This is a genomic window from Nocardia sp. FDAARGOS_372, assembly GCF_002554515.1.
In the GTDB taxonomy this organism is placed as follows: domain Bacteria; phylum Actinomycetota; class Actinomycetes; order Mycobacteriales; family Mycobacteriaceae; genus Nocardia; species Nocardia farcinica.
Map to the genome: position 1 here is coordinate 2012367 of NZ_PDDW01000001.1, position 57671 is coordinate 2070037.

The following is a 57671-nucleotide window of genomic DNA, read 5'->3' on the forward strand; positions in this document are numbered from 1 at the left end:
CGCGCTGCTCAGTTCGGCCCCGGCATCGCCCAGGTAGCTCTCCCGCGCGGGCGGCACCGCGGGCTGATGGGCCGCGGTGACCCGGCGCAGCAGGACGAGCAAGCGCGCGACGTCCTCGCCGGCGAGGCGGTAGTGGATGCGCACGCCCTCGCGGCGGGTGGCGACGAATCCGGCGTGCTTGAGGGTCTGCAGGTGCGCGGAGGCGGTGGTCAGGTTGAGCCCGGCCGCGGCGGCCAGCGCCTCCACCGAGCGCTCACCCTGGGCGAGCAGATCCAGCAGCTCCAGCCGCTTCGCACTTGCCAGCGCCTTCCCGCCGACCGCGAACGCCTCGTACAGGGCGGCCTTCGCCGCCGCCTTGTCCTCACCCATCGGTTCCTCCGAATACCCCTGCGGGGCGGGCACTCCGGCGCCGCGCCCACCACAGTGCCGGGATCAGGATCAGCGCGAGCACACCCCCGGCCAGGGACAGGACCGCGTAGCTCGTCGCGGTCATGACGACTCCCGACAGCACGCCTCCGCCCGCCCCCGCGAGCGCGATGAGCACATCGATCGTGCCCTGCACACGCGGCCGGTTCGCCGGCACCGTCGCATCGACCACCAGCGCGGTCCCCGCGATCAACCCGAAATTCCAGCCCAGGCCCAGCAGCATCAGCGCGATGATCAACAGACCGAGCGAATCGCCCGGGGCGATCGCGGCGACGACCCCGGCGGCGAGCAGCGTCACGCCGGCGGCGACCGCCATCGGGGTCCGGCCGAGGCGATCCACCAGCACGCCGGTCACCAGCGACGGCAGATACATCGCGCCGACGTGCAGCCCGATCACCAACCCGACCGCACCCAGCTCGTGATGGTGCAGCCGCATGTGGACCGGCGTCATCGTCATGATCGCGACCATCGCGATCTGAGTCACGACCATCACCGTCGCACCGACAGCGGCGCCCACCCCGGCCTTCGGGGCCGCCGACCCGGCCTCGGCCGGGCCGGCAGCGATCCGCTCGGCCGTGGTGATCGCGCGTGCCAGCAGATACGGGTCCGGGCGCAACAACGTCAGCAGCGCCATACCGGCCGCCGCGTACGCCACGGCCGCCAGCAGGAACGGGCCCGCCAACGGCGGGATCCCCCAGTGCTCGGCCGTTCGCCCCAGCGGTTCCACCAGATTGGGGCCCGCCACCGCGCCGAGTGTGGTCGATACCAGCGCGACACTCACCGCTCTGCCGCGTCCGTCCGGGGAGGCGAGATCGGTCCCCGCATACCGCGCCTGCAGATTGGTCGCGGTGCCCGCACCGTAGACGAACAGCGCGACGAACAGCAGTGGGGCACTGTCGATCACCGCTGCGACGACCACACCGACCGCGCCCAGCGCGCCCGCACCGAACCCGAGACCCAAGCCGATCCGTCGCCCCCACCGCTGGGTGAACCGCCCGATCGAGAACGCCGCCAGTGCCGACCCGAGGGTGAACAACGCGGTCGGCACACCGGCGGCACTGCCCGAGCCGAGCATCTGCTGAGCCAGCAGCGCACCGACGGTGATGCCGGCCGCAAGCCCCGCCCCGCCGAGCACTTGGCTGACCACGACGACGGTCAGCGTGCGCCGCTGCACCCTGGCCCGCTCCCGCTCGTCGGGCACCGGGAGCTGGACGCCGGAGGCCAGGTCGTTCGTCACGACCGCTCCCCGGCGTAGAAGCCGACCACGTTATTCCACATATTCATGGAATAGGAGAGTACGGCATGGCCGCGTCGCGGTGTGCTGCGCAAGGGCAGGGCCGGAACGGACGTGGGTATCACCGCACCCGCTGTCCCGGCCCGCCCCAGTTCACCCCAGGCTGAACGGCTGCCCCCAGACGGTGACGATCTCCTTGGCGGTGTCGGTCTCCACCTCGACCTCGGCGAAGGCCCTGGCCTGGGCGTAGCCGGCGCAACCGGCGAGGCCGATCGTGCTGTTACGCCAGGTGACGCTGCCGCTGGTACCGGTGTGCGAGGAGAACGGCCGATGCGATTCGGAGCCGAAGGCGTCGGGTGCCTCCAGATCGAGCAGGTAGAACTTCCTGGCCTGGCCCGGGCCCAGGCTCAGGTTCCCGCCGAGGCTGCCACCCGCCGAGGGGTTCTTCCCCGCCCAGTCCGAGCTGTAGTTCGCGCCGCCGTTGGCACCGCCCCCGGCGATGTTCACCTGGCATCCCACGACGTAGCCGGGCCTGATCTTCGCCCGCGCGGGTGCCGAGGAGTCGAACTGGGCACTCGCGGAGACCCACGCGTTGCGGTGCAGCGGCGTGGCGCCCATGGACGGGCTGATCGTCGCCGATTCGCCGACCAGGCGCACGGTCACGACCGTACCGTCGCCGAGCGTTTCGGTGACCGCGCCTCCCGGTAGCGGAACGACGGTGTCCGCGGCGGCGACGGCGACGGAGATCGACCCCAACGCGGCGGCCGCGACGACGGCGACCCGGGAGACGTTCTTGGCATGGAGCATGACGGAACCTCTTCGTCTGTGGTGGTGGTCGGGCGCGGGATGTACGGGCACGGTTCAGCCGATGCTGAAAGGCGCGCCGTACAGGGTGGTTTTCGAATAGTGGTCGCCGATGATCTCCACCACCGTGTACGCCCGAGCTTGCGCGTAGCCTCCGCAGCCCTGGATCTCGATCTCGAAATCCCGGTACCCCAGGCTGTAGATGCCCGGCCGCAGAATGTCTTTGAACCCGACCTGCACGAATTTCACCTGACCAGGGCCGATCTGGATCCCGGCGGAGCCACCGACGCCGCCGCCGTTGGTGCTCACGTTGCCCGACAGACCCGCCGAGATGGCACTGTCGCCGATACTCACCTGGCAGCCGACGATGTAGCCGGTACTCACCTGCGACGCGCCGTGGGTGGAGGAATTGTTGGTGCCCGGCCAGTTCTCCGGCGTCGAGTAAGGACCCGGCCGCTCTACGGTGGGCGTGTCGGTGACCTCGGCGGTGACCGTACCCGACACCCACACCACCCGTCCGGCGCCGTTGGCCGCCATCGACGGCGACACCACCGCGTGTTCCCCGGTCCGGGTGAGCGTCGCCCCCGGTGCGGTCTCCTGCCCGTCGGGAAGTGGTACGAGCACATCCGCGGCGGCGGGTCCGGCCGCCGCCGCGGAGATCGCCGCCGCGATCGCGGCCCAGACTCCCAGCCGCGCGCCCCGGGCCGGCCGTACGCGTACCTCATCGCTATCCATGTGTGCTCCTCATGTCGATCGAAAACGGATGTGCCGCGAATTTCGTGCCGGATTCGCCGGTCTCAACGGATGTCGAGCGGTGCTTCGGCGGGATACTCGGCGGGCGCCATCGCGTAGGTGTCGGTGAGCAGCGCGATGAATTCTCGATCGGTCATCGGATCGGTGGGGAAGTCGAATTCCTTACCACGGCGGACCAGATCGTCGCCCAAGATGTCGAAGACCTTGGCCGGGGTGAGGTCGTCGGTGTGGTCGAGGTAGCGGTCCGCGTCGCGCCGGTCGTCGAAGACCAGCGCGGTGTAATGGAACAGGGTGCGGACCTCGCCGTCGGTGTACCGGGCGATCTCCTTGTCCCCGTTGCGCACCACCCACTGCCCGTTCTCACCGTGCAGCCGCGTCTGCATGTCGAGTTCGGGTATGTCCCGGCGATCGCGCGGGCCGTTCGCCTCGCGCCGGTGGTACATCTTCGAATTGTCGGACAGGATCGCGGTGTTCCAGAACGGCGCAGCCAGTCGCTGCGGCGCGCGGTCGGGACCGTCGGGCCAGTAGGTGAATCCACCGTCCAGGTCGGAGTCGTAGAAATAGGTGATCACCTGGGCGGTCTTGACTTCCCAGTGGTCGAACAGACCCGATTTCGCCATCACGCTCAGCAGCCAGATCGGGGTCTCCACCGAACTCATCCCGCGCCAGTTGCCGCTGTCGAAATGCCCGGCGTCGAAGCTGTGCGAGGGCACGGCCACGTTGAACAGCATGTGGTGGGCCATGCCGTAGCGCGCGCCGTGCACGCTCTTGGCATGCTCGAGCAAGGTCCGGCTCAGGTAGATGTCGCGGATCTCGTCGTAGAAGGCGACTCCCTCCTTGGCGAGGTACCCGCGGAACACCGGCGCGACGAAATCGGACAGCTTCGCGTCGGCCTTGCGCTGCGCGCCACCCGAGACCGCAAGGTACTCCTCGGTGCTGGCGAAGTGGTGGGCCAGGATCAACGGCCACGGCCCGTGGTCGGCGACCACACCGAACAGCGCCGCCGTCTGCTCGGGCGTGTACAGATCGGGCACGATCCGGGGCGGAGCGACCGGGACGAGTGGGTGCCGGTGGGGCGTTCCGAGTGTTGCGGTCATGATGTTCCCTTCTTCCTTCCCGCCGCGTCGTCGCGGGGGGGCCGGCCGATCGCGGCGGCGAACCGCCTCGCGATCGGGGTGAAACTCCGTCTCAGATGCGCTCGAACAACTCGAGCAGATGGCCTTCGGGGTCGTGGACGAAGGCGACCCTGATGCCGATGTCGGTCATCGTGGTGGGTGGTTCGGACACGGTGGCGCCGGCCTGTTCGGCTCGCCGCACCACCTCGTCCAGGCCGGAAACCTCGAACCCGATCACGGCCGAGCCCGGGGCCGGCGCGGGACGGTTCTTGTAATGCAGCAGCACCAGCGATTGTTCGGTGCCGTCCGGTGAGGTCATGATGATCTCGGCGAGCGGGTCGGCCCGGTCGTCGAACTCGTAGCGCGTCCGCTCCACCCGGCCGAACACCGAGGAGTAGAAGGCGAATTGGGCTGCGAGGTCGTCGACCAGAATCTTGGTGAAGGCATAGCGAGGGCAGCGCACCGGCGTTCCTTTCGTCGACGCGGCCGCGAGTCGGCCGCGCGGGGTGTGTCGTGTCGTCCGGCCGTCAGCCGACCGCGGCCGGGGTGTCCTCGGCGCCGGTGGCGCGGACCGCGTTCGATCGCGGCCGCGGCGGCCGGCCGATGAACAGGCACAGGACGGCCACCACCACGGCGCAGCCGATGAACCAGGCCACCGCGAGGTTGAACGACGCCAGGGTGGGCGCCGTGGTTCCCGGCACGGTCGACAGCGAGAGCATCACCGACACGAGCGCCACACCCACGGCCGAGAAGGCCTGGCGCGCCGTGTCAAGGGATCGTCCCGATCCGCCACCGGCCCGATCAGGAGGTTTCCGTGAGTTCCACCATCAAGCAGGTCCGCGTCCACGGCCCCGGCACCATCGGCCTGGACTTGGTCGAGCTACCGGAGTGCGGACCGCGCGATGCCGTGGTCGAACTGCGCGCCTGCGGGATCTGCGGCAGCGATCTCGGGTATATACGGCTCGGCGGAGTAGCGGGCCCCGGCTCGGAACCGATGCCCCTCGGACACGAGATATCCGGTGTCGTCTCGGCGATCGGAGCGGAGGTCGACGGACTGCGACCCGGCCAACGGGTCGTGGTACACCCCGGCCGCGACGACATCGGCCGCATCGGAAACGGCTCACCCGAGGGCGGTCTGGCAGACGCGGTGCTCGTCCGGGACGCCGCGGCGGGCGACCGCCTGTTCCCCATCCCCGACGACATGCCCTTCGATGTCGCGGCGCTGGCCGAACCCGTGGCGGTCGGCATGCACGCGGTCGACCAAGCCGACCTCTCCCCCACCGACCCGGTGGCGGTGTTCGGCTGCGGCCCCATCGGGTTGGCCGCGATCGCCACCCTGGCCGATCGGGGACACACGGCCGTGATCGGCATCGAGCTTTCGGCCACCCGGCGCCGTCTCGCCGAAACCCTCGGCGCCTCGGCCACCATCGACCCCGCCCACGAGGACCTGTGGGCGCGCCTGCGTCAACTGCACGGATCGCGACCGAGCATGGCCGGAACAGCACCGGCGACGGTCGGCTTCATCGAAGCCTCCGGCGCGAATGCCGTCCTCGGCGACATCATCGACAACGCCGGGCGCGGAGCGCGGATCTCGGTGGTCGCCGTTCACTACACTCCGGTGCCGGTCAATTTCCTCCGCGTCCTCACCGGCGAGCTGACCATCCGCGGCTCCATCGAATACCCGCCCCGCTTCCGCGACGCGATCGACCTGCTCGAGCGGCGCGACCTCACCGCGCTCATCACCCACCGCTTCCCACTGGAGGGCATCGACGAAGCCCTCACCACCCTGCGCAACGACCGCGAATGCGGCAAGATTCTCGTGGAGATGAACCACTGACAGCGGTGTCCCTGTCCGCGACGGGGCGTCGACTATGCGACGTATAGTGCGCGCATGACCACCAACGCCCCCGTCCGGACCGACCGCCGGTCATCGTCGCCGCCGACCGATCGAGTTGTGGCGATCATGCAGCTCCTCGGGCGCAACCCACTGCGGTCCTACTCTCTGGCGGAGATCGAACGCACGCTCGAGATCAGCCGGGCCACCGCCCACGCGATTCTGTCGGCGCTGGTCGGTCACGACTGGGTTGTGCGCGACTACGACAGCGGCCACTACAGCTGTGGTCCGGCGATCGCGGCGCTCGCCCGCCCGGCCGGTGCGACGACTCGCCGGATCCGGGCCCGCCTCGGCGAGCTCGCCGACACCGTCCACGGCCAAGTCCTGCTGTTCGAGGCGCGAGATGAAGCGCTCGTTGCCATCGAGACTGTCGGATCGGCCCCCGATTCGCCGCCTGCGGCTGCCGGTTTCACCGTGCCGTTGGTCGCGCCGTTCGGACGGGAGTTCATCGCCTTCGCTCCGCCCGACGAACAGCAGGCATGGCTCGACCGTGTGGGGCCGACCTCACACGCCTTCAGCGCCCGGATGAAGGAGGTGCTCGCGCAAGTCCGCACCCGGGGATACGCCATCGAGCGACGCACCCGCGAGTTCAACCGGGTCTTCGCGGCGATGCACGCCCTCAGTGGCGAGATCGACGCCATCACTGCGCGGCTCGCTGCCGCCGTCGCCGATCTCACCGTGGTCGACTTCCTCGACGACGAACTGACCGACGGCCGGGATTACACCATCGCCAGTCTGTCGGCGCCGATCTTCACTCACGGCGGCGCCGTCGCCAAGACCCTGTCGGCCGTCCTGGTCCGCCCGGTACCGGCCGATGCCGTCGCCGCACTCGGCGCCGAACTCCGCCGCGCCGCCACCGATATCGAATATATGATCGCCACCTACGGGGAAGCCTGAGGGCGCCACGGGCGGTTCCCCTTCCAGCCCCATTCGAATATGCCGGCCTCGGCGACCAGCACGAGCTGGTGGAGAGGAGGACTCGATGGATGCACGCGGACTCTTCAGGAGGCAGGCCGGAGGGCGACCAGCACGAAGCGGGTGACCGCCACGAATGTTGCGCGCTCACTTGGCCTTCCGCGCATAGCCGGCGGTTTCGCGCGCAACGACACCCCCGGCCGGCCCATTTCGGAAACGACCCACAAGCGGGTACTCGCGGAGGCGAAGCGGCTGGGCTACCGCCCACCCCGGCCGCGCAGGCGTTGCTTCGCGGCAGCTCGCGCCTGGTGATGCTGTTGCTACCCGACGGACCCGTCGAGACCAACACGGGCAGTTCTTCGAGGAGGTCTCCTACCACCTCGATCCCGCCGGCTACACCCTCGCGCCCACTCCGCGCGGCCGTGGCGACCGCGCCCCGCCTGCTCTGGGAGCTGCTGCACCCGAGGTGATCCTCGGCCTCGGCGAGCTGGACGAGGCCGATCTGCGTTCGGTGCGCGAGAGCGGCGGGCTCGCCCGGTGCGTCGCGGAAACCGGCCCGGCACGGCGTCGGTCGACTCACCACCGATCGCAACCGGTGGCCCCGAATTCACTGTGATGATCAGGGAATCCATGTCCGTCGAGAACCAGCAGGGGGTCGCCCCGACCAGAAGAACCCTTCCGGCCTCGACCGGAAGGGTTCTGCTCGCTTCACAACACGCCGGCAGCTCAGCGGCCGAGGCTTTTCAGGACCTCCTCGGCGGCCTTTTCGCCCGAGGCGGCGGCGTCGGCCAGGGAGGGGACATCGAGCGCGTAGTCGCCGGCGAGGTAGATCGTGTCGAGCGGGTCGCGCAGGGTCGGCAAGGTGTTGCGGCGGCCGGGCGCCCAGAACGGGACGACGCGGCGGTGCCTGCGCAGGACCGGCTCCCCCAGCTTGCCTTCCAGCTCGGGCAGCACGCTGAGCAGGTCGGCGGTGAAGCGGGAGACGATTTCCTCGTCGGGCAGGTCGAGCAGCTCGTCGGCCTTGCCACCACCGGCGAAACAGGCCAGTGCGCCGCCCGGCTTGCGTTCTCCGCCCGTGCGCAACGCCGCGGCGTGGTTGAACACCGCCTGGAACGACAGCTGCGGCGCGGAGATGGCGAAGTACTCGTCCCACCGCTGCGGCCCGACCTCATCGGTGAAGAAGCCGACCACCACGTAACGGCCGTAGGTGATGTCGTTGAGCGCGTTGCGGTACGGCTGGGGCAGCTCCGGGAGGATCCGCTCGGCGATGTCGGCGGGTACGGTGACGATCGCGCGTTTCGCCCGCAACTGCTTGGGCTGGTCGCCGTCGCGGTAGTCGACGACCACGCCGTCGCCGTCGCGGCGCACCGACTCCACCGGCGAGTTCAGGCGGATGCGCGCACCGAGATCGTCGGTGAGCACGTCGGTCAGCGTCTGGTTGCCCCCCGGCGGGTAGCGAGAAGTTGGGCACCTTCTCGGGGTCGGTCAGCGCGATCCCCACCGAGTAGACGAACTGCGCGGCGGCCGTCTCGTCCGGTTCGCAGCCCATCCATTGCGCCGACCACGACCGGACGATGGTGGTGGCCAATTCCGAACGGACACCGTTGAGCACATACGACGCGAGTTTGCTCTCGAGCCGCGCGCGCACCCGCTGACCGATCTTCCCCTTCGACTCGAGAAACGGCGCGGCGGCGATGATGCGGGCCCCGACCACGGCGAGGCCGATCCGGTCCATCATCGTCATCGGCGTGCGGAAGACGAGCGCGAACGGGTTCGAGGTGTCCACGGTGGTCCCGTTGAGGTGCAGCGCGATGCTCTTTCCCGCGAGCGAGCCCATCTCGATGTTGTGCCGGTCCAGTGCGTCGATCAACGTGCCGGTGCCCTCGGTGAACTGGGTTGCCGACATTGATCCAGTAGTCGCCTTGCCGCACGGTGTCGACGCGGCCGCCCGTGCGATCGGTGGACTCGAGCACCACCACCTCGGCGGCCGGAGCCACGGTGGTCGCGGCCGTCAAGCCCGCCATTCCCGCGCCGATGACGACAACCTCGGTGGATTCTTGCTGCTTGTTCTGCGTTGCCATTTCGGCTCCTGGCTGTGGCTGATTCGAAGAAGGGAACCGCTGGTTATGCCGTGACCGGGGCGTCGCCCGTCATCGACGGCGCGTCGACGCGCTTGTTGTGGGCGTCGAATGCCCGGTAGGCGCGGTAGTAGGCGAACATCTGCAAGCCCCACGCCGACAGGGCCAGGATGTAGAAGATCGTGTGCTCGGAATCGTCACCGGGAATCGTCACGAAGTCGTAGGTGGCCGCGATCAGGAAGCCGCAGGCCGTCGCGACTGCCGCCGAGACCGCGTGGCCGCGCTCACCGATCTGCCACAGCCGGGCGGAGAAGTAGACGAGGTAGATCGTGGTGAGCACGTTGACCACGACGAAGAAGATCTTGGCAGGCAGGCCGATCGTGTCCTGGTACCCGAGCAGCAGCAGACCCGCGACGGCCGCCAGCGCGAACGCGCCGATGTCCACCGCCACCGACGGCTTGTACCGATGGGTCACCGCCATCAGTCCGAGCACCAGGATCAGCGTGATGCCCACCGACCTGGAGAAGGCGTCCAAAAAGGCGGCTGCCTTGTACATCGGGCTGTCGTGGCCCGCCGCGAGCAGGCCGTAGATCAGGAAGTTCGTGCCCGAGGTCGCGACGATGATCCACTCGAGACCGAGCAGATAGTTCTTGTAGTTCCGGATGAACTTGATGCCGTAGGTGAAACCGACAGCGATCATCCAGATGTCCGCGACCGCGAAAAGCAGTTCCTTGATGGACATGGTCTCTTCTCCTTGGCAGGGGGCGCCCGCCGGCCGGCGGCACGGGGGCGTTGTGTGAGCGCTGCCGAGCGATCGCGGCAGGGAGGGTCGTCTCGCTTCGGCAATCCGTGGGTTCGGCATCCGGCCACCGAGCAGGGTGTGCGCGTAGCCCCGAATTGAGGTCGGGTGTGATGCCTGTCATAACGGTACCGTGAGTCGGTCATATGATCAAGGCATTTGACTAACTAGGCGGGGATTCGTCGATCCGTACCCCCCAGCGGGCACACGCACCTGCCGAAAGCACGGAACCGTCGAACCCACGCGCGGGTTCGACGGTTCCGTTCCGGGCACCGCGGGCGGATCAGCCCGCGAGGTGGCGCGGCAGGGTCTCGGTGACGATCCGGTGCGCGTCGGCGAGAATCCGGTCGACCACTTCCTGGCAGCTGCCGATCTCGTGGATCAACCCCTGCGCCTGGCCGGCCCACCACAGACCGCCGTCGATCTCACCGTCGCCGTACACCCGCTCGCGGGCGCGAGCGCCACTGGCCAGATGAGCGACGTCGTCGAAGGTCGCACCGGCTTTCCGCGAGATGGCCGCGATCTCCTCCGACACCGCTTTGCGGGCGACGCGGGCGGAGTTGTGGAACTCGCGGAACACGATGAGGGTGTCGCGTTCGGAGTTGTCCACGATCTGCTGCTTGACGTTCTGATGAATGGGCGCCTCGGTGGTCGCCATGAAGCGGGTGCCCATGTTCACCGCACATGCGCCGAGCGCCAGCGCGGCGACCAGGCCGGCACCGGTCGCGATGCCGCCGCTGGCGATGATCGGAATGGACAGCGCCCGCGCCGCGGCGGGGATCAACACGAGACCGGGGACGTCGTCCTCACCGGGATGTCCGGCGCATTCGAAACCGTCGATGCTGACCGCGTCGACGCCGAGCTGTTGCGCCTTGAGGGCATGCCGGACGGTGACCGCCTTGTGGATGACCTTCACACCCGCGGCCTTGAAGGTGGGCAGGTGCGGCTGCGGGTTGCCGCCCGCCGTTTCGACGACGGTGATGCCGCTCTCGACGATGGCGTCACGGTATTCGTCGTAGGGCACCGGCTTGATGGTCGGCAGGATCGTCAGGTTCACCCCGAACGGTTTGTCGGTGAGGTCGCGGCAGCGGCTGATCTCCTTGACCAGCGCCTCGGGAGTGGGCTGGGTGAGCGCGGTGAGGAAACCGAGGGCACCGGCATCGGCTACCGCGCCGATCAGATCCGCCGTGCCGACGGCGGTCATGCCGCCACAGACGAGTGGGTGCTCGACGCCGAACATCTCGGTGAAGGTGTTGGAGAACATGGGTATCCTGACTCGATTTGGTCAAATGTCTCAGTCACAACCTGACGGAATCACGTCCGGAATGCCGCCCACCGGTCGGCGGCCCGGTCGGCGAGCCACCCGAGGTACAGCGCGGGATTGCTGACGAAGCTGGGCCAGAACGTGCCGCGGTGCCAGATCGCCTCGAGATCGGCGTGCCGCGGCTCGCCGGTCACGTGGTCGGCCAGCATGTGTCCCACGTACTGGGCCTGGGCGAAGCCGTGGCCGTTGCAGGCGGCCGAATAGAGCACGTTGGCGGAGGCCGCGCCCGCGGCGGGCAGCCAGGTGGAGCTCATGCCGATCCAGCCGCCCCAGGCCGTCACCGGCTCGATGTCGCGCAGGCCGGGGAAGCGGTCGTGGAAGCCGCGGACGAGATCGTCGACGACCTGCGGCGCCGGGGTGCGGGTCGGCAGCGGGTTGCGGCCCGCCTGGATGCGGCGGGTGCCGAACACGATCGTGCCGCGCGGGGTGACGCGGTAGCTCTCCAGGATCATGTGCAGGGTGACCAGGGGCGCGCGGCTGGTCCAGCCGATCTCGTCGAGCCGGTCGGGCGGGATCGGTTCGGTTTCGACCAGCGAGGTCCACACCGGTGTCGCGAGGTGTTTCGGCGCGATGGACAGGCTGTTGCTCGCGGCGTTGGTGGTCAGCAGCGCCTTGCGTGCCCTGACCGTTCCGTTCGGGGTGGTGACCGTGACCCGGTCACCGGTGTCGACGACGTCGACCGCAGGCGTGGACTCGTGGACGCGCACCCCGGCGGCGATCGTCGCGGCGCGCAGGCCGAGCGCGAACTTGCCCGGATCGACGGTGCCGCCGACACCTTCGCGGATACCGCCGAGGAAGCCCTCCGGCAGTCCTGCCTCGGGGCCTTCGACCCACTCGCCCGACGAACCGGCCTCGGCCAAGACCTTCGCGTTGCGGCGCGCGTGCCGCAGCTGGCCCTTGGACACCGCGGCCATCACGATGCCTTCCTGCTTGTAGTCGCAGTCGATCCCGTGCTGCGCGATCGCGTCCTCGGCGAAATGCACGGCGTGTTCGGCGTAACGGTACAGCTCGCGCAACCGCTCCCGTTTCAGCAGGAACCCCAGCAGCTCCGGATCGGCGGCGACGGAGTTCGTGATGTAGCCGGCGTTGCGGGAAGTGGCGCCCCAGCCCAGCGTCTCGGCCTCGAGCAGGACCACGTCCACGCCCTTGTCGGCCAGGCGAAGCGCCGCTGACATGCCACCGCCGCCACCGCCGATCACCACGACGTCGCAGTCGATGTCACCGGTGAGCGACGGTTCGACCGTGGTGGGTTGTCCGGCCCAGCCGGTGTCGTCGATCAATTTCACGGCCGCTACTCCGTTCCATCCGTGGGGATGACCGCGGTGCCGCGCGCGCGTACCGCGACCAAGGGCGGATCCAGGACCTGTGCCCGGCCGGTGTCGTCGGAGCCACGGCAGATCACCCGGAGCTCGAAATCGACGGTGCGGCTGCGATTCCCCTTCTTCACCAGGGTCGCTTCGGCCTCGACGACATCGCCACCCCGCACCGGGGCGAGGAATTCCACCGACGAATAGCCGGCGAACAAGCCCTCGTGGCCGTCCATTTCGATCGCCAGATTGGTGCCGACATCGCCGAAGAGCTTCAAGGCATAGGCACCGTCGACGAGGTTGCCCGCGTAATGCGCATCGGAAAAGGCGACATACCGCCGGTGGACAGCCTTGCTCATGAAATCTCCTCGTGAATCGGGCCGAGTGTGCGCGACTGCGCTCGACCGTCGATCGCGACGCCGGGATAACCCCGCTTGGCGATCTCGGTGCACATCCGGCGGTACTTGCCGACACCGCCCAGGTACCCCATGAAGGTGTTGGGCTTGCCTTCGACGTTGGAGCCCCGATACCAGGAGTCGGTGGTGGCGTACAACGTCTGGGACACGGTCCACTCGGTGATGTCGACCCACTCCTGCTGGGCTTCGGGGGTGGCCTCGATCTGCGTCGCGCCGGTATCGCGGGCGTGTTCGATGAGGTCGGCGATCCAGTCGACGGCCTGTTCGATGGTCACCACCACATTGCTGGCCAGCGCAGGACTCAGCGGTCCGCCGACCATGAAGAAGTTGGGGAAGTCGGCGGCCATGAATCCGAGGTAGGAGCGGATACCGTCACTCCACGCGTCCTGCAGTGTCCGACCGGACGCACCGGTGAGCCCGAGCCCGTAGAGCGGGCCGGTGAAGGCGTCGAAGCCGATCGCGAGCACGATGGCGTCCACCTCGTAGGCGCCGTTCGAGGTGATGATCGCATTCTCGGTCATGGTCTCGATCGCCTCTTCACGCAGCGACACCAGCGACACGTTCGACCGGTTGTAGGTCTCGTAGTAATCGGTGCCGAAGACGCTGCGCTTGGCGCCGAGCGGGTGGTACTTGGGGACCAGCCGTTCGGCGGTGACCGGGTCTTTCACGATCTCGCGGATCTTGTCGTGGATGAACTCCGACGCGGTGCGGTTCGCCTCCATGTCGAACAGCAGGTCGGCGAACTCGCCGCCGACGCCCTGGAATCCGCTGCGCTCGTATGCCGCCTCATAGCGCCGCTTGCGCTCCTCGTCCGACACATCGAACGCCCGGTCGGTGACGGGGCGATCGGGGATGCCGCCGGGTGAGTGCCTGCACTCCTCCCGGATGGCCGGGTAGTTCTCCTTGACCGCGGCGACCTGGTCGGGGGTGAGCACGGCGTTGCGGGCGGGCATCACGTAGTTCGGGGTGCGCTGGAAGACGGTGAGATGTTCGGCGACCTCGGCGATCAGCGGGATGGCCTGCACGCCGGAGGAGCCGGTGCCGATCACCGCGACCCGCTTGCCCCGCAAGTCGTCCAGCGAGATGTTCCACCGGCTCGTCGAGACCTTCAGGCCGGCGAAATTCGACAGGCCGGGCACGTCGAAGTCCTTCGGCGTGGACAGGCCGCCCGCACCCGAGATCAGATAGCGGCTGCGCCGGATTTCGCCGTTGTCGAGCCGCACCTCCCACACCCGGTCGGCCGCGTTCCAGGTCGAGGCCACCACGCGGGTGTTGAAGGTGAAGTGTTTGCGCAGGTCGAACCGGTCTGCGACGTGCTCGATGTAGCTGAGGATCTCGGCCTGCGGGGCGAAGCGCTGGCTCCACGTCCACTCCTGCTGGAGCTCCTCGTCGAACGAGTACGAGTAGTAGATGCTCTCGACATCACATCGGGCGCCCGGATAGGTGTTCCAGAACCAGGTGCCGCCGACGCTCGGTCCTGCCTCGAAACCGGCGAAGGTCCAGCCTGCTGTCGTCAGCCGGTGCGAGAGGTACATGCCGGTGAAGCCGGCGCCCACGCCGATGACGTCGACGATCTCTGGGCTTGGGGTGGAGTTCATGGCGGGAGCCGCTTTCCTGTGTGTTTTTCGGTCGACCGGATCACACGAACCAGTCGAAGTCGGCCGGTGAGCCGGCCACGGTCGAGGGTGGGCGGGAGCAATCGGCGATCGCTACATCGGCAGGTCGGGAGAATCGACGCCGACCACGCGATCGCCGCAGAAGACCCGGACGGACTCACCGGGGGCGTGACCGCCGATTCCCGCAGTGCCCCAGAAGCTTTGCGCCGAGCCGTCGGCGAGGTCGGCGACCTTGGCGCCGTTCACGCGCACCTCGCCCGAGAGGATTCGTGAGCCGACCTCGATGGCGCGGTCCAGGTCGCCGCCGAACACGTAGGCGTCCAGGCCCGAGGGGTTGGCGTTGGCCACCCGCAGCGCGTCCTCGTCGGAGTCCACGGCGTGCAGGGTGATGAGCGGGCCGAACAGTTCGGCGGTCGCCAGCGACGGGTCGACACCTGTCGCGACGGTCGGCGACAGGAAGAAGCCGTCCAGACCGGGAAGCTCGGCGGGCTGGTGAAGGGTCGCGCCGTTGGCCCGCAGCCCGTCGATTCGGCTCTGCAAGGTCGCGAAGTGCGGGGCATTGGAGATGGGTCCGAGTTCGGTGCTCTCGTCGAGCGAGTTGCCGATCTCGAGGTGGGCGATCCGGTCGAGCAGCGCCTCGAGCAGCGGTTCGACCAGGCTCTTGTGCGCGAGCACCTTCCCGGGGCCCTCGCACCACTGACCGTTGAGCTTGGTCATCCCGTCGAGGATGCCGTCGGCCGCGACGTCGATGTCGGCGTCGTCGAGTACGAGGGCCGGGTTGTTGCCGCCGAGCTCGAGCTGGAGCACCTTGAAGTCCTCGGCGGCCGCGCGCGCGATGGCCCGGCCGGCGTTCGGGCCGCCGGTGAAGGAGACGATCTTCACGCGCGGGTCGCCGGTGACGGCCGCGCCCACGTCGCCCGCGCCGTGCAGCAGTTGCAGCGCGCCGGCGGGTAGCCCGGCCGCGACGAAGCACTCGACGATGATCTGGGCACTGCTCGGCGCGTGTTCGGACGGCTTGAGGATGACCGGACAGCCCGCGGCCAGCGCGCTCACCATCTTCGCGGCAGGAATGAAACTCGGTCCGTTCCACGGGGTGAGGATGGCGGCCGGGCCCCACGGGACCTTGTACAGCCGCACGTCCCGCCCGCCGGCCTCGAGCGCGACGCGCCGCGGAACAGTCCGCAGATCCGCGGCCGCGGAACGGATGCGGTGCGGCAGGAACTGCGCCACCATCCGGGCCTTGGCGATCGGAACTCCGCTGGTCAGTGCGTCGGTGCGAGCGATGTCCTCGATCCGGGACGCGACGTTGTCGGCCGCGCGTTCGATGACCTCGGCGCGTTCCTCGCTCGCCGCGTCGTCCCAGCGTTCGAAACCGTAGGACCGCTCGGCGTGGCGCAGTGCGCGTTCCACGTCCTCCGGGGTGGTGGTGACCGCACGGTGCACCGGCTGACCGGTGTTGGGGTCGAGGTTCCAGGCGTCGGGGATCGTCGCACACTCGGACCACTCGTCGGCGATGTAGTTGATCGGTTGGGGCAGTTGCGGATTCGTCATCGGGGCTCCTTCGGTGCGCGAGTGGTCGGGGCTCAGACGGTGAGGTCGGCGACGATGCGGGTGACCGCGCCGGACTTCATCGCCTCGAAGCCCTTGTCGAGGTCGTGGAACGGGATGACGTCGCTGACCATCTCGTCGAGCAGCAGCCGCCCCTGCTGGTACAGGCGGGCGAACTGGGCGATGTCCTGCTGCGCCTGGCCCGAACCCATGTAGGAACCGATGAGGCGCTTCTCGCTGAAGAAGAAGTTCCAGGCGGGCAACGTCAGGTCGGTGCCGTCGGGGGCGATGCCGACCATGCACGCGGTGCCGGTCGGGCGCAGCACCTCGAGGGCGGTCGCCGCGGTCCGCGCGCTGCCGACCGCCTCGAACGAGTAGTCCACGCCGTCGCCGAGCAGGTTCCTGATCTCGGCGGCGACATCGGCGGCGCCGTTCACGACGTGAGTGGCGCCGAAGGTCTTGGCGGCGGCGAGGCGAGCGTCGTCGAGGTCGACAGCGACGATGGCGGAAGCGCCGGCCAGGTGCGCGCCCTGGACGATGGCCGAACCGACACCGCCGCAACCGATCACGGCGACGGTGGCGCCGGGACGCACCTCGGCGGCCCGGAACACCGCGCCGACACCGGTGATGATGCAGCACGAGAGCAGGCAGCCCACGTGCAGACTCACCTCGTCGGCCACGGCGACCAGCGAGTTCTCCCGCATCAGGGTGTGGCGTGCGAACGCGCCGACATCACCGAGGCGGTGCACGACCTGACCGCTCGGCAGCTGGAAGGCGGGCCGCGGCCGTCGCCGGATCTCGGTGACGCGCTGGCACTGGGTCGAACGCCCGACCTGGCAGTTGCGGCACATCCCGCACGAGGGAGTGAGGGCGCCGACGACTCGGTCGCCGGGACGCAGAGTCGTCACCGCGGAGCCGACCGCCTCGACCACGCCGGCCACCTCGTGGCCGACGACCACGGGCAGGTCGGCGGCGACGGTTCCGGTCATGTAGTGCAGGTCGCTGTGACACAGACCGACATTCGAGACCGCGAGGCGGATCTCGTCGGGTTCCGGGTCGTCGACCAGGATCTCGGTGAACTCCAGCGGTTCGCCGACCGCGGTGAGGACAGCTGCTTCGGTGGTGATCATGATCGGCTCCGATCTCGGTTGCTCGGCGCGGACGCCGGGGACGCCGCGTTCTTCGATGTCCAGAAACCCGCGATGCCCTCGCTGAACGCGCCGGACTCCCAGGCTTGGCGGGCGGCGTCGTCCTCGCGGGCGAACGCGGCCTCGATCTCGGCGGGCAGCGGACGCAGCAAGCCGAGGTGCAGTGCGGTGATGCGGGGGTCGGAGTTCCACTGCCGGATCACCTCGACGGCGCGATCGACCAGTGTCTCCGGGGCGACGATCTCGTCGAGCAGCCCGATGCGCAGCGCCTCCTCGGCGCCGACCCGGTGCGAGCCGAGGACGATGCGCATCGCGTGGCTGCCGACGAGCCTGCCCATCAGGAAGCTCGAGGCGTTGGAGATGATGATGCCGCGGTGGTTCTCCGGCTGGAAGTACTCGGCGGCCGGACTCCCGATGCGTCCGTCGCACGACAGCGTGATCTCCGAGGCGCCGCCGACGGCGATCCCGTTCACCGCCGCGATCACCGGGATCCGCGTCTCCAGGATCGCGCGGGTGATGTCGTGGAAGGTCGCGACAGCCTCGCGGACCTCCGCGTAGGTCGACGGAACCGCCTGCAGGTCCTCACCTGCCGAGAAGGCCCGGCCGGTGCCGGTGAGCACGATCCCGCGCACCAGGTCACCGGTGCCGAACTGCCGGATGGTCTGCGCGAGCAGCACCCGCGTGGCCACATCGAGCGCGTTCAGCTTCGCCGGGCGGTTCAGGGTGAGCACCGCGACGTCGTCGTCGATGCGTACATCAAGGTGGGTGTCGGTCACGTCCGGCTCCTCAGTCGCGCGGTGGTTGCAGGTCGTAGGTGATGCCGGGGTGCTCGGCGGCGCGCGCCTTCAGCGCGGGTTTGGACACCCGCTCGGACGGGGTGCGGGGGAAGTCGGCGACGAATTCCACGTAGCGCGGGAGTTTGAAACGCGCCAACTGATTCCGCGCGCCGTCGAGGATCCGCTGGGCGGTCTCGCGGCTCGCCGCCACGCCGGGCGCCAGTTGCACGAAGGCCTTGACCTCCTCGCCGAACAACTCGTCCGGCACGCCGACCACGGCGGTGGCGACCACGCTGTCGTCGCGTTCGAGCACGCGCTCGACCTCGGCGCTGGCGATGTTCTCCCCGCCGCGGCGGACCATGTCCTTGATCCGGCCGATCAGCCGGTAGCTGCCCGCCTCCCGGACGGCGACGTCACCGGTGTGCAGCCAGCCGTCGCGCAGGGTCTGCGCGGTTTCCTCGGGGCGGTTCCAGTAGCCGAGCATCATCGGCTTGCCCGAGGTGATCAGCTCACCGGACTCGCCGTCACCGACGTCGCGGCCCTGCGGGTCGACGACGCGGACCTGCTTGGTCGGCACCGGTTGCCCCAGTCGGCCACTGCCCACGTCCTCGGTGTTCTCGACGTGGCTGAACAGGTCGACGCCGCTCTCGGTCATCCCGAAGATCTCGCGCCACGGTGCGCCCCACCGCTGTTCGAGCTCGGCGTGCAGGGCGACGGGGATCGCCGAACAGAGCACGATGCGCAGGTCGTTGTCGCGGTCCTGCGGGGTGGGCGGTTGCTTGAACAACAGCGTCGGCATGGAACCGAGCACATAGATGAACGTGGCCCGGTGCTTGCGCACATCGGCCATGAAACCGGAGGCGGAGAACCTGGGCAGCACCACCAGCGGCGCACCGATCGTCAGGCACAGCGCGGTGTTCCACTGCGGGTCCATGTAGGAGAACGGCTGGGAGGTGAGCACGACGTCGTCGGCGCCGAGGCTGTTGGCGTTCGCGCAGAACCAGCCGATGCGGACCCAGTAGTCATGGGTGAGCATGCACGCCTTGGGGAATCCGGTCGTGCCCGAGGTGTATTGGAGGTTCGCGAGCGTGTCGGGGGTGATCTCCACCGCGGGCCGCTGCGCGGGGTGGGCGGCGAGTTCGGCCGGCGACACGGCATCGACGATGCGCACATCGGCCAGCTCGCCGTTCGCGGCCCGCACCTGTTCGACCAGCGCGGTGTGCGCCGCGTCGGTGAACACCACCCGGGCGCCGGAATCCTGGAGCACGAACTCGAGATCGGCTCGCTGATACGACGAGTTCACCGGAACCGTCACCGCGCCCGCCTTGAGGACCGCCAGCCAGGCGACCGGCCACTGCACGATGTTGGGGAGCATGATCGCGACTCGATCACCGGGGCGCACGCCGTCCTCGACGATCAGGCGTCGAGCCAGGCGGGAGGTCCAGTCGTCGATCTCGGCGAAGGTCCACGACCCGTCGGCGAAGCGGAGGAATTCGCGGTCGGGCGAGCGGACGGCCTGGTCGGCAAGGAGCTCGACGAGGGTGCCGATCGGCGGGTCAACGGCCAACCGTTCGAGCGCGAGCGCGCGTTCGGGGTGGACCGGTTCGACTTGGGTCATGTCGTCCTCTTCGCGGTTGCCAGGCGGCGGGTCGTCGTCGATCGACCTGCGGTCGACGGGGGCTGCGCGCCGTGACGGGGTGTTCTCGATGGGGAGCCTGGATCGCCGGGTGAGTGCGACCGTTCGGCGGCGGAAATGTGAGGCCTGCCATAACAGTAGCCGTAGTTAGTCATATGATCAAGGCGAATGACTCACTTATCCGGCGATCCGCGGTTCCGACGTCGGAGGAAGCACTGGCCGCCCTGCTAATGTCGGCATGACTTGATCAATCGTTCAGATTGCCTGGACAGGAGTACCGCATGGCTCGCATCCCCGCCGCTGAACGTCGCGCCGACCTGGTGGCCGCGGCCGTCCGCGTGATCGCCGCCCACGGGGTGGACGGAGCGACCACGCGCCGCATCGCCGAGGCCGCCAACGCTCCCCTTGCCACGCTGCACTATTGCTTCGCCACCAAGGAAGCGCTGTTCGCGGCGGTGTTCGAGTACCTCGCCGGCGAGTATCGCGACGTGCTGATCCGCAACGACGTCCACGGCGACGTGCAGACCACCGCACGGGCACTGCTGCGCGGCGTGATGGAGTGGTATCGCGAGAACCCGGCCTTCGGCGCGACGATCATCGAGCTGATCAGCTGGGGGCAACGGGAGGGCACGCAAGCCCAGGTGGTGTACAAAGCCGCCTTCGACACCATGCGCACGATCCTCGGCGCGCCGCGGACGGCGGCGGGCCGCCGGGTCGCGCCGGAAACCATCGACCAGTTGATCTACCTGGTGGCCGCGTTGTCCGACGGCTTCGCACTCAACTGGCTGGTGTTCACCGACGAGGCCGCGGCGCAGGGGCAAATGGAGCTCACCCTCGGCGCGCTCGACGCGTGGATGGCCGCCCATCTCGGCGACGGCCCCGCCGCGACGCCCGCTGCCCAGGCCCCCGCGCGCACTCCCGAACCGAGGATGCGCTCCCTGGTGTCCTGGGTGGGCGTGGACTGACCGCACACCGAACCGGCCGTGCCACCGAAATGACTGTGGCCACCACGAAACGGCAGTGGCCACAGTCATTTTCGCTCAGCGTGGTGCCGCGGCCGCGTCGACGAGCCAGCGCAGGGCGCCGTCGTCGGTGATCATCCACTCCGGATGCCACTGCACGCCGAGCACCGGGGCGCCGGGCAGCTCGACAGCCTCCGCGACGCCGTCGTCGGTGCGACCGGTGACGACCAGCCCCGCGCCGCACCCGTCGATCGCCTGGTGGTGCCACGAATTGGTGACCAGCCGATCGCCGAACACCTTCTGCGCCATCGTCCCCGGCTCGAAGCTGACGGCGTGCTCGGGGTCGCCGTCCGAGAGTGGACCGGTCGCCGCGAGGTGCTGGATCGGCCCGGCGGGCAGGTCGGGGATCAGCGTGCCACCGAGGGCCACGTTGAGCACCTGCATGCCACGGCACACCCCGAGCAACGGGATCCGGCGCGCCAGCGCCATCCTGGTGAGCGCGATCTCGAAGCGGTCGCGGTCGGGATCATGCACCGACGGATGGTCCACCGCGGCGATCTCACCGACCACCGATTCGTCGCCACCCCAGCACCGCGGGTGCACATCCTGACCGCCGGTGATCACCACCCCGGACAGCCAGTCCCCGAGCGCTTCGGGATCGGCGTCGTAGGGCAGCATCACCGGCACCCCGCCCGCGCGCGTGATGCGCTCCGCGAAATCGGCGAAGAAGGCGTCGGTGAGACGCTGACCGTAGCCCGGGTGACTGCCGCTGATCAGCCCCATCCTGAACCGGCGTCCGGTCAGTCCGATCAGCGGCTTCGCCGGGTTCGAGCGCGCGGTCACGGGAACTCGAAGTAGCGCGCGGACTCCCACTCCGACAGCTCGGCGAACGGATCGCCGCCGGTGGTGTGGAACTGCATCCATTCCCAGCGCCGCGTGCCGATCCAATAGTCGACGAACTCGTCTCCGAGCTGCTCGCGCAGGATCAGGTCGGACTCGAGCGCGTCGGCCGCCTTGGTGATGGTGTCGGGCAGCCGTTCCAGGTCGGGTGCGCACCAGGCCATGTCGCTGACCGGTTCGGCCGGTTCGAGCGCGCCGTCGATACCGGCGATCACACCGGCCAGGATGGTCGCGACCGCGAGGTACAAGTTGGCGTCGGCGCCCGGTACGCGGTACTCGAGGCGGGAGTACTTCGGATGCCCGCAGACCGCGCGCACCGCCGTCGTCTTGTTGGCGATGCCCCAGGTCACCGTGGTCGGCGGGCCGCTCAGGTCGACCAGGCGACGGTAGGAGGTGATCTGCGGGAGCATCACCGAGGTCGCCCCGCGCATCGTCGCGAGCAGTCCGGCGACCGCGTGCCGCATGGTGTCCGACGGCCCGTCGGGGGCGTAGAAGGCATTCGCGCCGTCGCGGTGCAGCGACAGGTTGACGTGCGAGGCCTGGCCGTAGCCCGCGGTCGGCTTGGCCATGAAGGTGACGGTGTGACCGAGTTCGAAGGCCACCTCGCGCATCACCTGCCGGGCGCGAGCCCAGTTGTCGCACACCGAGATCGGGTCATCGGGCACGAGATTGAGCTCGACCTGGCCGGCCGCGTCCTCGTCGCTCCACGCCTCCCACTCGATGCCGATCTCCTCGAGCCGCCGCGCGACCGCCGACATGTAGTCGACCCAGTCCTTGGACTTCGCCAGGTTGTAGGCGGTGCCTGCGGAGCCGCCGAGCGGGGTGAGATCGCGATACCCCTTCGCCCGCGCCTCGTGCACCGACTCCTGGAACAGGGTGGCTTCGATCTCGACGGCGATCGTGGCGGTGAAGCCGCGTGTCGCGAGCCGGTCGACCATCCGCCGCGCGAGATTCCGCGGGCAGGTGCCGACCGGGGTGCCGTCGGGCTGCCAGTAGTCGCCGATCACCGACTGCACACCCGGCGCCCACTGCACCAGCGTCGACAGGTCCGGACGGAACTGCAGGTCGGCGAGATGGCCGCGCCAGTCGGGGTAGGCGAATCCGAGGGTCGGCGCGTTGCCGAGGTCGAGGCCGAACAGCAGGTCGGCCATGGCGAAGCCCGAATCCGCGCACGCGGTGAACTTCGCGGGCGCGATGTTCTTGCCGTGGAAGGAGCCGTCGTGGTTGGTGGACTCGATCCGCACCGTGTGGACGCCGGGCTGGAGAACGGTTGCGGCGGTGGAATTTTCAGACATCATAACGAACCTTCCAGGAGGCGGCGACCAGCACGGACAGCTGCGAGAGGGTGCCGCGCACGCCGACGAGGCCGGTGGACAGGGCAGCGAGCAGATCGACCGCGCCGGTGAAGACGGCGGCCAGCAACTCGGGCGGGCCCGCGATGACGTAGTGGGTCTCCCCCTCGCCCGCGACGACCTGGTCCACGCCGTCGGGGCCCTCGGTGACGGCGACCAGCATGTCGGGGATGCCGGGAACCGTGCGTGCCTTTTCCCAGAAGCTCACCGCGGCGGTCTTCCAGTCCGGCAGCGGCGGCGAGAGCAGCGCGGTGGCCACGGCCGCGAGTTCCGCCGACCCGGTGGGCTCGCCGACGGGGGCGAAGAACTGGTTCAGGTCGACGGTCACGTCGAAGTCGGGCTCGATGTGCACACCGCCGGTCACCTCGATCGCACGGTCGGCAAGGGTGATCGTGGCCGCCTGCGGGGTGTCGTGGGAACGGATCGCGATCGTGCCGGTCAGCCCGGCAGGCAGCAGTGAACTGTCGGCGCGGAGGGAATCGGTGATGGTCCGGGCGATCAGCCGGACGATCGGACTCGCGTCGTCCTCCATCCGGATGTCGACTTCGCCGACCGCGTCGGTCCCGCGCGTCGCGGGACCGATCGTCGTTTCGGTCATCAGGTTGTCCTTTCGATGCGACGAGATCTGTGCGCGGTAACACCCGTCGACAGCGGATCCCACATGGAACATGATTTCTAGTCAGATGTCTGGATCACGTGACTATGATGGTGAGGCACAGATCACTTTTTGTCAAACGACAACCGAGGATTTCTCATGAACGACGCCGCTCCGGCCTGCTGGGCACTGCTCGACGACCAGGCCGCCGCCGTGGCCGCGATGATCGGCCGGCTCCTGCCCGAACCCCTGCACGTTCTCGGCCCGCAGCAGGCCCGCGCGTTGCTGAACTCCGCCCCGTCCGCCGACCCGATCACCCGGCTCGATCATGTCGAACAACTGACCGTGCCGACCAGGTCGGGCACCATCGCCGCCCGCCTCTACCGCGCGGATGACACACCGGCGGGCGGGGCCGCTCCCACTCTGGTCTACCTGCACGGTGGCGGTTTCGTCCTGGGCACCCTGGACGGTTGCGACGAGCTGTGCCGCGCGATCGCCGCCGGGTCCGGCTGGACGGTCGTCTCCCTCGACTACCGGCTGGCGCCGGAGAACCCCTACCCGGCGGCGCTGCACGACTGCGTCGATGCCTACGCGTGGCTGATCCGATCGGCCACCGACCTGGGCATCGACGCCGGCCGGATCGCGGTCGGCGGCGATTCGGCGGGCGGCAATCTCGCCGTCGCCCTGCTCCTGTCCCTGCGCGAGCAGGGCGGTGCGCTACCGGTCGCGCAGGTGCTCGCCTACCCCGCCGTCGACGACACGTTCAGCCGCGCGTCGTGGACGGAATTCGCCGACGCGCCGCTGCTCGGCGCCGCACAGGGCCGCTGGTTCTGGGAGCAGTACACCGGTGTCGGACACCCCGGCGGGGATCCGCTGGCCGCGCCGATGCGCGCGGAATCGCTGCGGGGGCTGCCGCCCGCACTGGTCCTGACCGCGGAGGTCGACCCGATCCGCGACGACGCCGAGGCCTACGCGCAGCGACTGCGCGCCGAGGGCGTCGCGGTGTCCTCGACCAGGTACCGCGGCGTCTTCCACGGCTTCTTCACCGAGGTCGGGGTGTTCGCGCAGACCACGGCGGCGATCGACGAAGTGTGCCGGTTCCTGCGCGAACTGCCCCGCGACCGGCGGCTCGCGCGCGGGCGAGGCGAGCCCTGTTGACGACCGGCAAGCCCGGCGATACTTTATGAGTCACTTGTCATAGTCAGGTGATCATGTTCATGATCGTCCACCGGACCCACCGCTGTCCCCTGCACGTTCTGCACGCACTCGGACACTCGAAGGCACTCCCATGACACACTCCACCCCCGAACCGCTCGACGTCATCTGCGTCGGAGCGGGGTTCTCCGGCCTCTACGCCGCCTATCAGGCCAGGCAGCACAACTGGTCGTTCGCCGGGTTCGAGACCGCGCCCGATGTCGGCGGCACCTGGTACTGGAACACCTATCCCGGCGCTCGCTGCGATGTCGAGAGCATCTACTACTCCTACTCGTTCAGCGAGGAACTGCAGCAGGAGTGGACCTGGAGCGAACGCTTCGCCGCGCAGCCGGAGATCCTGCGCTACATCAACCATGTGGCCGACCGGTTCGACCTGCGCAAGTACTTCACCTTCAACACCAAGGTGTGCTCGGGCCGTTGGCTGCCCGCAGAACACCTCTGGGAGGTGACCCTCGATTCCGGCGAGGTGCGCCGCTGTCGCTACCTGATCTCGGGCGCGGGCGGGCTGTCGACGCCGAAGGAATTCGACGTTCCCGGAATCGACAACTTCACCGGGATCAAGGTCTCCACCAGCCGCTGGACGATCCCGCTGGCGGATCTGGCAGGCAAACGCGTCGCCGTGATCGGCACGGGATCGTCCGCGGTGCAAGCGATTCCGCATATCGCCGCCGTCGCCGAACAGCTCACCGTCTTCCAGCGCACGCCGAACTATGTGTTTCCCGCGCGCAACGCGCCGTTGGCACCGGAAGACGTCGCCCGGGTCAAGCGCGACTACCCCGCGATCCGCGAGGAGTGCCGCCACTCCCCCGGTGGCATCCCCGACCGCCCCGTCACCGACAAGGCCTTCGACGTCAGCGACGCCGAGCGCCGGCGCCGCTACGAACAAGCGTATGAGCGCAGCGGCTTCCTGGGTGTCGGCGCCGAATTCGCCGACCTGCTCACCGATGCCGAGGCGAACAAGACCGCCGCCGACTTCGTCTGCGGCAAGATCCGCGAGATCGTGCACGATCCGCGGACCGCTGCGCTGCTCGAACCGCGCTTCCACCCCCTCGGCGCCAAGCGCAGCGTATTCGGCACCGACTACTACGAGACGTTCAACCGCCCGAACGTTTCACTGGTCTCGCTGCGCGAGGAACCGATCGAGACGATGACCGCCGACAGCATCGTCACGAGTGCGGGCAGCTACGAGGTGGATGCGATCGTGCTCGGCATCGGCTTCGACGCCTTCACCGGACCGCTGTTCGGCCTCAATCTCTCCTCCCAGGATGCGGGCAGCCTGCAGCGCGCATGGAGCGATGGGGTGCGCACCTTCCTCGGCATCATGACCGCGGGCTTCCCGAATTTCTTCATGATCGGCGGTCCGCAGAGCCCGGCCATCGTCAGCAATGTGATCGTCACCATCGAGCAGGCGGTCGACTGGGTCACCGACCTGATCGAACACGCGCGGGCTCGGGGCGCCGAGGTCATCGAGGCGACGCCGGAGGCCCAGGACGAATGGGTCACCATCTGCGAGGACATCGTCGGGAAGACCCTCTACGCCACCACCGATTCCTGGTATCGCGGTTCCAATGTCGTCGGTAAGCCGTCCACCTTCCTCGGCTATGTCGGCGGGGTGGGCAAATACCGTCGCATGTGCGCCGAATTGGCCCGTCGCGGCTACCCGGGTGTGCTGCTCGACGGCGAGACCGTCGACCGCAAGATCGGCCGAATCGACGAGGACATCGATTAGCCCGATCGTGCGGCGCGGGAGATCGTTGGTCCGGAGCGGGTCATCGGGCCTCTCGCTGCTTGCGCAGCTCGTTCTTGGCCAGCGCGTTCTTGTGGACCTCGTCGGGACCATCGGCGAAGCGCAGAGTGCGGTTGCCCGCGTAGGCGGCGGCCAGCGAGAAGTCCGGGGAAAGACCGGCGGCGCCGTGCACCTGGATGGCCTTGTCGAGAATCCACTGCACGGTGGCCGGGGTGGCGATCTTGATCGCCTGGATCTCGGTGTGGGCGCCCTTGTTGCCCACGGTGTCCATCAGCCACGCGGTCTTGAGCACCAGCAGCCGCAGCTGCTCGATCTTGACCCGCGACTCGGCGATCCAGTCCCGGATCACCCCCTGGTCGCTGAGCGGTCGGCCGAAGGCCACCCGCTCCTCGGCGCGCGCACACATCGCCTCGATGGCCCGTTCGGCCACGCCGATGGCGCGCATGCAGTGGTGGATGCGGCCCGGGCCGAGCCGGGCCTGCGCGATGGCGAAACCGTAACTCTCCCCGCCGATCAGGTTCGCGGCGGGGACGCGGACATCGGTGAACGTCATCTCGGCGTGGCCGCCGTGCTCGTGGTCGTCGTAGCCGAAGACCTCCATACCGCGTTCGATCACCACGCCGGGGGTGTCGCGCGGGACCAGGATCATCGACTGCTGACGGTGCCTGCTCGCCTGCGGATCGGTCTTACCCATCACGATGAAGATGCGAGCGTTCGGGTTCATCGCGCCGGTGATCCACCATTTGCGGCCGTTGATCACGTAGTCGTCGCCGTCGCGTTCGATGCGGGTGGCGATGTTGGTGGCGTCGGAGGAGGCCACGTCGGGCTCGGTCATCGCGAACGCCGACCGGATCCGGCCGTCGAGCAGCGGCTCGAGCCACTGTGTGCGCTGTTCCTCGGTCCCGAACTGCGCCAGCACCTCCATGTTGCCGGTGTCCGGCGCCGCGCAGTTGAGCACGGCCGGGGCCAGATGCCCACTGCGGCCGGTGATCTCGGCCAGCGGCGCGTACTGCAGGTTGGTCAGCCCGGCGCCCTCGTCGCCGGGCAGGAACAGATTCCACAGGCCTCGGCGGCGGGCCTCGGCGCGCAGTTCGGCCAGTACCGGCACCGAATCCCACGCCCAGCGGTCCTCCAGCTGGGCGAGTTGCTCGCGGAACACCGGCTCGGCCGGGTAGATGTGGGTCTCCATGAATTCCAGGAGCGAGGCACGCAATTCCTCGGTGCGGGCGTCGTAGGCGAAATCCATCAGCGGTACTCCTTCACTGCGGTGAGTCCGGTCTCGAGGAGCGGCTCGATCGCCGAACCGATGACATCGAAACCCTCGCCGACCGTCTGGCCGTGCAGATAGCGGTAGTGGATGCCCTCGAGGATCGCGGCCAACTTGAACGCGGCCAACCCGAGGTAGAAGCCGAACCGGGACATGTCGCGCTCACTGCGCGCGGTGTAGCGGGCGATGATCTCGTCCTCGGACAGGAAGCCCGGTGCCGCCGTCGCGTCGGCCACCACGGCGCCGCCCGCCCTGGCCGCGAGCCGGCCGTAGACGACCATCAGCGCGAGGTCGGTGAGCGGATCACCGAGAGTGGCCATCTCCCAGTCGATCACCGCCACCAGCCGGTCCCGGCTGTCGGTGAGCACGTTGTCGAGCCGGTAGTCGCCGTGCACGATGCCCACCGCGGACTCGGCGGGCACATCCGCGGCCAGCAGCGCGTGGAGTTCGTCGGCCAGCGGCAGCTCGCGGGTGCGTGAGGCGTCGAGCTGCTTCTTCCAGCGGCGCACCTGGCGTTCGAGAAAGCCCTCCGGCCGACCGAAGTCCGCCAGCCCGATCGCCGCCGGGTCGACCGCGTGCAGCGTGGCCAGGGTGTCGATCAGGCCGGCCGAAATCGCCCTTGTCCGTTCCGGGCCCAGGTCGGCCAGTTCCGCGGCGGTCCGGTAGGGCCTGCCCTCGATGCGCTCCATCACGTAGAACGGGGCACCGATCACGCTGTCGTCCTGGCACAGCGCGTACATCGCCGGTACCGGTACCTCGGTCTGCCGCAGCGCGGCCATCACCCGGTACTCGCGGGCCATGTCGTGGGCGGTGGCCAGCACGTGCCCCAGCGGAGGCCGCCGCACGATCCAGCGGGTGGTACCGTCGCCGATCTCGTAGGTCAGGTTCGACTTGCCACCGGCGATGAGGGTGCCGGTGAGCGCGGTGCCCGTCATCGGCAGGTGCTCGCGCAGCCAATCGGACAGCCGGTCGAGGTCGAGGCCGGGCAGGTCGGACCGGGTGGTCATCCGGCCACCACCAGGGTCAGCGACTCGACCACACAGACCGGTTTGTCGCCGCCCGCCCGCTCGACGGTGACGGTCGAGGTGACCAGGTGCCCGGCCGCGCCCGGTGCCACCGAGACCAGCTCGACCCCGGCACGCACCGTCGAATCCACCGGTACCGGGGCCGGGAACCGCAGCTTGTTGGAGCCGTAGTTGACCGCCATCCGCACGCCCTCCACCCGGTAGATCTGCGCGACCAGCAGCGGCACCAGCGACAGGGTGAGGTAGCCGTGCGCGATGGTGGTGCCGAACGGGCCGTTCGCCGCCTTCTCGGCGTCGACGTGGATCCACTGGTGGTCACCGGTCGCGTCGGCGAACGCGTTGATCTGCGACTGCGTGATCGTGTGCCACTCCGAGTAGCCGAGATGGGACCCGACCGCCGCCTCGAGCTCGGCCACGCCGTGGAACGTCCTCATGCCTTCGGCCCTCCCGCGACATACAGCACCTGACCGGACACGAAACCGGCGCCCTCGCTGACGAAGAACGACACGGCGTGCGCGATGTCCTCGGGCACACCGGTGCGCGCGACCGGAATCTCCTTGGCCGCAGCAGCTTTGAAATCCTCGAACGGAACACCGATACGCTCGGCGGTGGCCGCGGTCATCTCGGTCTCGATGAAGCCGGGCGCGATGGCGTTGGCGGTGATGCCGAACTTGCCGAGCTCGAGGGCGAGGGTCTTGGTGAAGCCCTGCAGGCCCGCCTTGGCCGCGGCGTAGTTGGCCTGGCCGCGATTGCCGAGCGCCGAGGTGCTCGACAGGTTCACGATGCGACCGAACTTCGCCTCGGTCATGTACTTCTGGACCGCGCGCGTCATCAGGAACGACCCGCGCAGGTGCACGTTCATCACGGTGTCCCAGTCGTCGGTGGTCATCCGGAACAACAGGTTGTCACGGATGACGCCCGCGTTGTTGACCAACACGGTGGGCGCGCCGAGTTCGGTGGCCACCCGCTCGACGGCCGCGGCGACGGCGGCTTCGTCGGCCACGTCGGCGCCCACGGCGATCGCGGTGCCGCCCGCGGCCTGGATCTGCTCGACGACCGGTTTGCAGGCGACCTCGTCGAGGTCGATCACGGCGACGGCCATGCCGTCGGCGGCCAGGCGCCGGGCGACGCCCGCGCCGATGCCGCGGGCGGCGCCGGTGACGACAGCGGTCGTGGTCTGGGTGCTCATGAATATCTCCTGGAGTCGAATGTGGTTGTCAGACGCCGCCGGTCAGGGTGATGCCGCCGTCGAGGACGAGGAGCTGGCCGGTGATCCAGGCGGCGTCGTCGGAGAGCAGGAACGCCACCGCACCCGCGATGTCCTCGGGCACGCCGAGCCGCTTCAGCGGATAGGTTCCGGCGAGTTCCTGTTCGCGGCCCTCGTAGAGCGCGGTGGCGAACTTCGTCTTCACCACGGCCGGGGCGACCGCGTTGACGCGCAGGTCCGGCCCGAGTTCCACGGCCAGTTCCTGGGTGAGGTAGGTCAGCATCGCCTTGCTGGCGCCGTAGAAGCCGATCCCGGGCGCCGGTTTGATCCCGGCCACCGAGGACACGTTGACCACCGCGCCGCCGTGTTCGGCCATCCACGCCTTGTGCGCGCGCTGGGTCCACGACAGCGCGGCCAGGCAGTTGACCTCGATGATCTTGCGCGCCGCGGCCAGGTCCATGTCGATCAGCGCACCGTAGACCGGGTTGATCCCGGTGTTGTTGACCAGCAGGTCGGCGCCGCCGAAGGTCTCGATCGCCCGCGCGACGGTCTCCTCCTGGTGCTCGAGGTCGTCGGCACGTCCGGCGACGCCGAGCGCGTGCTCGGCCCCGCCCAGCTGCCGGACCGCCTCGTCGAGGGCGTCCTGCTTGCGCGCGGTGATCACCACCTTCGCGCCGTCGTCCACCAGGCGCTGCGCGATGGCCAGGCCGATGCCGCGGCTGGCGCCGGTGACGATCGCGGTCCTGCCGGCGAAACGGCCGGTCACGACAGCCGCTCCAGCACCATGGCCATGCCCTGGCCGCCGCCGACACACATGGTCTCCAACCCGAATTGCTTGTCGTGGAAGCGCAGCGAGTTGATCAGGGTGCTGGTGATGCGGGCGCCGGTCATGCCGAACGGGTGGCCCACCGCGATCGCGCCGCCGTTGACGTTCAGCTTGTCTTCCGGGATACCGAGTTCGCGGGCCGAGCCGAGCACCTGCACGGCGAACGCCTCGTTGATCTCGACCAGGTCGATGTCGTCGATCGTGAGACCGGCCCGGCCCAGCGCCTGCTTGGACGCCTCGATCGGGCCCAGGCCCATGATCTCCGGGGACAGCGCGGAGACGCCGGTGCTGACGATGCGCGCGAGCGGGGTGATGCCCAGATCCCTGGCCTTGGTGTCGGACATGATGACCAGCGCCGCCGCGCCGTCGTTGAGCGCGCAGCAGTTGCCCGCGGTGACGGTGCCGTCGGGCCGGAACACCGGCTTCAACTGGCTCACCGCCTCCATGGTGACGCCCGCGCGCGGGCCGTCGTCGGCACTGACCACGGTGCCGTCCGGCAGCGTGACGGGGGTGATGTCGGTGGCCCAGAAGCCGTCGGCGATGGCCTTCTCGGCGAGGTTCTGCGAACGGACACCGAACGCGTCCTGTTCGGCGCGAGTGATGCCGGTGAACTGCGCGACATTCTCCGCGGTCTGGCCCATCGCGATGTAGACGTCGGGCAGGAGACCCTGCGCGCGCGGGTCGGCCCAGTCGGCGGCGCCCCCGCTCGCTCGTTCGGCCGTGCGGGCGACGGCGTCGGCGAAGACCGGATTCTGGGTGTCGGGCCACCCGTCGGCGCTGCCCTTGCCGAACCGGCTCACCGTCTCCACGCCCGCGGAGATGAACACCTCACCCTCGCCCGCCTTGATGGCGTGCAGCGCCATCCGGGTGGTCTGCAAGCTGGAGGAACAGTAGCGATTCACGGTGGTGCCGGGAACCGTGTCCAGCCCGGCCAGCACCGCCACCGTGCGGGCCATGTTGAAGCCCGATTCGCCCGCGGGCTGCCCGCAGCCGAGCAGAAGGTCCTCGACCTGGGCCGGGTCCAGGGCGGGCACCTGGGCCAGCGCGGCCCGCACCATCTGCACGGTCAGGTCGTCGGGACGCATCTCCTTCAGCGAGCCCTTGCCCGCCCGCCCGATCGGGGAACGGGCAGCGGCGACGATCACAGCTTCCGGCATCGAATCTCCTTTGATGACTAAGCGCTTGCTTAGTAGCATAGTGCAGGGTGGTCCGGGTCACCGTCAACAGTGATCAGGACTCGCCCCCTGTTGACCACATCACACCCGCCGTGACCGGAGCGGCCGGACCGAGGCGAGATAATGGCGATCCCATGACCGACATCACCGAACCCCGCGGCGATTCGACCCGCGCACGCCTGCTGGAAGCCGCCGTCGAGGCATTCGCCGAGAAGGGCTTCAACGGGACGACGACGCGCGATATCGCCGGAGCCGCCGGCATGAGCCCGGCCGCGGTGTATGTGCATCACAAATCCAAGGAAGAGCTGCTCTACCTGATCTCGCGAGCGGGCCACGACGAGACACTCGAGCTGATCAGGAAAGCGGCCGCCTCGTCCAGCGATCCGGCGACCGCGTTGCGCACCGTGATCTACGATTTCGCGGTCCATCACGCCCGCGCGCACACCAGCGCCCGGATCGTCAACTACGAGCTGAACTCACTGAGCCCCGAGCACCTGAACGAGATCCGGGCCATCCGCCAGCAGATCGACCAGACCATGCGCGACCTGGTGCAGCGCGGGATCGAGCAGGGCGTCTTCGACATCCCCGACGCGCGCATCGCATCCACCGCCCTGCTCTCCCTCGGCATCGACATCGCCCGCTGGTACCGCGACGCGGGCCACTGGACCCCGGAGGACATCGCCACGGCCTATGCCGAGATGGCATTACGCATCGTCGGCGCGGCCTGACCCGGCCCGCACCGGAGCGTTCAATTCGACAGCGGCGTCGACCAGTTCGGCAGATCGCGGCCTTTCTTCATCGCCCTTACTCGTGGCGATCCGGTCGCCCACGGCCACCGTCGAACCGGGGTGCCGGTCGGCTCGACGGCTTCCTCGGTGAGAAGGTCGGTGATCGTGCCCGGGACATGGGCGTCGTAGCCTGGGGCGGTCGGGTGCGGTCGGCCACCCGATCTCGAGTCCTGGCCTCGGCTGCGTCGCGCGGGTGGGCCACGACTGGCTCGGCGCAGCCCATTCCGGCCCGCCGCTCGTCGAGTGCGCCGGCAGCAGATGCTGACAACCGACCAGGGGCAGGTCTGGCAGCTACCGGACCCGGTCGCGCGCCGGCGACGTGCCACACAAGTACCTGGCAATCGCGGATCAGCGACCGGGCTCAGGCGCCGTCGGCGCGGGTCGACCACTTCTCTCGACGCTCAACCACGGGCGGCAGCGCGTACCGGGGCGAGTAGTGCGGTCGCGGTGGGCCGAAACGGGCTGGTGGACAGATCGACTCACGCCCGGCAGCATGCCCGGCTGGAGCGGGTGCGCACGGCTCGGCAGGTCTGGGTCGCATCACCACCGGCTCGGGCGCCCACCGCATGTGCGCAGCCGGTTCCGGTTGCATCGGCGGGGTCGTTGTCGAGCCGGTTCCGTGGCACGTGGCTGCGGCCCGGCCGCAGCCGCAGGCGGGCGCTGGTGGTCCATGGTGGAGCTGCCGCCGGGACGAGACGGCGCATCGCGGCGATAGGGTGAGGTCGTGCCGTCCGTCGAAGCCCTCATCACCTTCGCCCTCGCCTCGCTGATCCTCATCGCCATCCCCGGGCCCAGCGTGCTCTTCGTGATCGGTCGTTCCCTGTCCCTCGGACGGCGCGGCGGGCTGTGGAGCGTCGTCGGCAACGAGTTGGGCGGGCTGATCCCCATCACCGCCGTGGCCTTCGGCGTCGGCTCGATCGTCGCGCAGTCCGTCGCCCTGTTCACCATCGTCAAGATCCTCGGCGCGTCGTATCTCGCCTACCTCGGCGTGCAGGCCATCCGGCATCGGAAGGACGGGCTGGGCGAAAGCGCCGCCGTCACGCCCCGAGGCGTCTCCTCGCCCACGGTGCTCCGCCAAGGGTTCATCGTGGGAGCGACCAATCCGAAGACGATCGTGTTCTTCGTCGCGGCACTGCCCCAGTTCGTCGACTTCCATGCCGGGGCCGTCCCGGTGCAGATGCTCGTGCTCGGCGTCGTCTTCACGGTCATCGCCTTCCTGTGCGATGCCACCTGGGCGTTGATCGCCGGCTCGGCACGGACGTGGTTCGCCCGCTCGCCACGACGGCTCGCGGCGGTGCGGGCGAGCGGAGGCGGCATGATGATCGGCCTGGGCGGGACACTCCTGCTCGCCGAGAGCAAGGCCTGACCCCCGCGGTGGAAACCCCACCAAGGTGTGGCACCTCTGCCGTCCGGACGGCCGCGCAGCCATGGTGCCGATGGAGCACGGCGAGGGACTGGACCCGACGGAGATGATGAACCTACACCCGGGCGTATCGCCCGCCAGGTGCTCAGCGGAATCCTTGCCGTGCAGAACCGCCGTTCCCAGCTCAGAGACAGTCCAGGGCTGACGCAGGCGTACTTCTCCGACAACGCTGCATCGAGCGCGCCGTTCACACGGCACGTCGCGCTCGCCAACGCCGGGACGGGATACTGCCAGACCGGTACTCGCAGGGAACCTTGCACCTCGTGACCGGCCGGATCGATACCGCCCACAGCTGGATTCTGGCGTGTACTCCGTGTGTGTTCGGCTTGGTCAAGAGCGAGCGATAACCGTTCAGGTGCACCAGGATCGATCATTGGTTTCAGAACTCGGTGCACGATACCCTCGGCAGGCGAAGTCGGATCGTCGAGTATCCGATCGGACGTCCCGGCGAGCTAGTGGTGGACAAGCTGTACCGCGATCACGAACAGCTCCCGCCGTAGGGGAATCGAGACCGTTGTGGCGCGTGGTGGCGGACCATCGGATCTGTCGGAAACGCGACACCGACCGAACGGCCCGCCGCGCCATGCTGCTCCCTCGCCCAAGGGCAAAATCCGCTTCTATTACCAGGGGACCCGAGCGAGTCTCCTGGTCGCCCACGTGCCCTTCTTCGATGTGCCGCGCCGGGGGCACGAAGAACATGGGCAACCGTAGTAGCGGTTTCCCATGGCGTGCCGGGTTGCCCCGTACCGCCGCCCCTGTGGGCTGGTGGCGGTACGGGCCCCGTTTCGGGGGTCGTAGCAGGGGTCAGCGGCGCGGCGGCCATGGCGGCATCTGGGAGTGTTTCTTCGGTCAGGGTGGCGTAGATGGTCACGTGCTTACCGGTGTGGTCGTAAACGATCTTGATCCCGAATGCCTCGTACAAGTCACGTTGCAGGACATCGGGGGCCCGGGTGAGATGCAGCGTCAGCCGGGGCAGGTGGTCCAGGACAGCGGGTTCGTCGGGGCGTTGCCGGGCGACCTGTTCACGCAGCGTCTCCAGCTCGGCATTCTTGGTCCGGCGTTCCTTTTCGAGTTCTGTGTAGCGGCGTCTCAGCCGTTCGGCCCAGGCTTGGGACAACTCGTCGTCGCCGGTGATGGGACGCGATTCCAGCTCGGCGAGCACGTTGTCCTGTCGTCGGGTGATGTCGGTGAGGGTCTTCTCGATCGCGGCGGCCCGCTGTTCGATGTCGTGGCCCTTGCTCGAGGACTGCCCGCGTAGCTGGTGGCGCAGCAGGGTCGCGCGGTCGGGGCCGAAGATGCGTTCGTTGAAGAACGTCTCGACGCAGGCGAGGAGCTTGTCTTCGCGCACGTACACCGCGCGGGGGTGGTCGGCGTATTCCTCGGGTTTGCCGACGAGGTCGAGTTTGGGTTGGCAGGTGTAGTAGCCGTAGCCCTTGCGGGTCTTGCCGAACATCCGTTTGTTGCACTGCTGGTGGTGCACGAACGAGCGCAGTACGTAGGTGCGGTGGGTGTCGGGGTGGGTGTTCTTCACGCTCATCCGCGACCCTTGGCGGGTGGTGCGGTTCTTCTGGACCGCGTCCCACACCGCGCGGGTGACGAGGGGTTCGTGGGTGGGCTGCGGTGACCATACCCATTTCTCGGGCGGGACGAGCGCGCCGCCTTTCTTGCTGGCGCGCCGGTTCCACACCATGTGCCCGGTATATTTTGGGTTGATCAGGATTTCGCGGACCGAGGAACCTGACCAGCGGCCCCGGGCGCGTTTGCCGCTGTTGGGTTGCGGGGGCGGGTAGCGGTCGGGGTCGGCGTTGAGCCGGTCGGCGATCACCTGGTAGGCGAGGTTCTCGTCGTGGCGCAGCTGGAAGATCCGCACCACCGCCGGTGCGCGTTCTGGGTCCACGAGGAGCCGGGACTTGGTGCGGCCTTCCTCTCGTTTCGCCGCGACCGGGTGCGGCACTTTCTCGTTGAGGTAGCCGTGGCAGGCTTTGCCGATGTTCCAGCCTTGAAAGGTGTGTTCGCGGAACCCTTCCCAGGATTGTTCGAGGGTGTGGCGCAAGAACCATTCGGCGACACCTTGTTTCATGCGGCGCACGAGGATCTGGGTGGCGCGTTTCTCCGACAGCGAGATCGGGCCCTCGTCGGCGGCGAACAGCGGCACCCCGACTTTCTCCAGCTCGTGTTCGAGCTGGGTGGACTGGTGGGTCCAGCGGGCGGCGCGTTCGATCTCCTCGACCACGACCGCCTCGAAGCGGCGGTTGGGGTGGCGGGCTTCGGCCATCAGGTCGGCCAAACCGCCGTCACGCGGGATCGGGATGTCGAATGCCTCGTGCGCGCTGCCCAGACCACGCATCTCGAGATCCTTGCGGGAGGACTCGACGTCGTAGAAGAACGCGACGATCACGAACCCGTTAGGCAGCACCTTGCGGCAGTTGTCGAGCTGGCGCGGCAGCGACAACGTGGGGTCCTGCAAATCCCGGGTCGAGGTGCGCAGGAACACCGCCACCGGGACCGGGGACGACCCACCCATCCCGAGCAGATCAGGGCTGTCGGGTCCGGCGAATGCGGGCAGGCTCATGCCGCCTCCTGTTCGTCGGCGGTGGTGATGGCGTCGAGATCGACCAGCTCGGCTGTGGCTGGGTCGTGGCTGTCGAGCCAGCGCAGCAGCGCCGAGATCGCGCGGGCTTGCCGTTCGGCGACGCGTTTGGCTTCGGCTCCGGTGACATAGCGGATCTGGAACGACGTGGTCATCTCGCCCACTCGAGCATCGACATGCATCGGCGAATCGGCGCGGGCCCGCCAGGGGCGCAACGGGATCACCACGGCGTCGTCGGAAAATTCCTCGTCCATGATTTCCTCTCATGTCCTGCCACGTCGGCCCGATAGGTGGCGGAGGTGGCTGTTTCGTGGGTGGGTCGAACTGCGCGGGAACCGGGCTGGGTCCGTGCAGCGGGGTCCATGAACGCTCCGTAGCGGCCGAGGCGTCAAATGTCTTCTCGTGCAGCATTTCTGCCGAACCGGTCACCCGCGACCAACCCGGGGTGCCGATCGGCCGGAATACGGCGGCCTGCGCCGTTCTGGCGGGTCGAACGGGCGGGTCTGCGGTGTGACCGTTGCACGCCGGAACCCGATCCCGATGCGGTGGTTCGGACAGCGGCGTCCAGGGTCACCCCGCCCACCTGCCGTCGGCTGTTGCGGTTGAGCCGATGTCGACTTCGGTGTCGCGGTCGTCGGCGATGGCGGCCAGGAACTCCGGCGAAGTGGTGATGAGCGCGTTCTCGGTGGGCGAGGCCAAAGACCCGAACACCGCGCGGTCGGTGCCGCCGACCGCGAGCAGCCCCGAACCGCGAGCCGCGGAGAGCAGGAATTGTTGCTCGCCGTCAGAGAGGTGGAAGGCGGTAGCGACCTCGTCGATGGCCTGGGGTGCTTGGCGGAGCAAGATCTGAGTGGCGGCGTTGGAGATGATCGCTCGCCCGAGTTCGGTCGAGCAGACATCCGCGCAGTCCTGGGTAGCGACGGTGAGTCCGGCCCAGTGCTTGCGGAAGCTCTTCGCGGCCCGGAACAGGAACGCCGCCCCGGCGGGCTCGCGCAGCAGCAGCCATGCCTCGTCCACGGTGATCATGCGGGGCCGCCGATGACCGGGGTTCGACACTTTCCGCCACGTCGCGTCCAAAACCAGCAGCGTGCCGATGGTTTTCATTTCATCGGGCAGCTCCCGTAGCGAGAACACGATCATCGCGCCCTCGGGTTCGGTGGTGGTGGGTCCGTCGATCAGCCCGGCATAGGCTCCCTCGCCGGTGTAGGGGTGCAGCCCGGCAGCCAACTCGACGGCAGCGGGCACGGCGAGCTGGTCGAGCTGGTCTCGCAGGTCGCTCAGGGTGGGCGCGGGCCGGGTCCAGGTGGCGGGGTCGTCGGTGATCCCGGCGGCGGTGTAAGCAGCGGCGAGAGCAGCGTCCAGCGCCGACCGTTGCGCGGCGGTTTGGTCCCCCAACAGCACCTGGATCAGGGTGTGGCAGAACAGTTTGCGCCGAGTGAGCGCATCGGTCGGGGCGCTGCGGCTCCCGTCGGGTCGGGTGTGGATTTCCAGGTCGAACGGGTTGAGCCGAACTCCGGGTGCACCGAGGCGGATGTTGGTGCCGCCCACGGCCTCGCTCAGGCGCCGGTATTCGTCTTCGGGGTCGATGATGACCTGTTCGACCCCGCGATACAGCGCTCGCAGGATCTCGGTTTTCACCAGGTAGGACTTGCCTGCACCGGAGCGGCCGAGAACGACGAGGTTGTGGTTGTGGGCCTCGGGACCGAACCGGTCCACGAACAACAACCCCGACGCGGCGTCGCGGCCATAGAGAACACCCTGGGGCCGGTCGGCCTGGGCGGGTTCGGCGGCGGGGAGCTGGGGTGAGTCGAAGGGGAACGCCGCGGCGAGGGCAGTGGTATCGAAGGTCCGCTGGACCCGGATCAGGTCCAACCCGAGCGGCAGAGTCGTCACCCACGCCTGAGCTGCCCGGTAGGACAGGGTGCAGGTGTCCACGAGCAGACTCGCCGCCAACGCGCGAACGGCGGCCAACTCGTCGGCCAGCTCGGATTCCGAGGCGGCATGGACGGTGAGATACACCCCGACGCGGAACAGCCTGGCTTCGGCCCGCGCGACGCGCGCGGACAGGTCGGCGGCGTCCTCGACGGCGACGTCGACCTGCGGGTCGGTCAGACGGCCTCGGCCGAGGTCCTGCCTGCGGGCGGATTCGAGGCGGGCTTGCTGGCGGCGCAGCCGGGTCGCGGCGGTGGCCGGGTCGACCGGCTCGACGTGCACCGCGACCTCGACTCTGCCCGGGTGAGACAGCAGAGGCGCGAGCCAGCCGGCCGTCACCTCGCGCGGGTAGCCGGTTACCGCGAGGGTCGCACTCCAATCCGAGCCGATCTCGAGGTGCCGGGTGCCGATGGTCAGAGATTCCGGGGCGAACCGGTCGAGCCCGTCCCCGGCGAACGGATCCGGTAATCGGGTATTGGGGTCGGTGCTGACGACCGTGTCGGCGGCGGTGATGTCGGCGGCGGCAGAGACGAGGCTTTCGGGGTCGGTGCAACTGGCCAGCACGGCGGTCGCGGCGTCGTGGGCGAGGGCGGTCACCGAGATCCCCAGCGGGGACAGCACATCGGCGGCCTCGTTCATCCGGCGCAGCAGCCTGGACTCGGCCGCCCGGCGCGCACCGCCCGATAGGGTGCGCCGGGCTCGGCGCTGCCCAGGGAGACGGGCACGCAGCCCGCTGGTCGCCACGGCCTCGGTGTGTTCACGCCAGACGAGCAGCACCTGTCGGTGGACGGGGTCTTCGCGGGCGGCCAGCGCGGTGAGGTGGTCGGCGTGGTCGAGGGCTGCCGCGGCGAGGTCGGCCGACATCTGCGCGGCGGCCGTTTGCAGGCCGGTGATGTGCTCGGTCAAGTCCAGCCGCGCCGAACGGATCAGGATCTGGACGGGTTGACGCAGGGTGTGCAGCCAGCCCGCGAGCTGGCCGACCAAGCTGTCCTGTTCGGTCGGGGTCCGCAGCGACAGGTTGAGGGTTCCGGCGACGGCGATGGCGGCGAGGCCGTCGGCGCCGAGGTCGATCACCCCGACCTCGCCGCTGCCACTGCTCGCCACCGACTCGGGCAACCGCGCCTGATCTGCCGATAGTTCCGAGGGCACCGGCGACCGAGGACGTCGTCCTGTGGTGCGCGTCGTGATCCAGTGCGGAGCCCGGGTGGCACCATGTGATCGGATGAGGTGGCGTGGACGCAGGCGGTGATGAACGGCCGCGACGAGCAGCAGGTCGGCCGACAGGCCCTCGCGGCGTGTCAGGACCGCGACTGCCACGAACACGAACATCAGGGCAGCGGTGACCGCGAATACGGGCAGCGGTAGCAGGGTTCGCGTTGCAGCCCAGGCCGCGTACAGCAGTGCCGCGGTCGTGGCCAGGACAGCGAGCTGGCGCGCGGTGAACGGCCCCAGCAGCCGATCGGAGCGGTCGACGTCGGCGGGGATGCGCACGATGGTATTCATTTCAGGGTTCCGCCTCTCGGGGCGCGGGGCGCTCGGCGGCGCACGGGCAGATCCGGCATGGGCAGATGCAGCTGCCGCCCCGCCGGACGCGCCGGGGCCGCTGCGGGTGGTTGTAGCGGGTTCGGCGGCGGTGCAACGGGCTTGACCCGGGCGACCGGGAACGGCAGCGGGTACTGGCCGCTACGGTTCGGGCGCACACGCGCGTACGGGTCGGGCGGGGTGGGTTCGGTGAAGTCGAAGGCGAGCTGTTGCGGTGTCGCGCGGCGACCGGGCCGCTGCGGCGGCGGCTCGGGTGGCGGGGGTGTTGGACGGACACGGCGCACCGGGATCGGGAGCGGGTACTGTCCCCCAGCCCCGGCGCGGATGCCCCGATACGGGTCCGGTGGAGTGAAGTCGAACGCGAGCTGGCGTCCCCTCGCCGACCGGTTCGAGCGCGGTGGTGGGGTGCCGGTCGCTTGGGCCGGTGCCGGGTTGGGTTGCCGAGGAACGCGGCGCACTCCTTCCAAGGGCAGCATGAGCTGCCCGTCGCGGCTCGAACGCACCCGCGCGTACGGATCGGGCGGTCCACTGCTGGAGGCGGCGCGGGGTGCTCGTGAGGCACGGACGGGTCGCGCACTCCGCCGTGCGGATGCCGCCGAGGCTGTGGTGCGGGCGCTGCTCGCAGTGGCGCCTTTGAGCATGCCGAGGGTTTTGTAGGCGATGAATCCGCGCACGATCGAGCCGAGGAAGCTGCGGCCTTGCCCGATCTTGAGCACCGACAGCAGCCACATCGGTGTCTTGATCAACACGAACATCAACGCCAAAGCGACAGTGAGGTCGGCGATCTCGTTGGCATCGGGCCCGAACACGTACCAGCCACCGGGACGGAGCATGACCCGCAGCACGGTCACCAACGTCAGTGATTGCACCACCTGGACTGCGAGGCAGGCGGCGAAGCTGCGCCACCACCAGCGGGCGACACCGTCGAGGCCGGGCAGCCCATGACACATCAAAGCCAGGGGTGCGCCCACGATCAGCAAGATCGTGATCGTCACCCGCACGAGGTAGCTGATGATCAGCACGAGCAGCATCACCGACAGCGCCAGCTGCAACAGAACGAGGACACCGAGGCTCTGGGTACTGGTGAACGCCAACTCGGCCAGCGCGTCGGCGGCCGAGCCCGAGTCGACACCATCTCCAGCGAGAGCACCGGCGAGGGCGTTGGCGAAACCGATTCCGGCGGTGGCGATCATCATGCTCAACCCCCCAGTCGCGAATCCGACGACCAGGCGGGGTGCGAGTTCGCGGATCGACCATTGGGTTTGGACGGTCTCACGCATCATCAACAGCACCCCGGCAGCCATCACGACCAGCACGTAGAGGGCGAGCACGATCTGCCACGACTGGTTCCACAAGACCCCGATCTCGGGAATCTGCCCGGGTTCGGGTGTGGTGAGCAGGGTTTGCGACAACAGTTCCAGCAACGGGTTGAGCGAGGTCTCCACGATGCGCCGGAAGAACCCGTCGACCGCGTTCTCCACACACCCGTTGATGTTGGTCACCCCGCACTCGGCCGAGCCCGACCCGGATCCAGGTGCCGGTGCTGGCGCTGTTGTGCCGGGCGCGGTTGTCGTCGGTGGGGCGGTGGTCGAGGGTGGTGTCACCCACCGGCGCGGTGTCGTGGTCGGTGGACTGGTGGTCGGCGCGGGTGTCGCCGGTGCCGTGGTCACCGGCGGAACCGGCGTCGGAGTGGCGGGTTGGGCGGCGGCCCCGCCGGAACCGGTGAGCACGATCAGGACGGCGGCGAGGACCGCTGCTGCGCTAATGGCAGCGAGGCGCGCGGCCGGTGTGAACCGGGTGGGGGTGGGTGGTGCCTGGGCCGAGGTGCTCACGGTCAGGCTCCGATGATGGACTTGAGCACGGCGACGATGACCGGTGCCAGCATCGCCAGCGCGTAGCCGATGCACGCGGCGCGGAAGGCGGTCTTGGCCTTCTCGATCTCGCTGGGATCACCGCCCCCGAGCAGATAGCGGGCTCCTGCGATGGTCAGGAACAGTGTCGCCAGCCCGGCCAGGATGCCGACCAGCCAGTTGCGGGCGTTGTCGATCACCTCGCCCAGCGACGAGGCGATGGCCAGCACCTCGGTGTGCGGTGGCGCCGCCGAGGCGGATCCGGCCGCGACCACCGACACCACCACGGCGGCGACCGCGATAGCGAGGCGCCGGGGCCAGCGTCGTGCGCGGCCAGCCGAGTCCTGTACGGCCCCATCGAGAGCGTTCGTGTGCGGGTTCATGCGGCCACCCGCCCGGACTCGATGCGTGCCGGTGCCGGAGCTGACGAGAGCCGTTTCGGCCGGCGGCCTCGCCGCGGTGAGGAGACCCTCGGCGCGAGCGTGGTCACCGTCGCGGTCTCGACCGGGCCGTTGCGGACCGGGTCGAGGTCGCGGGTGCGGTCGGCCAGCCATACCAGTAGGGCACGTTCGGCACGGGACCGCTGCTTGCGCAGTCGGCCCACAGGGACACCGCGCTCGGCGGCCAGACCGGGCAGCAGCCGGTCTTCCCACCGGGACGCGGCGATGAGTTCTGCGGCGTCGGCGGAGATCACCCCGGCACCCACGGCAGCAGCGAGCACCGTCTCGGGGTGACCCGACTCGGCTCCGAGTACCTGCGCCCGCTGCCCCCATTCGGTGAGGCCAGCTCCGAGGTCGCCGACCACCGTGAAATTGGTTCGCTGCTCGATTGCTGTTTTACGGTCAGCGCGGAAGGCAGCCCACCGTAGGCGATTCCATACGTGCGGCTGGTCAACATCGATGCACGGGAGGTGGAGCAGGAACTCAGCCAGCGCTTCGGACTCGGCATCGTGGCGCTCCGGGCTTCCCGGTGCCGTGTGCTCGCCGGTGATACGGGCCAGCATCGGCACGGCCAGCGCCGCGCTCACGAGCATTGCGGACTCGCAGCGCTGCCGGACCCGTTCGATGAGCCACACCCCGATCGCATCGACCTCGGTCATCGGCGTGCCTGGATCCCACAGCCGCTCACGCAACTCTCCCCACGTCCGGATCCGACCGCAACCGGCCTCCGACACCGGGACCGGACGGGGGATGGTCGGCAGGTAGTGTCCGGCGATCCGGTCGAAACCCCTGTTCACCGCAGCCAGTGGCGAGGGCCGTTTGCCGATCTGTCCCGGAATGGTTTCGTCATGCGTGTTCGTCACCACGATCTCCTTGTTCGGTCGATAGTTTTCCGACCACATCAGGACACCTCGCGGATCTATCCGAAACCTATCCAAACCCTATCCGCAACATATCCAAACACTATCTGAAACATATCCAAGTCATATCTTGCGCAGATCAGCATCCCCTCCGCTACTACGACACACCCACCCGTCGGGGGCACGGCATATCCGCGCGGATATACCCATCTACCAGCACATGTGAAGCGCAGGATAGCGCCAGGATATGACTTGGATATGTTTCAGATAGGTTCCGGATAGGCATCCGAGCACGCTGGCAAACCGTGGTGAAAATTCTTCAAAAAAATTCCCGGGACATCTCATCGATGCACCCGTTTTCTAGGTCCGGATATCGGGCTCAGGAAATTCTCAGAGAGCGGAGTTCGGAAATTACGTCCCGTTTTCGGCTTTTTGGCGGCAGTTAATGAGTAGAAGCACTCTCTCGTTCAGGAGGCCCCTCATGACTGCCCCTTCCCGCCGCCCGCGCTCTGGCACCAATGCCGTGCAGATCCCCTCGACCTTGTGGCCGCTGGGACCCGACCCGCTCGATCCCGCCGATCGCTGGCCCGACCGGGCTCTGGTCCACACGATCACCGAATTCTCCGCGCCGGGCGCGCGGGTGATGCTGCTGGGCTGGCCCGCCCCCACCGCGCGGGGGACGCTGCGGATCATCGAGTCCGACACCGCCGCCGCACTGTCGACGATCGGGGATCTGGGCCGCCACGGACTCGACGCACCCGCCGGCCGGACGTGGACAGGCGCGCCGGTGGATCTGGTCGTCGCGAGCCTGCTCGCCGATCAGCTCGACCCGATCGCCGCCGCCGAACACATCACTGCGCTCGCGACCGACGTCCTCGCGATGGGCGGGTTGCTGGTCGTTTTCTCCCGTTGCCGACACAGCGACTCCGGAACCTTGTTCGACCCGGCCGGTTCGGTCGTGGCCGCCGCGCAGTCCGCCGATCTGCTCTACCTCCAGCACATCATCGCCGCCCCGATCTCCGGGCACCGGATCACCGCGCCCGCCTCGCCGACGCCCTCGAGCACCGCGCGCCACACGGTCGCGCACACCGACGTCTTCGTCTTCCTCCAGCCCGCCCATGGCTGAACCCACACGCCCTGTACCCGACCGGAACTCTCACGTGAAGGACGCCCGAATGTCGCTCGAACCGACCACCCCCGCCTCCGCCGACAGCGCCTCCGGCAGCCCCGCACAGACCGCCCCGGCCGTCGCGCCGGTGTCGGTGTGGGCCACCGCGCAGACCGCGCCCACCGCCCAGCGGCGGGGCCGCTACCACCCCGACAGCACCGCCCACCCGGCGAAGATGTTCCCCGCCATCGTCGCCCACGCCGTGAACACCTACACCCAGCCCGGGGACCTCGTCCTGGACCCGATGTGTGGAATCGGCACCACCCTGGTCGAGTCCCTGCATTTGGGTCGCCGCGCGGTCGGGGTGGAGTACGAGAGCCGGTGGGCGGAGCTGGCGCGCACCAACATCGAGCTCGCCCGCGAGGCCGGGATCGATCTCGCCGCGGACGTCTTCCACGGCGACGCCCGCAAGCTGGGAGAGCTGATCCCGGCCGAGCTACGCGGCCAGGCGAAGTTGGTCATCACTTCCCCGCCCTACGGCGATTCTCTGCACGGGCATGTGCGCGCCAACCGCAAAGACCCGGTAGTAAAGAAGAACCACCGCTATGGCCAGCTACTGGACCGAGGCAATTTGGCCAACGTCGGCCTCGGCCGCCTGCTGTCGGGATTCACGAAGATCCTGGCCGGGGCCGCCGACTACCTCGCTCCCGGCGGGTATGTGGTGATCACCGCCCGGCCGTGGCGTCAGCACGCCGAACTCGTGCCGCTGCCCGCCCACCTCTACACCTGCGGCGAGCTGGCCGGGCTGGTGCCGGTGGAGCGGTGCGTGGCGCTGCTCGGGCGTCTCACCGAGGGCGAACTCGTCGCCCGGTCGAGCTTCTTCCAGCGCGACTTCATCGTCAAGCAGCGCGCGGCAGGGCTGCCGATGCACCTCATCGCCCACGAGGACGTCATCATCCTGCGCAAGCCCGAAGCCACCGAGGCGACCGAACGCCGCCGCGCGGCAGGCCGGTTCCCGTTCGGCAGCGCGGCGACACTGCCGAGTGCCGATAGCACCGGCTCGGGATCGGTGGCCGCGTGAATCCCGAGCAGGGATGGCTGGGCCGGGCGCTTCTCGCGCCCGGCCGGGCCGTGGCCGACCTCCGCGAATCCCTCGAACACGCCCTCGTGTCCACCGATGCCCTGTTCCTGGTGGTGGCTGGTGTCGCGGTGCTCGCCGCGGTCGGGCTCGTGGGCCGGTGGCGGCGAGGCCGGCTGAGTGCGCGTGCCCGTCAGATCACCGTGCTCACCCCACCGGAGGTCGATGCCAAAGGCGCACTCTCCTTCTGGGCCCACCTCATCGGCCAGCTCCGCCCCGCGTGGGCGAGGACGCTGTTGGGGCAGCCGCATCTGGGGTTCGAGTACACCGTCACCCCCGAAGAGGGCGCGGCGATCCGGTTGTGGGTGCCCGGCGCGATCCCACCCGGGCTGATCGAGCGGGCCGTCGCCTCGGCGTGGCCCGGCGCGCACACCGACACCCTTGAGCCCGCTCGTCCGCCACTGCCGAACCCGGTCAAGGGAATCCGGCGGGTCGTGGCCGGAGGCGAGCTGCGTCTCGGGCGCCACGAGGGGCTCCCGTTGAGCACCGAGCATTCCGGTGATCTGGTGCGCAACCTGATCACCGCCGCCGACGATCTGGGCCCCGGCCACGCCGTGTGTGTGCAGATCCTCGCCCGCCCGGTCACCGGCCGCCGCGTCGCCCGAGCCACCCGCTCCGCGGCGAGCACGGGTACCCGGGCCGGTGTCGCGGCCGGACTACTGTGCCAGGCCCTCGACCTCCTCACACCCGGCTCGAACAGCGCTCGCACCTCCCGCGCTACCGCCGGGGCAGGAACCGGCCGGGCCAGCGACCGGCAGACCTCCCTCGAATACAGCGCCGCCGCCCGCGCGGCGGCGGCCAAAGCGCGAGGGGCGCACTGGGAAACGGTCGTGCGCTATGCCGCCTCGATCCCGGTCTCCACCGACCCCGCCGAGATCGACTCGACAGCGGCAGCGCGGGCGGTGGCGCGCGGGCGCGCCGATGCGCTCGCCACGACATTCGGGGCGTGCACCGATCACAACTACTACCGGCGTCGCCGTCGCCCTTTGCGCCTTCAGCGGTTGATCCGGGAGCGGCGTCTCGGGCGTGGGGATGTGTTGTCGGTGCCGGAGCTGGCCACGATCGCCCATCTGCCCACCGAAGACGGGCTACCGGGACTGCAGCGTGCCGGAGCCCGCGCTCTGTCCCCGGCCCCGGAGATCCCCGTCGGTGGGGAACACACGAAGCCGTTGGGGATGTCGGACACCGGCACTCGCCGCCCGGTCGCGGTCAAAGTCAGCGACGCCCGCCACCACCTGCACATTCTCGGTCCCACCGGCGTCGGCAAATCCACGCTGCTGGCGCGCACGATCCTCGATGACGCCGAGGCCGGGCGCGGGGTGATCGTCATCGACCCGAAGGGCGACCTGGTCACCGATGTCTTGTCGCGGCTGCCGTCGCGCATGGGTGAGCGGGTAGTGCTCTTCGACGCCGACGCTTCCAGTGCTCCGCCGTGTGTGAATCCGCTCGACATCGGCCGGATCGGGCGCGCCGGAATGGATCTCGCGGTCGACAACCTGACCACGGTGTTCCGCCGGATCTTTCACCAGTGGTGGGGGCCGCGCACCGACGACATCATGCGCGCGAGCCTGCTGACGTTATGCGCCCAACCCGGCACCGCCACCCTGGCCGACCTGCCCCGTCTGCTCACCGAGTCCGCCTTCCGTTCCCGGGTCACCCGCACCACCACCGATCCGGTCCTGCGCGGGTTCTGGGACTCCTATGAACAGCTCTCCGACACCGGGCGTGCCCAGCTCACCGGCCCGCTACTGAACAAACTGCGCGCCTTTTTGCTGCGCCCGTTCGTCCGCGCGGCCATCGCCGGTGGCCCGTCGACCGTGGACTTCGGCGATGTCCTCGACCACGGCGGCATCTGCCTCGCGCGGTTGCCGAAGGGCTCACTCGGCGAGGAAACCTCACGGCTGGTCGGGTCACTGCTGGTCGCCCGGACCTGGCAGGCGGTGACCGCCAGGGCCCGGGTGCCCGCCGCCGACCGGCCTGACGCCGCGCTCGTGCTCGACGAGGCACAGAACTTCCTCAACCTGAGCACGCCGATCGAGGACATGCTCGCCGAAGCCCGCGGACTCCGGCTCTCTCTGCTGCTGGCGCATCAGAACTTGGGTCAGCTCTCGCGCGAACTGCGCGACGGTATCTCGGCGAATGCGCGCAACAAGATCGTCTTCGCCGTGTCCCCCGATGACGCGCGCGATCTGGCCCGGCATACCGACCCGTGGCTGTCCGAGCACGACCTGTCCCATCTCGACGCCTTTCACGCTGCCGCGCGGCTGTTGGTCGACGGCCGCAACGCCCGCCCCTTCACCCTCACCACCCGCCCCCTGGACCCACCGATCCCCGGACGCGCCCGCGAGATCTCCGCCGCCGCACGCGCCCACATCACCGCACCCGGCCCCTGACCGCGACGAGTGACCCGGTCACGCATAGCGCGCCTCACCAACTACCACCGCCCGTCTTCTTTTCATCCTGAGAAAGGTTGTGCCACCGATGCTTTCCCGCCCCGCCCAGCAGGCCGACAACCGCCGACCCCGCCCCGACAACCGGACCAGGCCCCGCCCCCTCGATCCCACCGCGCTCGTCTCCCGGCTGACCGAGCGCGACCGCTGGATCCTGCGCATGCTCTACGAACACCGCGTCTTGACCACCAACCAGCTCACCGACCTGGCCTTCCCCACCCAGCCCATCGCCCTGCGACGGCTCAACCTGCTCCACCGCTACGGCGTCCTCGAACGGTTCCGCCCCTGGCGCGCCCGAGGCAGCGCGCCAATGCACTGGGTGCTCGCACCGGCCGGAGCCGGCGTCCTCGCCGCCGAAGCCGGAATCACGGTGCGCGAGCTTGGCTACCAGTACCAGCGCGCGCTCGCCATCGGGCACAGCCTGCACCTGACCCACACCCTCGGCGTTGTCGAGTGGTTCACCGCCCTGATCGCCCACCCCGCCCTCGATCAGCGTGGCGACCCCGCCCAAGTCCTGGCGTGGTGGTCCCAGACCCGCTGCGAGCGCCTGTGGGGAGACCTCGCCCGTCCCGACGCTTGGGGCCGCTACCGCCACGCCGAAGCCGTGCTCGACTTCTACCTCGAATACGACCTCGAATCCACCACGGCGCTGTCGCGGGTCGCGGCCAAGCTCACCGGCTACGCCGAGCTGGCGCGCACCACCGGCGTCGTCGCCCCCGTCCTGCTGTGGGTGCCTAGTAGCGCCCGCGAGACCAAAGCCCGTGCCGCGCTGCACCGAACATGGGAACGGCTGCCCGACCCCGAGGCAGTGCCGGTGGCCACCGCCGCCGCCGAACTCCTGGCCCCCACCCACGAGGCGAGCCCCGCCGACCAGGTCTGGCTACCACTGGAGACCGACACCGACCGCAGGTCGCATCTGCACCAGCTGGCCACCATGTGGCCCCGGCGCACCCCGCCCGCCGCCGACAGCGAACTCGACCCCGGCTGGGTATCCCAGAGCGGCGTCGTCGCCTTGCCCCCACCCGCACCCCGGCCACCGACCTACGAGTCCTGGTGAGCTGACGATGCTGGTCAAGGCACTCGGGGCAGGATTCGCCGGGTTCGTGTTCCTCACCGTCGTCATCGCGACCGTGGTCACCACGGTCATCGTGTTCGACCAAGCGCTCACAGCACCCGCCCCGGGAGCTTCGACCGGCACCGGCTCCACCCCGAGCCCCGAAGCACAGCAAGACATCCCAGCCGAGACGCTCGTGCTCTACCAGGACGCCGCCGGGGACTGCCCCGGCCTGAACTGGTCGGTGCTCGCCGCGATCGGCAAGATCGAAACCGACCACGGCCGCTCCACCCTGCCCGGCGTGTCCTCCGGCGAGAACAGCTCCGGGGCCGGTGGGCCGATGCAATTCCTGGCTCCCACCTTCGACTCCGTCATCGCCCGGCACCCGTTGCCCACCGGTGGAGCGAACCCGCCCTCACGCTACAACCCCTCCGACGCCATCCACGCCGCCGCGTTCTACCTGTGCGACTCCGGCGCACCCGCCGACATGTACTCCGCGATCTTCGCTTACAACCACGCCGACTGGTACGTCGACCAGGTCCTCGACCAGGCGTCCCGCTACCGCACCACCACACCCGACACCTCCGGCGGCGACTGCACCACCGCCTCGCCGCCGAACCCGACAGCGGCACAGGTGATCTCGTTCGCCTGCGCGCAGCTCGGCCTGCCGTACGTGTGGGGCGGCAACGGGCCCGAGGTGAACGGCGGATGGGACTGCTCGGGGCTCACCCAGGCCGCCTACCGCTCTGCCGGGATCTCCATCCCGCGCACCACCTACGACCAGGTCCACACCGGCACACCGGTATCCGAGGACCAACTCGCCCCCGGCGACCTCGTCTTCTACAGCACCGGCGGCGACGTCCACCACGTCGGGATCTACCTCGGCGCAGGCCAGATGGTGCACGCACCCACCTTCAACGAACCCGTCCAAGTCTCGCCCTACCGGTGGTCCGGAGACGACTACTACACCGCCACCCGACCCTCACCAGCCCACAACCACAACTCCCCCGCCGCGCCCTGAACACCACCACCTTCGAACGGAGAAACTCCATGCGCCACCACCACTCTCGAACCATCCGCGTCGCGCTGTGCGCGGCCGTCGCCGCGACCACCATGACCGCCGGTGTCGCCGCCGCAGAACCCACACCCGACCGCACCGGTACCCAGTGCCCGCGTTGGACCGCGCTGCTGGCATTGGGCACCTACGAAACAACCACCAACGGACAGACCACACCGGGGGAAATCCTCACCCAGCTCGGGGAATCGCTCACCGCCCGCTACGGCACCGATATCGAGGTCCGCACGCTCGCGCCCACCGCTGGTGCGGGGTCGGTGAGCAGAGCCGACCTCACCGCGGCGGTGAAAGGGCTGTGCTCGGACACCCGAGCCGTTTTGGCCGGCTACGGCCAAGGCGCCGAGGTCACCGGCGACCTCGCCACCACCCTCGGCAACAAAGGCGGCCCGATCCCGGCCTCCCGCGTCATCGCCGTCGCGCTCGTCTCGGACCCGCGCCGCGATGCGACCACCGCCCAGCTCGGCACCCCGGTCTCCGGGCAGGGCGTCACCGGGCCACGCGCGCAGGGCTTCGGCGAACTGACCGACCGGGTCCGCACCCTGTGCCTCGACGGAGACAGCTACTGCTCGACCACCGCCGAGTCCTCGCCTGTCCTCGCCGCGGTGAGCCGCGCCCTCACCACCGCCACCACGACCACTCCGGCTCCTACCAGCACCACCGCGCCCACCACCACGACGAAAGCCCCGACCACGACGACGAGCACACCGACCATCAGCATCGGGTCGGGCTCAACCGGGCAGATCAGCGTGTCCCAGGTCCTCGCCCAGGTCGTCACCGTCCTCAGCGGGCTCGCCAGTTTCACTGCGAACGTGCCCGCGATCGTGGCCGACCTCGCCCAGCTGCCCGGGCTGGTCACCGCTGGAGACGTGCGCGGCGTGCACCGCGTCTCCGGGGACCTGAACAACCAGTTCGCCCCGCTGATCGAGCTTGCCGATGGACTCGACCTGCGCCTGGTAGCGCGGGCGCTGGCGTTGGCCGCGCCGCTGGACACCACCGGGGTCGCCACGATCGCCGCCGAGATCGTCGGTGTCCTGGCCGGACTCGACATCTCCCGCATCGCCACCGATGTCGGCCGGGCACAGGAGATCGCCTGGACCGCCGTGGAATTCCTCGCCGATGGCGACCCGGTCGCGGCGGTGCTGACGCTGACCGGGCTGGCACCGGTCGCCGCCGATCTCGTCTCGGCCACCGCCGCAGCGTTCACCGGCGGGCAGTTCCCCACCCTGACCAACACCTACACCGCCACCACCGGCGGCACGGACACGACGGGCAGCGCCACCGGCACGGATGCCGGTGTTCCGGCTGCCCAGGACGGCCACACGGCCACGTTCGACGCCACCGGCTACAACACCGCCGCGCCCATGCTGACCGACTGGATCGCCCAGGCCATCGACCGCAGCAAGTAGCCCGAGCCCGCCTGCACAGCGCATATAAGACGGCCCGTGGTGCCGAGCGGAATGCTCGGCACCACGGGCCGTTTCAGCGGGCAGGCGGGTCAGGAGATGAGTGGCGGCACCGCGCGCAGACCCGGCGCGGCCGGGCCCCTGTCGTGGCGGAACCGCCACGACGGCAACGCCCTGTACATGGTCACGGTCTGCTCGTCACCGTCATTGCCGCTGCCACTGCCGCCGTCGCTGGTGTCCCCGCTGTCCTGTTCGGGCAGCTGGTCCAGGGTTGCCACGACCACCTCGCGGGCGGCTGTTTCGAGGTCGCCGTACAGGGTTCCGGTCAACGGGCCGGTCATGACACGCACCGCACCGCTGTGTGGGAAGAACTCACCGTCGGTGGTCACCTGCTCGTAGCGCAACGCGATCGGCACCCACGGCACCAACGAGGCCAGCACGGGCATCTGCAGCTCCCGCACAGCCGTCTCGGCGATGGCGATCCACAGCTCGAGGCTGTCGGGGGCGTGGCTGGAGTCGGCGTACACCTGGTACAGGGCCGAGGCGAGGACCTTGGGGGTTGGGGTGGAGTACATAGTCGAGCACCTTTCTCAGGGGGTTAGATTGAGAGGGCGGTGTCGGACTCCCCGGAGATACGAGCTCCGGGGATTCCGGCATCGCCCAGTTTCAGGACGCGAGGGTGAATTTCTTGGGGGCCGTGCTGGTCTGGCGCGCGGTCCCGCCATCGGTCAACTTGACCAGGGCGTTGTGGACCGCGCCGCTGGAGCGGGCCAGGGCTTTGCCGATCTGGTGTGGGGTGAACTCCTTTCCGGGGTTTTCGTGCAGGAAGTCCTCGACCTGTCCCCGCAGCGCACCGGCGGGCAGGCGTTCGACCGTCGACTCCGCGTCGCCCGCAGCGCCGTTGTGGGCCGCCGCCGGGGGTTCCGGGGCCACGGTGGCGGGATCGTCCCCTGTGGGGGCGGCTACCGCCGTCTCCGGCGTGGTGTCGGGCGCGGGGTCGGCCGGGGCCGCCTGTTCGGCGGGGGTGGCCGGTTCGGGCCCGGTGGGTTCGGCCACAACGGGTTCCGGGGTCACGGGGTCGGCCGGTGCGGACTCCGGTTCGGCGGGTGTGGTGGCCACCGCTTCCGGCGCGGCCGGGGCCGGGGCCGGTTCGGGTTTCGCTCCGGCGGTCCAGCTCTTCCCGGCCCGAGGCTTGCCCGGATCGGTGGCCGCCCACACGGCCCCGGCGAGTTCCCATTCCGTCAGCAGATGCCGCGCCGCAATGGTCCCGATGGCCGCAATTTCCGCCAGATCGGCGGTGGTGCTGCCGGGGTGGGTTTCCAGCGCCTTCCACAGTGCCCGAGCTTCGGCGCTGTGCAACGCGGGCACCCCCGCCGCCGACACCGTCGCGGATTCGGTTGCAGGCTCGCCGGTTTCGGGCGTCGATCCGACCGGTTCGGCCGTCTCAGGAGACACCGCGCCCGGATCGGTGGGTTCGGCCGGGCACGGATCGGCGGGCGTGGTGGGGGCCGGGTCCGGTTCGATGGTGGCGGGTGTGCCCGTGCCCTGGGTCCAGGTCTTGGCCGCGCGGGGGGATGCGGGGTCGGTGTGCGACTTTGCGCACCCGGCGGTTTCCCACTGGGTCAGCAGACGCCGCGCGGTGGACTGGCCGATCCCGGCGATGTCGGCCAGTGCGGCGGTGGTGTTGTCAGGGTGGGCGCGCAGCGCCGCCCACAACGCCCGGGTGTTGTCTCGGCGCGGCACCGGCACCGACCGCGAACCGTTTTCCGGGGTGGGTGCGGCCGTTTCCGTGGCCACGGCGGCGTTCTTGGTTTTCGACATGGGGGTTCCTTCCAACAAATGGGTGTGGTGAATTCGGTGATGTCCCCGGGTGGGGGACGGAATGCGCACCGATCGGGGCAAATTCCCCGGGCGGTCGGTGCCGTTCCGGTTTCCATGACCGCTCGATAGGGCCTGTGATGTCAAGCGGAATGTGGAAATTGAATCCGGTCGCGAATTCCTCTCGTCTGATTCCGTAATAGCCTCGGCGCGAGCGGAATTCGAGTCGCCAGTGTTGACTCGGGGATGGCGAGGCGCCTCACGCCGGCGGCCTCGCCGCGGGCGCGTGGCACGCGAGCCGCGGACTCGACGTACGACCCGGTCACGGGTGCGCCGGTGACGAGTCGGCCGTGTCGGTGCCGGGCTCGCCGGAGTCGGCCTCAGCAGGTTCTGTGTTGCCGGTGGCGGGTTGGGTGTCGAGGGCCTCGCGAAGTCGTCGCCCGCCGCCGGTCAGCTCGTAGTCCACATGGTGGTCGAGTTCCCAGCTTTCAGCGCACTCGACGCAGATGGTGCAGCCGTGCGCGCAGCGCCACGTCCTGCCTACCAACAGGATTCGGCCGGGCGGGTCGTCGCTGTCGCGCAGCCTCACCACGACGTAGGCGTTGCCGCTGAGTTTGGCTCCCGGTTTGATGACACCGTCCTCGTCGTGGGTGCGAGTGTCTTTCACGGAGTGCTCCTGTTCGGGTTCGGTTGGGGCGCTGGCGGGTTCACCGGGCGAGGCGGGTGTGCAGGGGGCCGGTGGTGCGGTCGAGCCACACCGTCGCCGCGTGCCCGTGCGAGCCCCGACGCAACCTCTCGGCGGCCCCGGCGGCGTAGGCGGCGATGTCGTCGGGGTGCACGAGGTGGATACGCGGGGCGGCATAGCCGCCCGTGCCGCCGGTCACGTGCGCGACGGTGAACATGCCGCGCTCGTCGTGCGTGCCCGAGGCGTAGATGACGAACTGGTCGCCGGTGACGGCGTTGGCGATCACGTAGATCGCGTCGAGTGCGGTTGTGGTGGGAATGGCGGGATCGGTCACGGTGTCTCCTTGGTTGCCGCCCCGGGTGCGGGGCGGGGTGGGTGGGTGATGGTTGGGCCGAACCGGTGGCCGATGTCGGCCCGGTCCGGGTACCCCTGGGCGTGCTGCACACCCGGGGCACCCGGTGTTCAGGCGGCGGGTTCGAGTGGACTCAGCGGGTCGACTCGCCCGCGCTTGTGCCATCCGTCAACCTCTGACCGGTTCAGTCAAAGGCGAGGTACTGCCGGATTTCCGGGGCTGAGAGCCGACCGCTGTCGATGAGGTGCTGCCGGGTTTCGGCGAGGTGCCCGAGACCGTCATCGATGTCGGTTCCCTCGTGCTCGATGGGGTCCTCGGCGTCAGGGTCGCGGAAACGGCCCGCGCGCAGCATGGCCGCGATCTCGGTCAGGCGCTGGGCGAGGGTTTCCGCCGTTTCGGCGGTTCTTCCTGGTCGCTGCGCAGCTGGGCGAGTGCTTCGTCGCGTTTGGCATCCCGGTAGGCGCGCATCCGGTCGAGCCACTGTGCCGAGGGGTCCTGGTGTGCGGGAACGAGCAGCCACGGGGCGGCGAAACCTCGCCCGCCGGTAGCGGTTTCGATCACGCACTCGGGAACGTGGTGGTCGAACACCTGGAGCACGACGCCGCGCCAGGTGCGGTTGTGGAGGCCGGTGACCTCGTCGCCGACCTCGATCGGGCAAACCACCTCGCCGCGGGTGTCGGTGTCGGCGGGGGTCTGGTCGATAGCGGTGGTGTCGGTCATGGTGAGTGTCTCCTGTCGTTGCCGCCCCGGGCCGGGGCGGGTGGGGTGTTGGTGGGTGATGGCAGGGCCGCGCCGGTGACCGGTAGCGGCCCGGTCCCGGGCGCGGTGTGCGCCCGGGGCCCGGGGGCTAGGCGGCGCGCACGGCGGCAGTGATGGCGCGGGCGATCGCGGTGGCGGTGGTGGCCGGGTCGGTCACCACGTGCACGGTCGCCCCGTTCAGCGGAGTCGGGGCCCCGGGCCGACCGGGGCGTCTGCCCGTGTTCGGGGCCAGCCACAGCACCGCGCACCCGGCCGCGCGTACGGCGTCGAGTCGGCGCTGGGCGGCGGCGCGTTCGTGGGGTCGGTAGATGCCGTCGGAGATGACGACCAGCAGCCGCGTCGCGCCGGGCCGTGACAGGCCGAGGGCCCCGTCGAGGGCGACCGTCGCGGCAGCGAGGGCGTGGTATTTGTCCGGGCAACCGAACTCGGCGACCTGGGCGGGGGCGGTGCCCGGGTAGGTGACCGGGGTGACCTTCGCGCCGAAGGTCACGGTCGCGGTGGTGGCGGGCATCGCGGCCAGCTCGGCGGCGCGGGCGATGATCCACGCGGCCGAGGACACCGGCGCGGCGAACGCACTCATCGAAGAGGACACATCGCACGCGATGCCGACCTGCAGCGGCGGGTACGGGCTCGTTCTGCGGGAGGTGCGGGTGAACGGTTCGGCGGTCGGGATGGCACCGGCCGCGAGCTGGGCTTGCCGGGCCAGCACACCCCGCATCCGCACCCGCCCCGGCGGGACCACCGAGGTCGTTTTCACCGTGGAGCGTTCGCGGGCGGCGGCGGTGTCCAGCGCGCGGGCCAGCACCCGCGCGGCGGTCTGTTCCGTGGTTAGCGGGGTACGGGTGCGGGCTACGGTGCGCGAGCGCCCCGGTGTCTCACCGTCGCCGAACACGTGCTCGGCCATCAGCTGTGCCTGTTCGGCAGTGGCGGCGGCGGCCTCGCGCGCGGCGGCGGCGGACTCGGCCGGGTCGGCGGGCACCGGGTTCGCCGCGACCTCGGCAGCGATGGCGGCGGCGGTGGCCTCGATGGCCGCGCCCAACAGCGAGGCCGGTATCGGTGTGGCGTGCGGTTCGGGGCCCACGATGTCGAACCAGCGCCGCCCGAGTTCGAGCATGGCGGCGGTGTCGATATCGGCCACGGTGTGGGCCTCGCGCCATATCGCACGCAACTTGGTGAGGGTGTCGGTGCCGAGGATGGACTCGATCTCGCGCACCAGCGGCGCGCATTCGGACTCGGTCAGTACCCCGGCGTCGATCCGGCCGAGCACGAGGGCGGCGTTGTGGGCGGCGGCGTAGGCGGTGCGTGGGAGGTGGGCGGCGGCGGTTTGGCCGCCGTTGTCGCCGATCACGATCTCGGTGGCGCTGGCGCGCAACCAATGCCGGTCATCGGGGCGGCGGCGAATCTGGGCGGCCTCGATGCGCGACTCTTCCAGCAGTTTCGCCGCCTTCACCACCTCCGGGTGTGCCAGCAGCGGGGCCCGCCACACCGAGTGTTTGGCGTGCGCGCACTCGTGCACCAACGCACCCCACACCGCCGGGTAGTTGTTGCGGTCACTGTTGCGGGCCGGGCGCGCGGCGGCCGGGTCGATCTTGAGTCGGGACCCGTCGAGTTCGATGGCGGCCAGCGCTGGCACGAACACCGCCGGGTGACCGAACGCGGCACCGGGCGCGATGCTCACCGTCAGGTCGTCACGGTCGGCGATCGGCGGAACCTCGGCGGTCATGGCGGCCGACAGGGTGGCCCATCCCCCGGTCACCGGCACAGACGTCGGGGCGGAGGTGGCAGGCGTGGCGGCGGGGGCCGCCCCCGCCCCGGCGGCGGCCGGGGCGGAAGCGGTGCCGGTGCCCGGGGTGGCGGGCGCGGCGGGGCTAGCGGGGGCAGGGGCGGCGATCACGTGGCCGGTCATGGCAGGCAATACCTTTCGGGCGTGCGGGCGGCGGGTAGTAGTTAGAGGCGGGGGCCGAGGGCGAGCGGGGTGTGGGTGGTGCCGCACACGGTTTTCATCACGGCGGCCACCACGTCGCGGTCCTCTTCGGGGGCGGCCCCGAGGAGGTTGGCCATCGCGGTGTCGGGGTCGGTGGCGGCGGCGATCTTGCGGAACGCCAGCAGCTCGCGCAGTTGCGGGGCCCACCCGACCTCGCCCTTGGCCTGCCGGGCGGCCAGCTCGCGCGCCACTTTCACCGCGCGTCGTTCCACCCCGAGCTGGGCGGCGAGGTCGAGGTCGGACACCACGCGCACCTGGAACGCGAACCGGGAACTCAGCGCGTCGGACAGGATGGCCCCGTGCACGCCGGGGTTGTGCCCGGCCACCACGAAGAACCCGGGCTCGGCCTTCACCACCGTG

At 69.4% G+C, this 57671-nt stretch carries 52 protein-coding genes and 1 pseudogene (2 of these 53 cut by a window edge); 13 read left to right on the forward strand and 40 right to left on the reverse strand.

The window, feature by feature from the left end; translation table 11 throughout:
• From CRM89_RS09870 to CRM89_RS09900, 7 genes are all read right to left on the reverse strand, one after another.
• A protein-coding gene (locus CRM89_RS09870; protein ID WP_060590466.1) for a metalloregulator ArsR/SmtB family transcription factor crosses the window boundary here: on the reverse strand, positions 1 to 369 show its 5' portion. The gene continues 303 nt to the left of window position 1, outside the view; 369 of the gene's 672 nt are visible here — the first part of the coding sequence; the start codon lies at positions 367 to 369; the stop codon falls past the left edge of the window.
• Entirely contained in the window at positions 362 to 1663 is a 1302-nt protein-coding gene (locus CRM89_RS09875) for an MFS transporter (RefSeq protein ID WP_098083815.1), read from the reverse strand. The genes CRM89_RS09870 and CRM89_RS09875 overlap by 8 nt, the downstream gene beginning before the upstream one ends.
• 150 nt (positions 1664 to 1813) lie before the next feature.
• Positions 1814 to 2467 (reverse strand): MspA family porin, encoded by a 654-nt coding sequence (locus CRM89_RS09880; RefSeq protein ID WP_172456764.1) that lies wholly within the window; start codon positions 2465 to 2467, stop codon positions 1814 to 1816.
• 54 nt (positions 2468 to 2521) lie between these two features.
• Positions 2522 to 3199, reverse strand: a complete 678-nt coding sequence (locus CRM89_RS09885) for an MspA family porin (RefSeq protein ID WP_098083816.1) — start codon at positions 3197 to 3199, stop codon at positions 2522 to 2524.
• Between the two features lie 62 nt (positions 3200 to 3261).
• Entirely contained in the window at positions 3262 to 4314 is a 1053-nt protein-coding gene (locus CRM89_RS09890) for a hypothetical protein (RefSeq protein ID WP_086843660.1), read from the reverse strand.
• A 91-nt stretch (positions 4315 to 4405) separates the two neighbouring features.
• Positions 4406 to 4795 carry a VOC family protein gene (locus CRM89_RS09895; RefSeq protein ID WP_011209874.1) on the reverse strand — a complete coding sequence of 130 codons (390 nt, stop codon included), beginning with the start codon at positions 4793 to 4795 and terminating at the stop codon, positions 4406 to 4408.
• A gap of 64 nt (positions 4796 to 4859) precedes the next feature.
• The gene (locus CRM89_RS09900; protein ID WP_195036884.1) at positions 4860 to 5075 is read right to left on the reverse strand and encodes a hypothetical protein; all 216 of its coding nucleotides are present in this window, start codon (positions 5073 to 5075) and stop codon (positions 4860 to 4862) included.
• Between the two features lie 71 nt (positions 5076 to 5146).
• Between CRM89_RS09900 and CRM89_RS09905 the strand changes: the two genes are divergently transcribed.
• Both CRM89_RS09905 and CRM89_RS09910 read left to right on the forward strand, forming a co-directional pair.
• On the forward strand, positions 5147 to 6169 hold the full coding sequence (locus tag CRM89_RS09905) for a zinc-binding dehydrogenase (protein ID WP_011209929.1): 1023 nt from the start codon (positions 5147 to 5149) through the stop codon (positions 6167 to 6169).
• A gap of 54 nt (positions 6170 to 6223) precedes the next feature.
• Positions 6224 to 7123 (forward strand): helix-turn-helix domain-containing protein, encoded by a 900-nt coding sequence (locus tag CRM89_RS09910; protein ID WP_098083817.1) that lies wholly within the window; start codon positions 6224 to 6226, stop codon positions 7121 to 7123.
• A gap of 744 nt (positions 7124 to 7867) precedes the next feature.
• Here CRM89_RS09910 and CRM89_RS32235 read toward each other — a convergent pair.
• The 10 genes and pseudogenes from CRM89_RS32235 to CRM89_RS09965 form a co-directional block, all read right to left on the reverse strand.
• Positions 7868 to 9222 (reverse strand): annotated as a pseudogene (locus CRM89_RS32235) (flavin monoamine oxidase family protein).
• A gap of 43 nt (positions 9223 to 9265) precedes the next feature.
• A complete protein-coding gene (locus CRM89_RS09925) occupies positions 9266 to 9961 on the reverse strand; it encodes a transporter (protein ID WP_086843717.1) in 696 nt (231 codons plus the stop codon).
• Positions 9962 to 10301: 340 nt separating this feature from the next.
• Positions 10302 to 11282 carry a nitronate monooxygenase family protein gene (locus CRM89_RS09930; RefSeq protein WP_098083818.1) on the reverse strand — a complete coding sequence of 327 codons (981 nt, stop codon included), beginning with the start codon at positions 11280 to 11282 and terminating at the stop codon, positions 10302 to 10304.
• Between the two features lie 50 nt (positions 11283 to 11332).
• Complete coding sequence (locus CRM89_RS09935; protein ID WP_098083819.1) at positions 11333 to 12628, reverse strand: FAD-binding oxidoreductase; 1296 nt, start codon at positions 12626 to 12628, stop codon at positions 11333 to 11335.
• Between the two features lie 5 nt (positions 12629 to 12633).
• Entirely contained in the window at positions 12634 to 13008 is a 375-nt protein-coding gene (locus CRM89_RS09940; RefSeq protein WP_060590385.1) for a hotdog domain-containing protein, read from the reverse strand.
• Positions 13005 to 14663, reverse strand: a complete 1659-nt coding sequence (locus tag CRM89_RS09945) for an NAD(P)/FAD-dependent oxidoreductase (protein WP_098083820.1) — start codon at positions 14661 to 14663, stop codon at positions 13005 to 13007. Before CRM89_RS09945 ends, CRM89_RS09940 begins: the two co-directional genes overlap by 4 nt.
• A 111-nt stretch (positions 14664 to 14774) precedes the next feature.
• Positions 14775 to 16232 carry an aldehyde dehydrogenase gene (locus CRM89_RS09950; protein ID WP_098083821.1) on the reverse strand — a complete coding sequence of 486 codons (1458 nt, stop codon included), beginning with the start codon at positions 16230 to 16232 and terminating at the stop codon, positions 14775 to 14777.
• A gap of 32 nt (positions 16233 to 16264) precedes the next feature.
• Positions 16265 to 17359, reverse strand: coding sequence for a Zn-dependent alcohol dehydrogenase (locus tag CRM89_RS09955; protein WP_086843727.1), 1095 nt, complete (start codon positions 17357 to 17359; stop codon positions 16265 to 16267).
• The gene (locus CRM89_RS09960; protein ID WP_060590377.1) at positions 17356 to 18153 is read right to left on the reverse strand and encodes an enoyl-CoA hydratase/isomerase family protein; all 798 of its coding nucleotides are present in this window, start codon (positions 18151 to 18153) and stop codon (positions 17356 to 17358) included. The genes CRM89_RS09955 and CRM89_RS09960 overlap by 4 nt, the downstream gene beginning before the upstream one ends.
• A gap of 10 nt (positions 18154 to 18163) precedes the next feature.
• Positions 18164 to 19771: a class I adenylate-forming enzyme family protein gene (locus tag CRM89_RS09965; protein ID WP_098083822.1), complete on the reverse strand. Its 1608-nt coding sequence runs from the start codon at positions 19769 to 19771 to the stop codon at positions 18164 to 18166.
• A gap of 299 nt (positions 19772 to 20070) precedes the next feature.
• Here CRM89_RS09965 and CRM89_RS09970 point away from each other — a divergent pair, with 299 nt between their 5' ends.
• The gene (locus CRM89_RS09970) at positions 20071 to 20754 is read left to right on the forward strand and encodes a TetR/AcrR family transcriptional regulator (RefSeq protein WP_060590372.1); all 684 of its coding nucleotides are present in this window, start codon (positions 20071 to 20073) and stop codon (positions 20752 to 20754) included.
• Between the two features lie 75 nt (positions 20755 to 20829).
• Here CRM89_RS09970 and CRM89_RS09975 read toward each other — a convergent pair whose 3' ends face one another.
• Genes CRM89_RS09975 through CRM89_RS09985 form a run of 3 tightly spaced genes read right to left on the reverse strand, consistent with a single transcriptional unit; the run spans position 20830 to position 23601 of the window.
• A complete protein-coding gene (locus tag CRM89_RS09975; RefSeq protein WP_228791224.1) occupies positions 20830 to 21534 on the reverse strand; it encodes a gamma-glutamyl-gamma-aminobutyrate hydrolase family protein in 705 nt (234 codons plus the stop codon).
• Between the two features lie 56 nt (positions 21535 to 21590).
• Positions 21591 to 22946, reverse strand: a complete 1356-nt coding sequence (locus CRM89_RS09980) for a glutamine synthetase family protein (RefSeq protein ID WP_086843748.1) — start codon at positions 22944 to 22946, stop codon at positions 21591 to 21593.
• A complete protein-coding gene (locus CRM89_RS09985) occupies positions 22939 to 23601 on the reverse strand; it encodes a hypothetical protein (RefSeq protein WP_086843733.1) in 663 nt (220 codons plus the stop codon). The genes CRM89_RS09980 and CRM89_RS09985 overlap by 8 nt, the downstream gene beginning before the upstream one ends.
• Positions 23602 to 23757: 156 nt before the next feature.
• On the opposite strand from CRM89_RS09985, the gene CRM89_RS09990 reads away from it, so the two are divergent.
• Positions 23758 to 24756 carry an alpha/beta hydrolase gene (locus CRM89_RS09990; protein ID WP_098083824.1) on the forward strand — a complete coding sequence of 333 codons (999 nt, stop codon included), beginning with the start codon at positions 23758 to 23760 and terminating at the stop codon, positions 24754 to 24756.
• A gap of 130 nt (positions 24757 to 24886) precedes the next feature.
• Entirely contained in the window at positions 24887 to 26542 is a 1656-nt protein-coding gene (locus CRM89_RS09995; RefSeq protein ID WP_098083825.1) for an NAD(P)/FAD-dependent oxidoreductase, read from the forward strand.
• A 40-nt stretch (positions 26543 to 26582) separates the two neighbouring features.
• Here CRM89_RS09995 and CRM89_RS10000 read toward each other — a convergent pair whose 3' ends face one another.
• The 6 genes from CRM89_RS10000 to CRM89_RS10025 are packed head-to-tail and all read right to left on the reverse strand — an operon-like array spanning position 26583 to position 32042.
• A complete protein-coding gene (locus CRM89_RS10000) occupies positions 26583 to 27806 on the reverse strand; it encodes an acyl-CoA dehydrogenase family protein (RefSeq protein WP_098083826.1) in 1224 nt (407 codons plus the stop codon).
• The gene (locus CRM89_RS10005) at positions 27806 to 28834 is read right to left on the reverse strand and encodes a phosphotransferase family protein (protein WP_060590359.1); all 1029 of its coding nucleotides are present in this window, start codon (positions 28832 to 28834) and stop codon (positions 27806 to 27808) included. The genes CRM89_RS10000 and CRM89_RS10005 overlap by 1 nt, the downstream gene beginning before the upstream one ends.
• On the reverse strand, positions 28831 to 29286 hold the full coding sequence (locus tag CRM89_RS10010; RefSeq protein WP_060590357.1) for a MaoC family dehydratase: 456 nt from the start codon (positions 29284 to 29286) through the stop codon (positions 28831 to 28833). Before CRM89_RS10010 ends, CRM89_RS10005 begins: the two co-directional genes overlap by 4 nt.
• Complete coding sequence (gene fabG, locus CRM89_RS10015; protein WP_098083827.1) at positions 29283 to 30041, reverse strand: 3-oxoacyl-ACP reductase FabG; 759 nt, start codon at positions 30039 to 30041, stop codon at positions 29283 to 29285. The genes CRM89_RS10010 and fabG overlap by 4 nt, the downstream gene beginning before the upstream one ends.
• Positions 30042 to 30069: 28 nt before the next feature.
• Positions 30070 to 30825 carry an SDR family oxidoreductase gene (locus tag CRM89_RS10020; RefSeq protein ID WP_011209944.1) on the reverse strand — a complete coding sequence of 252 codons (756 nt, stop codon included), beginning with the start codon at positions 30823 to 30825 and terminating at the stop codon, positions 30070 to 30072.
• A complete protein-coding gene (locus tag CRM89_RS10025; RefSeq protein ID WP_060590353.1) occupies positions 30822 to 32042 on the reverse strand; it encodes an acetyl-CoA C-acetyltransferase in 1221 nt (406 codons plus the stop codon). The genes CRM89_RS10020 and CRM89_RS10025 overlap by 4 nt, the downstream gene beginning before the upstream one ends.
• Positions 32043 to 32194: 152 nt before the next feature.
• Here CRM89_RS10025 and CRM89_RS10030 point away from each other — a divergent pair, with 152 nt between their 5' ends.
• Complete coding sequence (locus tag CRM89_RS10030) at positions 32195 to 32788, forward strand: TetR/AcrR family transcriptional regulator (protein WP_060590351.1); 594 nt, start codon at positions 32195 to 32197, stop codon at positions 32786 to 32788.
• Between the two features lie 784 nt (positions 32789 to 33572).
• A complete protein-coding gene (locus CRM89_RS10035) occupies positions 33573 to 34214 on the forward strand; it encodes a LysE family translocator (protein ID WP_011209950.1) in 642 nt (213 codons plus the stop codon).
• 535 nt (positions 34215 to 34749) lie between these two features.
• On the opposite strand, the gene CRM89_RS10040 is transcribed toward CRM89_RS10035, so the two are convergent.
• From CRM89_RS10040 to CRM89_RS10065, 6 genes are all read right to left on the reverse strand, one after another.
• Entirely contained in the window at positions 34750 to 36771 is a 2022-nt protein-coding gene (locus CRM89_RS10040; RefSeq protein ID WP_172964468.1) for a recombinase family protein, read from the reverse strand.
• A gap of 68 nt (positions 36772 to 36839) precedes the next feature.
• The gene (locus CRM89_RS30865) at positions 36840 to 37115 is read right to left on the reverse strand and encodes a hypothetical protein (RefSeq protein ID WP_172964469.1); all 276 of its coding nucleotides are present in this window, start codon (positions 37113 to 37115) and stop codon (positions 36840 to 36842) included.
• 316 nt (positions 37116 to 37431) lie between these two features.
• Positions 37432 to 40296 carry a PrgI family protein gene (locus CRM89_RS10045; RefSeq protein ID WP_098083829.1) on the reverse strand — a complete coding sequence of 955 codons (2865 nt, stop codon included), beginning with the start codon at positions 40294 to 40296 and terminating at the stop codon, positions 37432 to 37434.
• On the reverse strand, positions 40293 to 41837 hold the full coding sequence (locus CRM89_RS30870) for a hypothetical protein (RefSeq protein ID WP_098083830.1): 1545 nt from the start codon (positions 41835 to 41837) through the stop codon (positions 40293 to 40295). The genes CRM89_RS10045 and CRM89_RS30870 overlap by 4 nt, the downstream gene beginning before the upstream one ends.
• A 332-nt stretch (positions 41838 to 42169) precedes the next feature.
• Positions 42170 to 42472 (reverse strand): pilin, encoded by a 303-nt coding sequence (locus tag CRM89_RS10060; RefSeq protein ID WP_229434672.1) that lies wholly within the window; start codon positions 42470 to 42472, stop codon positions 42170 to 42172.
• Between the two features lie 92 nt (positions 42473 to 42564).
• Positions 42565 to 43527, reverse strand: a complete 963-nt coding sequence (locus CRM89_RS10065; RefSeq protein WP_098083832.1) for a hypothetical protein — start codon at positions 43525 to 43527, stop codon at positions 42565 to 42567.
• A 439-nt stretch (positions 43528 to 43966) separates the two neighbouring features.
• Here CRM89_RS10065 and CRM89_RS10070 point away from each other — a divergent pair, with 439 nt between their 5' ends.
• From CRM89_RS10070 to CRM89_RS10095, 6 genes are all read left to right on the forward strand, one after another.
• The gene (locus tag CRM89_RS10070; protein ID WP_127516112.1) at positions 43967 to 44611 is read left to right on the forward strand and encodes a hypothetical protein; all 645 of its coding nucleotides are present in this window, start codon (positions 43967 to 43969) and stop codon (positions 44609 to 44611) included.
• 49 nt (positions 44612 to 44660) lie between these two features.
• Positions 44661 to 45674 carry a TRM11 family methyltransferase gene (locus tag CRM89_RS10075; RefSeq protein ID WP_098083834.1) on the forward strand — a complete coding sequence of 338 codons (1014 nt, stop codon included), beginning with the start codon at positions 44661 to 44663 and terminating at the stop codon, positions 45672 to 45674.
• On the forward strand, positions 45671 to 48124 hold the full coding sequence (locus tag CRM89_RS10080; RefSeq protein WP_216641969.1) for a type IV secretory system conjugative DNA transfer family protein: 2454 nt from the start codon (positions 45671 to 45673) through the stop codon (positions 48122 to 48124). Before CRM89_RS10075 ends, CRM89_RS10080 begins: the two co-directional genes overlap by 4 nt.
• Before the next feature lie 88 nt (positions 48125 to 48212).
• Entirely contained in the window at positions 48213 to 49238 is a 1026-nt protein-coding gene (locus CRM89_RS10085; protein ID WP_098083836.1) for a replication-relaxation family protein, read from the forward strand.
• 7 nt (positions 49239 to 49245) lie between these two features.
• Positions 49246 to 50256: a bifunctional lytic transglycosylase/C40 family peptidase gene (locus tag CRM89_RS10090; protein ID WP_098083837.1), complete on the forward strand. Its 1011-nt coding sequence runs from the start codon at positions 49246 to 49248 to the stop codon at positions 50254 to 50256.
• 29 nt (positions 50257 to 50285) lie between these two features.
• Positions 50286 to 51716 carry a cutinase family protein gene (locus CRM89_RS10095; protein WP_098083838.1) on the forward strand — a complete coding sequence of 477 codons (1431 nt, stop codon included), beginning with the start codon at positions 50286 to 50288 and terminating at the stop codon, positions 51714 to 51716.
• Between the two features lie 89 nt (positions 51717 to 51805).
• Here the strand turns inward: CRM89_RS10095 and CRM89_RS10100 are convergent, their stop codons facing one another.
• The 8 genes from CRM89_RS10100 to CRM89_RS10130 all read right to left on the reverse strand — a co-directional run.
• A complete protein-coding gene (locus CRM89_RS10100) occupies positions 51806 to 52288 on the reverse strand; it encodes a hypothetical protein (RefSeq protein ID WP_098083839.1) in 483 nt (160 codons plus the stop codon).
• A 91-nt stretch (positions 52289 to 52379) separates the two neighbouring features.
• Positions 52380 to 53534, reverse strand: a complete 1155-nt coding sequence (locus tag CRM89_RS30875) for a hypothetical protein (protein WP_098083840.1) — start codon at positions 53532 to 53534, stop codon at positions 52380 to 52382.
• A 319-nt stretch (positions 53535 to 53853) separates the two neighbouring features.
• The gene (locus CRM89_RS10110) at positions 53854 to 54198 is read right to left on the reverse strand and encodes a hypothetical protein (protein WP_098083841.1); all 345 of its coding nucleotides are present in this window, start codon (positions 54196 to 54198) and stop codon (positions 53854 to 53856) included.
• 40 nt (positions 54199 to 54238) lie between these two features.
• Positions 54239 to 54550: a hypothetical protein gene (locus CRM89_RS10115; RefSeq protein WP_098083842.1), complete on the reverse strand. Its 312-nt coding sequence runs from the start codon at positions 54548 to 54550 to the stop codon at positions 54239 to 54241.
• A 202-nt stretch (positions 54551 to 54752) separates the two neighbouring features.
• A complete protein-coding gene (locus tag CRM89_RS30880) occupies positions 54753 to 54920 on the reverse strand; it encodes a hypothetical protein (RefSeq protein WP_172964470.1) in 168 nt (55 codons plus the stop codon).
• Between the two features lie 14 nt (positions 54921 to 54934).
• Positions 54935 to 55288, reverse strand: a complete 354-nt coding sequence (locus CRM89_RS10120) for a hypothetical protein (protein WP_098083843.1) — start codon at positions 55286 to 55288, stop codon at positions 54935 to 54937.
• Positions 55289 to 55415: 127 nt separating this feature from the next.
• Complete coding sequence (locus tag CRM89_RS10125) at positions 55416 to 57233, reverse strand: VWA domain-containing protein (protein ID WP_253805088.1); 1818 nt, start codon at positions 57231 to 57233, stop codon at positions 55416 to 55418.
• A 41-nt stretch (positions 57234 to 57274) separates the two neighbouring features.
• Positions 57275 to 57671, reverse strand: the 3' end of a protein-coding gene (locus CRM89_RS10130) for an AAA family ATPase (protein ID WP_098083844.1). 815 nt of this gene lie beyond the right edge of the window; 397 of the gene's 1212 nt are visible here — the last part of the coding sequence; its start codon lies beyond the right edge, outside the window; the stop codon is at positions 57275 to 57277.

Bases quoted from the DNA above. Each gene is read 5' to 3' on its own strand.
- CRM89_RS09880 (WP_172456764.1), bottom strand. From the start codon at position 2,467: ATGCTCCATGCCAAGAACGTCTCCCGGGTCGCCGTCGTCGCGGCCGCC.
- CRM89_RS09885 (WP_098083816.1), bottom strand. From the start codon at position 3,199: ATGGATAGCGATGAGGTACGCGTACGGCCGGCCCGGGGCGCGCGGCTG.
- CRM89_RS09890 (WP_086843660.1), bottom strand. From the start codon at position 4,314: ATGACCGCAACACTCGGAACGCCCCACCGGCACCCACTCGTCCCGGTC.
- CRM89_RS09910 (WP_098083817.1), top strand. From the start codon at position 6,224: ATGACCACCAACGCCCCCGTCCGGACCGACCGCCGGTCATCGTCGCCG.
- CRM89_RS09925 (WP_086843717.1), bottom strand. From the start codon at position 9,961: ATGTCCATCAAGGAACTGCTTTTCGCGGTCGCGGACATCTGGATGATC.
- CRM89_RS09930 (WP_098083818.1), bottom strand. From the start codon at position 11,282: ATGTTCTCCAACACCTTCACCGAGATGTTCGGCGTCGAGCACCCACTC.
- CRM89_RS09940 (WP_060590385.1), bottom strand. From the start codon at position 13,008: ATGAGCAAGGCTGTCCACCGGCGGTATGTCGCCTTTTCCGATGCGCAT.
- CRM89_RS09945 (WP_098083820.1), bottom strand. From the start codon at position 14,663: ATGAACTCCACCCCAAGCCCAGAGATCGTCGACGTCATCGGCGTGGGC.
- CRM89_RS09950 (WP_098083821.1), bottom strand. From the start codon at position 16,232: ATGACGAATCCGCAACTGCCCCAACCGATCAACTACATCGCCGACGAG.
- CRM89_RS09955 (WP_086843727.1), bottom strand. From the start codon at position 17,359: ATGATCACCACCGAAGCAGCTGTCCTCACCGCGGTCGGCGAACCGCTG.
- CRM89_RS09965 (WP_098083822.1), bottom strand. From the start codon at position 19,771: ATGACCCAAGTCGAACCGGTCCACCCCGAACGCGCGCTCGCGCTCGAA.
- CRM89_RS09970 (WP_060590372.1), top strand. From the start codon at position 20,071: ATGGCTCGCATCCCCGCCGCTGAACGTCGCGCCGACCTGGTGGCCGCG.
- CRM89_RS09975 (WP_228791224.1), bottom strand. From the start codon at position 21,534: ATGGGGCTGATCAGCGGCAGTCACCCGGGCTACGGTCAGCGTCTCACC.
- CRM89_RS09980 (WP_086843748.1), bottom strand. From the start codon at position 22,946: ATGTCTGAAAATTCCACCGCCGCAACCGTTCTCCAGCCCGGCGTCCAC.
- CRM89_RS09985 (WP_086843733.1), bottom strand. From the start codon at position 23,601: ATGACCGAAACGACGATCGGTCCCGCGACGCGCGGGACCGACGCGGTC.
- CRM89_RS09990 (WP_098083824.1), top strand. From the start codon at position 23,758: ATGAACGACGCCGCTCCGGCCTGCTGGGCACTGCTCGACGACCAGGCC.
- CRM89_RS09995 (WP_098083825.1), top strand. From the start codon at position 24,887: ATGACACACTCCACCCCCGAACCGCTCGACGTCATCTGCGTCGGAGCG.
- CRM89_RS10000 (WP_098083826.1), bottom strand. From the start codon at position 27,806: ATGGATTTCGCCTACGACGCCCGCACCGAGGAATTGCGTGCCTCGCTC.
- CRM89_RS10005 (WP_060590359.1), bottom strand. From the start codon at position 28,834: ATGACCACCCGGTCCGACCTGCCCGGCCTCGACCTCGACCGGCTGTCC.
- CRM89_RS10010 (WP_060590357.1), bottom strand. From the start codon at position 29,286: ATGAGGACGTTCCACGGCGTGGCCGAGCTCGAGGCGGCGGTCGGGTCC.
- fabG (WP_098083827.1), bottom strand. From the start codon at position 30,041: ATGAGCACCCAGACCACGACCGCTGTCGTCACCGGCGCCGCCCGCGGC.
- CRM89_RS10025 (WP_060590353.1), bottom strand. From the start codon at position 32,042: ATGCCGGAAGCTGTGATCGTCGCCGCTGCCCGTTCCCCGATCGGGCGG.
- CRM89_RS10030 (WP_060590351.1), top strand. From the start codon at position 32,195: ATGACCGACATCACCGAACCCCGCGGCGATTCGACCCGCGCACGCCTG.
- CRM89_RS30865 (WP_172964469.1), bottom strand. From the start codon at position 37,115: ATGGACGAGGAATTTTCCGACGACGCCGTGGTGATCCCGTTGCGCCCC.
- CRM89_RS10045 (WP_098083829.1), bottom strand. From the start codon at position 40,296: ATGAATACCATCGTGCGCATCCCCGCCGACGTCGACCGCTCCGATCGG.
- CRM89_RS10065 (WP_098083832.1), bottom strand. From the start codon at position 43,527: ATGTGGTCGGAAAACTATCGACCGAACAAGGAGATCGTGGTGACGAAC.
- CRM89_RS10070 (WP_127516112.1), top strand. From the start codon at position 43,967: ATGACTGCCCCTTCCCGCCGCCCGCGCTCTGGCACCAATGCCGTGCAG.
- CRM89_RS10075 (WP_098083834.1), top strand. From the start codon at position 44,661: ATGTCGCTCGAACCGACCACCCCCGCCTCCGCCGACAGCGCCTCCGGC.
- CRM89_RS10085 (WP_098083836.1), top strand. From the start codon at position 48,213: ATGCTTTCCCGCCCCGCCCAGCAGGCCGACAACCGCCGACCCCGCCCC.
- CRM89_RS10090 (WP_098083837.1), top strand. From the start codon at position 49,246: ATGCTGGTCAAGGCACTCGGGGCAGGATTCGCCGGGTTCGTGTTCCTC.
- CRM89_RS10095 (WP_098083838.1), top strand. From the start codon at position 50,286: ATGCGCCACCACCACTCTCGAACCATCCGCGTCGCGCTGTGCGCGGCC.
- CRM89_RS10100 (WP_098083839.1), bottom strand. From the start codon at position 52,288: ATGTACTCCACCCCAACCCCCAAGGTCCTCGCCTCGGCCCTGTACCAG.
- CRM89_RS30875 (WP_098083840.1), bottom strand. From the start codon at position 53,534: ATGTCGAAAACCAAGAACGCCGCCGTGGCCACGGAAACGGCCGCACCC.
- CRM89_RS30880 (WP_172964470.1), bottom strand. From the start codon at position 54,920: ATGCTGCGCGCGGGCCGTTTCCGCGACCCTGACGCCGAGGACCCCATC.
- CRM89_RS10120 (WP_098083843.1), bottom strand. From the start codon at position 55,288: ATGACCGACACCACCGCTATCGACCAGACCCCCGCCGACACCGACACC.
- CRM89_RS10125 (WP_253805088.1), bottom strand. From the start codon at position 57,233: ATGACCGGCCACGTGATCGCCGCCCCTGCCCCCGCTAGCCCCGCCGCG.